General features: G+C 49.6%; 50 protein-coding genes (2 of these 50 running past the window's edge). 22 read left to right on the top strand and 28 right to left on the bottom strand.

Annotated features, from left to right (window positions below):
• The 3 genes from argR to Q365_RS0111675 all read left to right on the top strand — a co-directional run.
• On the top strand, positions 1-229 hold the 3' portion of the coding sequence (gene argR, locus Q365_RS0111685) for a transcriptional regulator ArgR (protein WP_028023513.1). The gene continues 242 nt to the left of window position 1, outside the view; only the last 229 of its 471 coding nucleotides appear in the window; the start codon falls outside the window, past its left edge; the stop codon is at positions 227-229.
• 398 nt (positions 230-627) lie between these two features.
• The gene (locus Q365_RS0111680) at positions 628-3,186 is read left to right on the top strand and encodes a TRAP transporter permease (RefSeq protein ID WP_028023512.1); all 2,559 of its coding nucleotides are present in this window, start codon (positions 628-630) and stop codon (positions 3,184-3,186) included.
• A gap of 56 nt (positions 3,187-3,242) precedes the next feature.
• The gene (locus Q365_RS0111675; RefSeq protein WP_028023511.1) at positions 3,243-3,683 is read left to right on the top strand and encodes a universal stress protein; all 441 of its coding nucleotides are present in this window, start codon (positions 3,243-3,245) and stop codon (positions 3,681-3,683) included.
• Positions 3,684-3,797: 114 nt separating this feature from the next.
• Here Q365_RS0111675 and Q365_RS0111670 read toward each other — a convergent pair whose 3' ends face one another.
• Both Q365_RS0111670 and mpl read right to left on the bottom strand, forming a co-directional pair.
• Positions 3,798-4,430: a flavin prenyltransferase UbiX gene (locus Q365_RS0111670; protein ID WP_028023510.1), complete on the bottom strand. Its 633-nt coding sequence runs from the start codon at positions 4,428-4,430 to the stop codon at positions 3,798-3,800.
• A complete protein-coding gene (gene mpl / locus Q365_RS0111665; RefSeq protein WP_081796234.1) occupies positions 4,423-5,811 on the bottom strand; it encodes a UDP-N-acetylmuramate:L-alanyl-gamma-D-glutamyl-meso-diaminopimelate ligase in 1,389 nt (462 codons plus the stop codon). The genes Q365_RS0111670 and mpl overlap by 8 nt, the downstream gene beginning before the upstream one ends.
• 315 nt (positions 5,812-6,126) lie before the next feature.
• Here mpl and fbp point away from each other — a divergent pair, with 315 nt between their 5' ends.
• The gene (fbp, locus tag Q365_RS0111660; RefSeq protein ID WP_028023508.1) at positions 6,127-7,143 is read left to right on the top strand and encodes a class 1 fructose-bisphosphatase; all 1,017 of its coding nucleotides are present in this window, start codon (positions 6,127-6,129) and stop codon (positions 7,141-7,143) included.
• A gap of 67 nt (positions 7,144-7,210) precedes the next feature.
• Here the strand turns inward: fbp and tamB are convergent, their stop codons facing one another.
• Together tamB and tamA are read right to left on the bottom strand one after the other, a co-directional pair.
• Positions 7,211-10,960, bottom strand: coding sequence for an autotransporter assembly complex protein TamB (gene tamB / locus Q365_RS0111655; protein WP_028023507.1), 3,750 nt, complete (start codon positions 10,958-10,960; stop codon positions 7,211-7,213).
• Positions 10,960-12,681 carry an autotransporter assembly complex protein TamA gene (gene tamA / locus Q365_RS0111650; RefSeq protein WP_028023506.1) on the bottom strand — a complete coding sequence of 574 codons (1,722 nt, stop codon included), beginning with the start codon at positions 12,679-12,681 and terminating at the stop codon, positions 10,960-10,962. The genes tamB and tamA overlap by 1 nt, the downstream gene beginning before the upstream one ends.
• A 148-nt stretch (positions 12,682-12,829) precedes the next feature.
• Between tamA and msrA the strand changes: the two genes are divergently transcribed.
• Positions 12,830-13,471 (top strand): peptide-methionine (S)-S-oxide reductase MsrA, encoded by a 642-nt coding sequence (msrA, locus tag Q365_RS0111645; RefSeq protein WP_028023505.1) that lies wholly within the window; start codon positions 12,830-12,832, stop codon positions 13,469-13,471.
• Between the two features lie 144 nt (positions 13,472-13,615).
• Here msrA and Q365_RS0111640 read toward each other — a convergent pair whose 3' ends face one another.
• Positions 13,616-13,825, bottom strand: a complete 210-nt coding sequence (locus tag Q365_RS0111640; protein WP_028023504.1) for a DUF1107 domain-containing protein — start codon at positions 13,823-13,825, stop codon at positions 13,616-13,618.
• A gap of 490 nt (positions 13,826-14,315) precedes the next feature.
• Between Q365_RS0111640 and Q365_RS0111635 the strand changes: the two genes are divergently transcribed.
• On the top strand, positions 14,316-14,870 hold the full coding sequence (locus Q365_RS0111635) for a YtfJ family protein (protein WP_028023503.1): 555 nt from the start codon (positions 14,316-14,318) through the stop codon (positions 14,868-14,870).
• A gap of 290 nt (positions 14,871-15,160) precedes the next feature.
• Positions 15,161-16,078, top strand: coding sequence for a TIGR03899 family protein (locus tag Q365_RS0111630; RefSeq protein ID WP_028023502.1), 918 nt, complete (start codon positions 15,161-15,163; stop codon positions 16,076-16,078).
• A gap of 121 nt (positions 16,079-16,199) precedes the next feature.
• Here the strand turns inward: Q365_RS0111630 and cysC are convergent, their stop codons facing one another.
• The 5 genes from cysC to cysG are packed head-to-tail and all read right to left on the bottom strand — an operon-like array spanning position 16,200 to position 22,360.
• Positions 16,200-16,820 carry an adenylyl-sulfate kinase gene (cysC, locus tag Q365_RS0111625; protein ID WP_028023501.1) on the bottom strand — a complete coding sequence of 207 codons (621 nt, stop codon included), beginning with the start codon at positions 16,818-16,820 and terminating at the stop codon, positions 16,200-16,202.
• Between the two features lie 17 nt (positions 16,821-16,837).
• Positions 16,838-18,565 carry an SLC13 family permease gene (locus Q365_RS0111620; protein ID WP_028023500.1) on the bottom strand — a complete coding sequence of 576 codons (1,728 nt, stop codon included), beginning with the start codon at positions 18,563-18,565 and terminating at the stop codon, positions 16,838-16,840.
• Between the two features lie 6 nt (positions 18,566-18,571).
• Positions 18,572-20,005, bottom strand: a complete 1,434-nt coding sequence (gene cysN, locus Q365_RS0111615; protein ID WP_028023499.1) for a sulfate adenylyltransferase subunit CysN — start codon at positions 20,003-20,005, stop codon at positions 18,572-18,574.
• Between the two features lie 10 nt (positions 20,006-20,015).
• Positions 20,016-20,924 carry a sulfate adenylyltransferase subunit CysD gene (gene cysD / locus Q365_RS0111610; protein ID WP_028023498.1) on the bottom strand — a complete coding sequence of 303 codons (909 nt, stop codon included), beginning with the start codon at positions 20,922-20,924 and terminating at the stop codon, positions 20,016-20,018.
• 14 nt (positions 20,925-20,938) lie between these two features.
• A complete protein-coding gene (gene cysG, locus Q365_RS0111605; protein WP_028023497.1) occupies positions 20,939-22,360 on the bottom strand; it encodes a siroheme synthase CysG in 1,422 nt (473 codons plus the stop codon).
• A 323-nt stretch (positions 22,361-22,683) separates the two neighbouring features.
• Here cysG and Q365_RS0111600 point away from each other — a divergent pair, with 323 nt between their 5' ends.
• A complete protein-coding gene (locus Q365_RS0111600; RefSeq protein WP_028023496.1) occupies positions 22,684-24,639 on the top strand; it encodes a bifunctional 2',3'-cyclic-nucleotide 2'-phosphodiesterase/3'-nucleotidase in 1,956 nt (651 codons plus the stop codon).
• A 178-nt stretch (positions 24,640-24,817) separates the two neighbouring features.
• The gene (locus tag Q365_RS0111595) at positions 24,818-25,282 is read left to right on the top strand and encodes a GNAT family N-acetyltransferase (protein ID WP_028023495.1); all 465 of its coding nucleotides are present in this window, start codon (positions 24,818-24,820) and stop codon (positions 25,280-25,282) included.
• Positions 25,283-25,322: 40 nt separating this feature from the next.
• Here the strand turns inward: Q365_RS0111595 and Q365_RS0111590 are convergent, their stop codons facing one another.
• Positions 25,323-25,961, bottom strand: a complete 639-nt coding sequence (locus Q365_RS0111590; protein WP_028023494.1) for a LysM-like peptidoglycan-binding domain-containing protein — start codon at positions 25,959-25,961, stop codon at positions 25,323-25,325.
• Positions 25,962-26,298: 337 nt separating this feature from the next.
• Here Q365_RS0111590 and Q365_RS0111585 point away from each other — a divergent pair, with 337 nt between their 5' ends.
• Positions 26,299-26,919 (top strand): FKBP-type peptidyl-prolyl cis-trans isomerase, encoded by a 621-nt coding sequence (locus tag Q365_RS0111585; protein ID WP_028023493.1) that lies wholly within the window; start codon positions 26,299-26,301, stop codon positions 26,917-26,919.
• A 111-nt stretch (positions 26,920-27,030) separates the two neighbouring features.
• On the opposite strand, the gene Q365_RS0111580 is transcribed toward Q365_RS0111585, so the two are convergent.
• Positions 27,031-27,972 carry a LysR family transcriptional regulator gene (locus Q365_RS0111580; RefSeq protein ID WP_028023492.1) on the bottom strand — a complete coding sequence of 314 codons (942 nt, stop codon included), beginning with the start codon at positions 27,970-27,972 and terminating at the stop codon, positions 27,031-27,033.
• Between the two features lie 148 nt (positions 27,973-28,120).
• Between Q365_RS0111580 and Q365_RS0111575 the strand changes: the two genes are divergently transcribed.
• The 8 genes from Q365_RS0111575 (at position 28,121) to Q365_RS0111540 (ending at position 35,316) form a co-directional block, all read left to right on the top strand.
• Entirely contained in the window at positions 28,121-28,681 is a 561-nt protein-coding gene (locus Q365_RS0111575; RefSeq protein WP_035024878.1) for a rhodanese-like domain-containing protein, read from the top strand.
• Positions 28,678-29,595, top strand: coding sequence for a quinoprotein relay system zinc metallohydrolase 2 (locus Q365_RS0111570; protein ID WP_028023490.1), 918 nt, complete (start codon positions 28,678-28,680; stop codon positions 29,593-29,595). The genes Q365_RS0111575 and Q365_RS0111570 overlap by 4 nt, the downstream gene beginning before the upstream one ends.
• A 15-nt stretch (positions 29,596-29,610) precedes the next feature.
• Positions 29,611-30,405, top strand: a complete 795-nt coding sequence (locus Q365_RS0111565) for a quinoprotein dehydrogenase-associated SoxYZ-like carrier (protein ID WP_028023489.1) — start codon at positions 29,611-29,613, stop codon at positions 30,403-30,405.
• Positions 30,406-30,979: 574 nt separating this feature from the next.
• On the top strand, positions 30,980-32,788 hold the full coding sequence (locus Q365_RS0111560; RefSeq protein WP_028023488.1) for a methanol/ethanol family PQQ-dependent dehydrogenase: 1,809 nt from the start codon (positions 30,980-30,982) through the stop codon (positions 32,786-32,788).
• 112 nt (positions 32,789-32,900) lie between these two features.
• A complete protein-coding gene (locus Q365_RS0111555) occupies positions 32,901-33,350 on the top strand; it encodes a plastocyanin/azurin family copper-binding protein (protein ID WP_028023487.1) in 450 nt (149 codons plus the stop codon).
• 95 nt (positions 33,351-33,445) lie between these two features.
• Complete coding sequence (locus Q365_RS0111550; RefSeq protein WP_028023486.1) at positions 33,446-33,823, top strand: hypothetical protein; 378 nt, start codon at positions 33,446-33,448, stop codon at positions 33,821-33,823.
• 9 nt (positions 33,824-33,832) lie between these two features.
• Positions 33,833-34,711: a quinoprotein dehydrogenase-associated putative ABC transporter substrate-binding protein gene (locus tag Q365_RS0111545; RefSeq protein WP_028023485.1), complete on the top strand. Its 879-nt coding sequence runs from the start codon at positions 33,833-33,835 to the stop codon at positions 34,709-34,711.
• A gap of 5 nt (positions 34,712-34,716) precedes the next feature.
• Positions 34,717-35,316, top strand: a complete 600-nt coding sequence (locus Q365_RS0111540) for a DUF2380 domain-containing protein (protein WP_051563784.1) — start codon at positions 34,717-34,719, stop codon at positions 35,314-35,316.
• A gap of 173 nt (positions 35,317-35,489) precedes the next feature.
• Here Q365_RS0111540 and Q365_RS0111535 read toward each other — a convergent pair whose 3' ends face one another.
• A complete protein-coding gene (locus Q365_RS0111535) occupies positions 35,490-36,263 on the bottom strand; it encodes a hypothetical protein (protein ID WP_028023483.1) in 774 nt (257 codons plus the stop codon).
• Positions 36,264-36,473: 210 nt separating this feature from the next.
• On the opposite strand from Q365_RS0111535, the gene Q365_RS0111530 reads away from it, so the two are divergent.
• Together Q365_RS0111530 and Q365_RS26980 are read left to right on the top strand one after the other, a co-directional pair.
• Positions 36,474-37,376, top strand: a complete 903-nt coding sequence (locus Q365_RS0111530; protein WP_028023482.1) for a LysR family transcriptional regulator — start codon at positions 36,474-36,476, stop codon at positions 37,374-37,376.
• A gap of 48 nt (positions 37,377-37,424) precedes the next feature.
• The gene (locus Q365_RS26980; protein ID WP_169737850.1) at positions 37,425-37,580 is read left to right on the top strand and encodes a hypothetical protein; all 156 of its coding nucleotides are present in this window, start codon (positions 37,425-37,427) and stop codon (positions 37,578-37,580) included.
• Positions 37,581-37,667: 87 nt separating this feature from the next.
• On the opposite strand, the gene Q365_RS0111520 is transcribed toward Q365_RS26980, so the two are convergent.
• The 6 genes from Q365_RS0111520 to nosP all read right to left on the bottom strand — a co-directional run bounded on the left by Q365_RS0111520 (position 37,668) and on the right by nosP (position 46,498).
• Positions 37,668-38,429 carry a phosphoadenylyl-sulfate reductase gene (locus Q365_RS0111520; protein WP_028023481.1) on the bottom strand — a complete coding sequence of 254 codons (762 nt, stop codon included), beginning with the start codon at positions 38,427-38,429 and terminating at the stop codon, positions 37,668-37,670.
• A complete protein-coding gene (cysI, locus tag Q365_RS0111515) occupies positions 38,422-40,140 on the bottom strand; it encodes an assimilatory sulfite reductase (NADPH) hemoprotein subunit (RefSeq protein ID WP_028023480.1) in 1,719 nt (572 codons plus the stop codon). The genes Q365_RS0111520 and cysI overlap by 8 nt, the downstream gene beginning before the upstream one ends.
• On the bottom strand, positions 40,140-41,963 hold the full coding sequence (locus tag Q365_RS0111510) for an assimilatory sulfite reductase (NADPH) flavoprotein subunit (protein WP_028023479.1): 1,824 nt from the start codon (positions 41,961-41,963) through the stop codon (positions 40,140-40,142). The genes cysI and Q365_RS0111510 overlap by 1 nt, the downstream gene beginning before the upstream one ends.
• Before the next feature lie 318 nt (positions 41,964-42,281).
• The gene (locus tag Q365_RS0111505) at positions 42,282-42,512 is read right to left on the bottom strand and encodes a hypothetical protein (protein ID WP_028023478.1); all 231 of its coding nucleotides are present in this window, start codon (positions 42,510-42,512) and stop codon (positions 42,282-42,284) included.
• An 80-nt stretch (positions 42,513-42,592) separates the two neighbouring features.
• The gene (locus tag Q365_RS0111500) at positions 42,593-45,229 is read right to left on the bottom strand and encodes a hybrid sensor histidine kinase/response regulator (RefSeq protein WP_028023477.1); all 2,637 of its coding nucleotides are present in this window, start codon (positions 45,227-45,229) and stop codon (positions 42,593-42,595) included.
• Positions 45,230-46,498 (bottom strand): nitric oxide-sensing protein NosP, encoded by a 1,269-nt coding sequence (nosP, locus tag Q365_RS0111495; RefSeq protein WP_028023476.1) that lies wholly within the window; start codon positions 46,496-46,498, stop codon positions 45,230-45,232.
• A gap of 358 nt (positions 46,499-46,856) precedes the next feature.
• Between nosP and Q365_RS0111490 the strand changes: the two genes are divergently transcribed.
• Complete coding sequence (locus tag Q365_RS0111490) at positions 46,857-47,525, top strand: LuxR C-terminal-related transcriptional regulator (RefSeq protein WP_028023475.1); 669 nt, start codon at positions 46,857-46,859, stop codon at positions 47,523-47,525.
• A gap of 52 nt (positions 47,526-47,577) precedes the next feature.
• Here the strand turns inward: Q365_RS0111490 and Q365_RS0111485 are convergent, their stop codons facing one another.
• The 8 genes from Q365_RS0111485 to exaC form a co-directional block, all read right to left on the bottom strand.
• Positions 47,578-49,614 carry an insulinase family protein gene (locus Q365_RS0111485; RefSeq protein ID WP_028023474.1) on the bottom strand — a complete coding sequence of 679 codons (2,037 nt, stop codon included), beginning with the start codon at positions 49,612-49,614 and terminating at the stop codon, positions 47,578-47,580.
• A gap of 14 nt (positions 49,615-49,628) precedes the next feature.
• Complete coding sequence (pqqE, locus tag Q365_RS0111480) at positions 49,629-50,759, bottom strand: pyrroloquinoline quinone biosynthesis protein PqqE (RefSeq protein WP_028023473.1); 1,131 nt, start codon at positions 50,757-50,759, stop codon at positions 49,629-49,631.
• Positions 50,731-51,024 carry a pyrroloquinoline quinone biosynthesis peptide chaperone PqqD gene (gene pqqD, locus Q365_RS0111475; RefSeq protein ID WP_245621541.1) on the bottom strand — a complete coding sequence of 98 codons (294 nt, stop codon included), beginning with the start codon at positions 51,022-51,024 and terminating at the stop codon, positions 50,731-50,733. Before pqqD ends, pqqE begins: the two co-directional genes overlap by 29 nt.
• A 36-nt stretch (positions 51,025-51,060) precedes the next feature.
• The gene (gene pqqC / locus Q365_RS0111470; RefSeq protein ID WP_028023471.1) at positions 51,061-51,822 is read right to left on the bottom strand and encodes a pyrroloquinoline-quinone synthase PqqC; all 762 of its coding nucleotides are present in this window, start codon (positions 51,820-51,822) and stop codon (positions 51,061-51,063) included.
• A 43-nt stretch (positions 51,823-51,865) separates the two neighbouring features.
• A complete protein-coding gene (gene pqqB, locus Q365_RS0111465) occupies positions 51,866-52,786 on the bottom strand; it encodes a pyrroloquinoline quinone biosynthesis protein PqqB (protein WP_028023470.1) in 921 nt (306 codons plus the stop codon).
• A 197-nt stretch (positions 52,787-52,983) separates the two neighbouring features.
• On the bottom strand, positions 52,984-53,055 hold the full coding sequence (gene pqqA / locus Q365_RS26460) for a pyrroloquinoline quinone precursor peptide PqqA (RefSeq protein ID WP_081796241.1): 72 nt from the start codon (positions 53,053-53,055) through the stop codon (positions 52,984-52,986).
• 171 nt (positions 53,056-53,226) lie between these two features.
• Positions 53,227-55,350 (bottom strand): 4Fe-4S binding protein, encoded by a 2,124-nt coding sequence (locus tag Q365_RS0111460; RefSeq protein ID WP_028023469.1) that lies wholly within the window; start codon positions 55,348-55,350, stop codon positions 53,227-53,229.
• Between the two features lie 100 nt (positions 55,351-55,450).
• Complete coding sequence (gene exaC / locus Q365_RS0111455; RefSeq protein WP_028023468.1) at positions 55,451-56,959, bottom strand: acetaldehyde dehydrogenase ExaC; 1,509 nt, start codon at positions 56,957-56,959, stop codon at positions 55,451-55,453.
• Between the two features lie 157 nt (positions 56,960-57,116).
• On the opposite strand from exaC, the gene Q365_RS26695 reads away from it, so the two are divergent.
• Positions 57,117-57,374, top strand: coding sequence for a hypothetical protein (locus Q365_RS26695; RefSeq protein WP_155859005.1), 258 nt, complete (start codon positions 57,117-57,119; stop codon positions 57,372-57,374).
• Here Q365_RS26695 and Q365_RS0111450 read toward each other — a convergent pair.
• Positions 57,355-57,671 carry the 3' end of a PQQ-dependent methanol/ethanol family dehydrogenase gene (locus tag Q365_RS0111450; protein ID WP_028023467.1) on the bottom strand. Its footprint extends 1,450 nt past the window's final position, so the window shows 317 of its 1,767 coding nt (coding positions 1,451-1,767); its start codon lies beyond the right edge, outside the window; the stop codon is at positions 57,355-57,357. The genes Q365_RS26695 and Q365_RS0111450 overlap by 20 nt on opposite strands.

Genomic DNA, 57,671 nt, shown 5'->3' with positions numbered 1-57,671 from the left:
ACTGAAAGAACTGGTGATGGATATTGATTACAACGATGCACTTGTTGTTATCCATACAGGCCCAGGTGCTGCGCAGCTTATCGCACGTTTGCTTGATTCTTTAGGAAAAGCGGAAGGGATTTTAGGTGTCGTTGCCGGTGATGACACGATCTTCATTACCCCGACTCGTGCCACAACCACCCTTGCACTATTTAATGCCGTTTGTAGCCTGTTCGATTACAGTCGTTAATACGGTAAAAATTGCACAATAAGGCAGGATATTTTTCCAAACGTCCTGCCTATTTTTATTCCCATACATTCACACATTCCTATCAAAACCCATCTCATATTTAAGACTTTTACGTTTTCTTACTTCCAAAGCCTCAAATCGATGTGAAAAGCCATGACAAAATGTACCTCTGGATTTAAATTCCTGATACGGGTTTGTTACAAAATGGCAATCACTTAAAGTGATTTATACTGAACAAACCGCGTGTTATCTGAACTAAGCTTTACAGCTGGCATTGTTAAAGATCTAAAAAATAGCCGTACGCAACGTGCTGAATAGATAACCCGCCTTGACGCAGGTTGATCACATTAGATGTCAGATGTTTTTACACTTTTATTTGCCAATATAGGGACTATGGCATGACGAAGACGACCGAGACACCGCTCGACGCACAAGATATCGTCGCGCAAGCGGACACTGGTGCCCGATCACCTTCAGGGATCCCAGGACGTATCCTTTGGTTCGTTCCATTGTGCTGGTCAATATTCCAGCTCTGGTACGCATCACCATTTACTGTCGCACTAAACGACACCGAAGCACGTTCTATTCACCTTGCGTTTGCCATTTTTCTGGCGTTTACCGCTTATCCGGCACTAAAGAAATCGCCACGAGATCGCATCCCACTGCAAGATTGGGTGTTTGCTCTCGCAGGCAGTTTTTCAGCCGCATACCTTTTCCTGTTCTATTCCGATCTCGCCACGCGCGCAGGCGCACCAACGTCCACTGACATTGTTGTTGCCGTCACGGGTATGGTGCTGCTCCTAGAAGCCACACGCCGAGCACTGGGTCCACCATTGATGGTGGTTGCTGCCGTCTTCTTGATTTACACCTTTGCCGGTCCACACATGCCCGATGTAATCGCGCATAAAGGTGCAAGCCTCAACAAAACCATGTCACACATGTGGCTAACAACCGAAGGTGTCTTTGGTGTTGCTCTGGGTGTATCAACCTCGTTTGTATTCCTCTTTGTTTTGTTCGGTGCATTGCTTGATCGTGCAGGTGCAGGTGGCTACTTCATTAAAGTCGCGTTCTCTTTGCTTGGTCACATGCGTGGCGGCCCAGCAAAGGCCGCGGTTGTTGCGTCAGGTCTGTCAGGCCTCATTTCAGGTTCATCTATCGCCAACGTGGTAACAACAGGTACCTTTACCATTCCGTTGATGAAACGTGTTGGCTTCCCGGGTACAAAAGCAGGTGCGGTCGAAGTTGCAGCGTCAACGAATGGTCAGCTTACGCCACCTATCATGGGTGCAGCGGCGTTTTTGATGGTGGAATACGTCGGTATTCCGTATATCGAAGTGATTAAAGCGGCTATCTTGCCTGCCATCATTTCTTACATCGCACTGATTTATATCGTCCACCTTGAAGCCTGTAAGGCAGGCATGACAGGTTTGCCACGTCGTCATACGTCGACCTTCCTGCAAACCCTGCAAAATATTGTCGTTATCGTGATTGGCATGTGTGTGCTTAGCTTCGCGGTTTACTATGGTATCGGTTGGACAAAAGATGTCTTCGGCGCAGCAGCAAGCCCAATCATTGGCGTGTTGATCTTTGCCGCTTACGTCGCCCTAGTGCGCTACTCTTCACAATTCAAAAAAGAAGCGGTTGAAGATCCTGCCGCCACAGACCTTTCAGAAGTACCCGATCCGGGCCCGACTGTTCGTTCTGGCCTTTATTACTTGCTGCCTATCGTCGTGCTGGTTTGGTGTTTGATGGTAGAGCGCTTCTCGCCAGGCCTGTCTGCGTTCTGGGCAACCTTGTTCATGATGTTCATCGTTGTTACTCAACGTCCACTGATGGCTTTCTTCCGCAAAGAAGGTGAGTTTGCCCAAGCCGTGAAAGATGGCTTTGTCGACTTAGCAGAAGGCTTTGTCGCGGGTGCTCGCAACATGATCGGTATTGGTGTAGCAACAGCTGCAGCAGGTATCGTTGTAGGCGTGGTTACTCTAACGGGCATCGGCTTGGTCATGACCGACTTCGTTGAGTTTATCTCTGGCGGTAACATCATTCTGATGCTGCTCTTTACGGCCGTGATCAGCTTGATCTTGGGTATGGGTCTGCCAACTACCGCAAACTACATCGTGGTATCTACTTTGATGGCGCCAGTGATCGTGACATTGGGAGCACAAGAAGGCCTGATCATTCCATTGATTGCGGTCCACTTGTTCGTGTTCTACTTCGGTATCCTTGCAGATGACACGCCACCCGTTGGCTTGGCGGCATTTGCCGCGGCAGCTATCGCGAAATCCGACCCCATCAAAACCGGTATCCAAGGCTTTACCTACGATATACGAACCGCGATTTTGCCATTCATGTTCATCTTCAATACACAGCTGTTGTTGATGGATCTTGATGGACCTCTGCATCTGTTCCTTACCATCTTCTCAGCCGTCGTCGCCATGTTGGTGTTCTCCGCCGCCACTCAAGGTTGGTGGCTGACCAAGAACAAATGGTACGAAACGGTACTGATGCTATTAATCACGTTCGCGCTGTTCCGCCCTGGTTTCTTCTGGGATGAGCTGTACGCACCAACGAATGATTACGCGGGTACAGAAATCATCAAGGTGGCAGAAACATTGCCTGATGGCCAAACCCTGAACATTCAAGTGAAGGGCGAGAATATCGACGGCAACATCGTCACTAAACACGTTCACCTGCCTGTTGATACCGCACAAGCAGAAGGCTTGGCGCGAGTATTGTCGACAGGTCTAGAACTGCGTGACGAAGACGGTGGCAAGTACATCGACATGATTCAATTCGGTAGCCCAGCAGAAAAAGCAGGCATCGACTTCGATTGGGAAGTGGTTCAAGTCAGCACACCTGCTGAACGACCAATGAAAGAATGGGTATTTGTACCGACCTTATTGCTACTGGCAGCTTTGGGCTGGAATCAACGTCGCCGCCTGAAGCAAACGGCATAACAACGGTTGGGGCCTTGCGCCCCACCGGATCACTTTAAGAAAAGAGAGTGTAATCCATGTATAAGCACATTCTGGTCCCTATTGATTTGAATGATGAGCACTTCGGTGACAAAGCTGTCGAACATGCCGTTTGGTTAGCAGGACAAACAGGGGCAACCTTGCACTTACTGACCGCACTACCCGGTATTCATAACTCCATGGTCGCATCATACTTCCCTGAAGATGCTGCGCAGAAAATGAAGCAAGATGTTCATGACAACCTAAAAGCGTTTGCCATACGAATGATCCCAGAGGGCATTGCCTACGATTATTCCGTCGCCGAAGGCAAACCCTATAAGGTAATAGTGAAGTCAGCTGAGCGTCTTGGCTGTGATTTGATTGTCATGCCAAGCCACAAGCGCTCGCGTGCCAACAAGCTGCTGATCGGTTCTGTTGCGACCAAAGTGCTGGAGCAATCCAAAGTCAACGTATTGATTTTGAAGCCTCAGCAAAACTGATTGGTCTTACCAAAGTAAGAACGAAAAAAGGGCGGTATCTACCGCCCTTTTTAATTTCGCCAACGCTGATTCGAAGCGGACTACCTTTTCTTTAGAACCCATCCCCGCTCACCTTCATGGCCGCTGATCGTATCCCCAGCGCGGCACCAAGCCTTGCTCAACACCAAGATGATCCAAAATACGCGCAACCATGAAATCAACCAGATCGTCGATCGTTTGAGGTTGATGATAAAACCCTGGCGCAGCGGGCATGATGGTCACACCCATCTTAGAAAGCTTGAGCATGTTCTCTAAATGCAGCGTTGAAAATGGTGTTTCACGCACCACCAACAACAGTTGGCCACGCTCTTTGAGCACCACGTCCGCAGCGCGTTCCGCCAAGTTGTCTGACATGCCATGAGCAATCGCCGCGAGCGATCCCGCCGAGCACGGGCACACCACCATCTGTTTAGGGGCGGCAGAGCCAGAGGCTACCGGCGAAAACCAATCTTCCTTGCCACACACCACCAACTTATCTGTCGACACAGTAAGGTGCTTTGTGAGCATCTCTTTTGCGGCATCTGGGCCTGAGGGCAGCTTTAAACCATGTTCAGTCGCCAGAACCACACGCGCCGCAGATGAAATCAACAGATAGACTTCGTAGTCTGCCGCCAATAAACATTCCAACAAGCGAATGCCATAAGGCGCGCCAGAAGCGCCACTCCACGCGAGCGTAATGCGTTTATCGTTTTTCGCCGAATTAACCATGCGCCTCCAAGGTGTCACGGTTTGAGGTTCTGTTTTCTAACGCCGTTTTCAGTTTGTCATGAATGCCGCCGAAACCGCCGTTACTCATCACCAATACCACGTCGTCGCTGTCCACGTTTGCCGCCATATGAGCAACTAGCGCGTCAATGTCATCAAAGCACTCGGACGGCGCTTTACACGCATCGCCAACCTCTTTCACCGACCATTTGATGTGGTCAGGTTGAAACAAGGTGACGGTGTCAGCGCTGTCCAAAGAAGGGGCGATATCATCTTTATGTACGCCAAGCTTCATGGTGTTGGATCTTGGTTCAAGGATCGCATGAATACGTCGCTTACCCACTTTGGCACGTAAACCTTCCAATGTGGTTTTGATGGCCGTTGGGTGATGGGCGAAATCGTCATACACGGTCACGCCAGCGAAATCACCTTTGTGCTCAAGGCGGCGTTTTGTGTTGATGAACGACCCTAGCGATTCACAAGCCAAATCAGGCGTAACGCCAACATGGCGAGCCGCCGCGATGGTCATCAGTGCGTTGCTAACGTTGTGATCGCCAATCAAGTCCCACTTGACCGTGCCAACACGCTCGCCTTCAAACCACACATCAAATTCACTGCCATCAGCAACACGTTTTTCGGCTTTCCACAGGCCATCTTCACCCGCAAATTCAAGCTCGCTCCAACATCCCATGTCTAAGGTGTCTTTGACATTCACATCCTCAGCAGGGGCAATGATGCGACCAAGACTTGGAACCGTTCGCACCAAATGGTGGAATTGACGTTTTATCGCAGCAAGATCGTCAAAGATGTCAGCATGATCGAATTCAAGGTTATTCAAAATCAATGTGCGTGGATGGTAGTGAACGAACTTCGATCGTTTGTCGAAAAAGGCACTGTCATACTCGTCCGCTTCCACCACGAAGAACATGTTTTCACCCAATCGCGCTGACACGCCGAAGTTGCCCGGCACACCGCCAATCAAAAAGCCTGGCTGATAACCGCAATCTTCTAGCACCCATGCCAGCATGCTGGCAGTGGTGGTTTTGCCGTGCGTTCCCGCCACCGCTAGTACCCAGCGATCTTTAAGCAAAAATTCGAGTAACCACTGCGGGCCAGACGTGTAATTGAGGTTTTTGTCGAGGACATATTCAACACATGGATTACCACGGCTCATTGCATTGCCAACAACGACAAGATCGGGCGCAGGATCGAGCTGAGAAGGATCGTAACCTTGAATAATCTCGATCCCTTGAGATTCAAGCAATGTGCTCATTGGAGGATACACATTGGCGTCACAGCCTGTGACTTTATGGCCCAGTTGTCGGGCTAAGATGGCCGCGCCACCCATAAAGGTGCCACAAATCCCTAAAATATGTATATGCATAACGCTTCGTCAGCCTTGAAAGTCACTTTGTCTTGGTTTGCACCGCGCTGCGATCACAGTTCCAAGCTCGTTCAAATTACTTCGTTACTATTAAAAAGTTCTACACTTTAAACTCGGTAACAAGTTGATTTACTGTTCAGATGTTGCGCAATTCTTGAGTGTCCTTCTGTTTGGCACCCGTCTTATGTCTACATTGAAAGAGTAACTCAACTTATGAAAGCACAGAGCATTTTCGCCTATCGCTTGCGGCGTGTGTTTCTTTGTTTTCAAGCATCTTACCCAAGAATTTAGTTACAGACATCAAAAGGATCTGAAATGTCCGATATGCGTACACTCGGGGAGTTCATCGTTGAAAAGCAGCATGAATACCCACATGCCAGTGGCGAACTGAGCTCGTTACTGTCCTCTATCCGTTTAGCCGCAAAAATCGTTCACCGTGAAATCAACAAAGCAGGATTGGTTGATATCACGGGTGCATTTGGTAGTGAGAATGTGCAAGGCGAACAACAACAAAAACTCGACGTCTATGCCAATGAAAAGTTTAAGTCAGCCATGGCTGCACGTGATCAGGTATGTGGTGTTGCCAGCGAAGAAGAAGATGACGCGGTCATTTTCGACAACGCACAAGGACACAACGCCAAATACGTTATTTTGATGGATCCCCTCGACGGTTCCTCCAACATCGACGTTAACGTCTCAGTGGGGACTATCTTTTCGATCTATCGCCGCGTCTCACCGATTGGCGGCTCGGCAACCATGGAAGATTTTCTGCAGCCTGGCAATCAACAAGTCGCAGCGGGCTATATCATCTATGGTTCATCCACCATGTTAGTTTATACAACGGGTAACGGCGTTCATGGTTTCACCTATGACCCATCCATCGGGGTATTCTGCCTGTCGCATGAGAACATGCGCATTCCAGACCAAGGCACCATGTACTCGATCAACGAAGGGAACTACATCAAGTTCCCATTGGGTGTGAAGAAGTACCTAAAATACTGCCAAGAAAACGAACCTGAAGATAACCGCCCTTACACGTCGCGTTATATCGGGTCTTTGGTGTCAGACTTTCACCGCAACATGTTGAAAGGGGGTATCTACCTTTACCCAAGCACGGCGGCCTACCCAAGCGGTAAGCTTCGCTTATTGTATGAGTGCAATCCGATGTCATTCATCATGGAGCAAGCGGGCGGCAAAGCGTCTGACGGCGAGCAACGCATTTTGGATATCAAGCCGACTGAACTTCACCAACGTGTCCCCTACTTTGTAGGCTCAACCGACATGGTGAACAAAGTGGAAGAGTTCTTAAGAGACAATCCTGATCAGGATTAAGACATGAAAAAGCCCGCGAAAGCGGGCTTTTCTTACTTAGCATCGACGTTTTATGGCCGAACCATACCTACTTGATACTGAACTGATAAAGCAGATCTACCGCATTGTCCGCACCCGATACCGCTTCAAGATACAAATCTGTCAGCAAACGATAGCGCACGGTAAATTCAGGCAAACTGGTGAAAATACCCACACCATATTTCACTTGCAGGCCGGGTAGTATGTAGCCCGACACCTCCACCATCTCATCATTACCGCTGCCAGATGTGTCCACACTTAAATCTTGTACGCCAAACGCTTCACCGATTTGCCCTACCAGCTTGCCGCTTTGAGACAGCCCAAGGCCAATCAGCATGGACGTCATCGCATTGCCATCGGATTCACTATCGAGATTTTGTCCCCGCGTAAGGTAAGAGAGCGCGTTGGCTTGTGGCATCGCAGGTTCAGAGAACACGCTCACCTCAGGCGCATCAGCGGGACCGGTTACTCGAATACCCGCTTCAACCCCATCATCAATCGCATCAGGGTTTCGGATCGCCTCAACTTGAAGATACGGCTGCTCTGGTGGCCCATTAAACAGGATTTGACCCTTTTGGATCAGCAAGTCCTGACCAAACGATCGATACGTCCCTTCCTCTAAATTGATTTCGCCGCTAACGCTTGGGCCTTTACTGTTGCTGCCTACGTCGAGCTTACCTACCAAATTCGTTCTTAAACCAAAAGCTTCAAGTCGGACATCGTCCCCAATGTTGACACCAATTTTGGCGTTAATCGTGATAGGAGAAGCTTCATTTTCACTAATGGGTTTAAGCTCATTATTCAAAATGACCACATCACTGGAAACCTGTACCGCTGACGGAGGAAGAGACTCCACAACTATTCTTCCCCAAGGCACAGACACATTGCCCGTAACATCGATTTTCTTTGGCGTCGCTTTCAACGTCATATCTGGACTGACTTCAAGCGCTACCATAGGTGGAACCACGACTTTCAGACGCTGACCTTTCACATTCAAAGACGCGAGCCAAGCATTGATATCTCGCCAATCCGCATCCCCTAACAACACCAAATCGCCATCGGGCGTTTTAATATCACCGTTAATACGCCCTTGCTGGCCGAACAATCCAATCGTGACATGTCCTTGTTTCACTTCCACGGGCGCAGACAAGCTTTGTAGTTTCAGATCGGTCAACTTGATACTGCCCGTTGCGTTAGGCGCATCAAGATCGCCAGTGATCTTCACGCTACCATTGATCATTCCCGCAAGCTCCGTGTCCTCACCAAGTAAAGGTGCCAACAGATCGAGGTTAAGCGCGTCAATATCAAATGTGCTTTCTAACGCTCGCTTCGTGCCTGTTAAATTGCTCATTAACGCTTTGAGCGAAATAGAGCCATTGTTGGTTACGTCAATCAATACGTCGGCATTGAGCTTGTCATCTTTGAGCGTGGCGTTCACCGTACTTTGGTTCCAACCTAGCGTGAACGGTTGGTCGAGTTGCTCTACAATCTGTCCTTTATCGAGAGTAATATTCGCCTTGACTGTCGGCAGCACATTAGGCTGCCACGCAACATCTGCATTGGCATCAAGTTGACCTGATAACGTGGTCGTGACAGGTAAGAAAGACTGAAGTATATCGAGATTAAAATCGACGATAGACACTTGTGCCGCGCCACGATCAGAGACTGAAATCGGCTTATCCAAGCAAACGCGGCTTTGACCTTGCGTCCAACAAAAAGCGCCGACATCGACTTGGCCGGTTTTCAATTCATAGCCCAGAGGTACATCGTTTTCGAGCTTCCAAGGGCCAACTGGCGTGGTGAGTTTGGAAGCATACAGCGTGCCTTTCCAACCCTTATCGCGATCTAGACTGCCTCGCAGTGCGATATCCACGCCAACAGGTTTACCTTCTAACGACAGTGATACCGTTTGATCTTTCTCATCGCCCGACGCACGCAACGACAACTGAGAAACATCCACACCGTCGGCTTTCAGGCCTGACACATCCACAATCAAACCACCGCCCACGATAGGCAGCGGTGTCACCGACCCTCGCACATTCACGCTTTGCACCGTGACTTGGTCTTCCCAGCGCAGCGTCTTAGCATTTAGCGTCATCGCGGCCGTTGGCTTATCAAGCGTTCCAGACAACGACACATCACCTAGCACACTACCTCCGGCTTGCGGCAAAGACGCAGACAATGTGGGTAGATTGAGTTTCACTGCAAGGTCGAGTTCTTTGTCGATTTTGCCCGTGACAGAGACCTTGTTCGGGCCATGAGCTAACAACAAGCCGTTCGTCTCAACCTTTAAGTCGCCGCTGCCTTTAACGTCAGAGGCATCAACCTGCCCCGCTAACGTCAACGCTTGGTCGCGAATAATGCCTTGAATATCCAATTCAGGGAGCGTCACTTTCCAGCCCCCTTGAGCCGTCAATTCACCCGCATTTTTCACCTTGCCCGTGAGTTTCCCTTCCGCTTCAGGCCACTTGATCCCCGGTTGAATATCAGTGAAATCGAGTGCCGTTTTCCACTTCACCCGGTCAGCCCAGCTCACCGTGGCCGACCCTGCCACGTTTCCGCCTAGGGTATCCAATGAAAAATCACTCAGTGAAATTTCGGACAAATTGCCACGGAGTTTCGTGAATAGCGCCATATCAGGGATTACATCCCCAGTGGCTGAGGTTTTTAGTGACGCGCTGTAGCGCTTGAGACTGCCGTTCGCGTTGAGCGCCGTTGACGTCAATCGATACTCCGCAGGCTTATCAATCGGCCATTGCAGATTTCGACTGGTCAGCATCAGCTTAAAGGGCAAGTTCGGATCGAGCGCATTCAGGTTGCCTGAAAGGTTCGCTTTCAATGTGCCATTGAGCTGCGCCCCTAACGCTAAAGCGGACAGATCGCCGCTCGCATCCAGAGAGAGTGAATGCCCACCTAATGGAGGCATGCGAATGCTCGCATCAGCCACCAGCTTAAGCGGGTAGTTTCCTTTCAGAGCAATGTCAGCGTTCAGGGACACTTTGCCCTGCTCAGCATCAAGCACTAACTCTGAGAGAGAAACATCGCTGCCACCGGCTTTCCCCACCAGCAGAAACTGATGAATCACCTGCTTTTCTGGCAGAAAGAGCGTCGCGTCGCTAAGTTCAAATCGCTCCAACACAACGTTTAGCGGTAATGACACCTCAGGCAAAATAAGAGGCGAATCACCATCATCTTTTTTGCTCTGATTGCTGGCATCATCAGACGCTTTCACTTGGCGATTGCTTGATGATGCTAACTCCACCATCACGCCCTTCCATAGCGTCGGCTTAAACGTCAGCGTGCTACGCTGCATTTGCGCGTCCGTGGTCAGCGTATCCCAATGCACCTTAGTCCCTAGGATATCGAGCGATATATCACTCAGTGACACACCTTTTAGGAAAACAGGAATGGGAGACGAAATCTCAGTCAGCGGCTCAGACGTCGTTTCGGGAGCGGGATCAGCGCTAGGCTCACTCTCTTTTACAACAACAGAAAGCCCCTCAGCTTCAAGCTCTTCAATGCACAGTGCAGGGCCACTCAAACATTTGCTCTCTATGTCGAGAGACAGAGATTTTCCGGTCAGCGAAAACGCAGTGTCTTGATAGGACAGCCCCTCAAGGGTAAAGCCATTGAGGAGCGCGCCTTGGCTACGCTCAATCGTCAACTCAGGTAACGCCTCTTGCGCAGCCCAAACCGCAATTCTCACGCCTGCTGGCGTTAGCAATAGTGTCCCTACGGTTAACACAATCAGAACCAATAAAATCACGATGGCAACGGCAAAACGATTCAACCAACGCATTACAATTCCGGCCCTAAACTAAAGTGGATCATGAAGTTATCATCTTTGTTCTCAAATCCATGTGCGACATCCAAACTGATGGGACCAACAGGAGACTCCCAACGCACACCAATACCTGCTGACGTTTTCCAGTCAGGAGAACTGCTGGTCCACGCATCACCGGCATCGGTAAACAAGGCTGCCCACCAATTGCCAGAAACACGATAATTGTATTCCAGCGATCCGGTCGCTAAGTAGCTACCACCTTCCAGTCGACCTTCTTCATCTTTCGGCGAAATTGACTCATAACTGTAACCGCGAATGCTATTGTCACCACCGGCAAAAAAGCGCAGTGACGGTGGTACGCGCTCAAACTCATCGGTAAACACGCCACCGCCACCAGCGCGAAAAATGAAGCGATTATTTTGGTTAAGGCTACGAATCCAAGCCGTTTGACCCACTACCCGATAGAGATTGATATCCGACCCCCAGATTGGATCGGCCATCTCGAATGTAATCGACTGTTTATCTCCCCATGTCGGCATCGCGCCGCCACGGCTTCGCACCCGTGAAAAGTTAATACCCGGCAATATGAGGTTAGAAATGTCCGACACACCCGCTTGGGTGTAATCCGAATACAGCCAACGCAAGTACACGGATCGTTGCCAGCCGGTGTCGTATTTCCAATGGCGAGAGACTGACGACGTTAACTCCAAGCTTTTGGTGTCATTGTTATCAACGTTTTCAAGACCCACTTGCACTTGATAATACTCACGCTGAACGTCGGCCAGCGGGATTTTATAGGTAGATTCAAGTGTTTGCTTAGGGCTAGACACGTACAAGTCAGTATTCAAACTGTGGCCACGGCTATTAAACCACGGTTTTTTCCAGCCGATTTTGACTCGTGGCCCCACGTCCGTGGAGTAACCAATACCCGTTTCAAATTGATTTCGCGGAGCAGGCTCCAAGCTCACGGAGATAGGCACACGATCATCTCGTAGCTCGTTCAAACCCGCTTCCACCAACACAGAAGAAAACCATCCGGTATTGGCCAATGCTTGGTTAAACGCCCCCAGATCGCTGACCAAATAAGGGTCACCTTCTTTGAACGTCAGCATACTGCTCAAACGCTCTTCGTTAATTTGGGTATTGTGATAGTAAACATTGCCAAAGTGATAACGCATGCCACTGTTGAAATGAAGCCGCAGAAATGCCTGATGACGACCGGGGGCAACCTCCAAACGAGTCAGCGTGTAGTCCGCATCAAAATATCCCCTGCGTATGGCAAGACTTTGAATTGCAGACTTTAAAGCGTCATATTTTCCTTGGTTAAGGACTTCGCCTTCTTTGGGGGCACCTTCCAGTAAGGTTTTGAAAGCAGGATCTTTTTTAGCATCTCCGCTAAGCTGAATATCAACCTCTGAAATAATTATTGGCTGACCTGGGTCTATATTCAGCACGACCGTCGCATCGGTCTCTGATTGATCCTCGACAGAGTAGGTAATTTGAGGCGAGTAATAGCCTAATGCTTGTAAGGCTTTCTCGATTTCATCAGTCACACGAGCTTGCAGGCGAAAGTTAAGGCGACGCTCGTTCTCTGGAATTGCATCGATATAAACACGGACGTTATCCGCCAATGCGTCATCAAGACCTTTGATATCGAAGTCAACATCGGCGTTGGCTACTCCAGGTATCCATACCGCACTACTAAGTAACCAAGATATTAATCGTTTTTTAATCATTTACCGTACGTTCTCTCTCATCCTGAGAGCCATTTTAATTCTTACTGAACAATATGACCCCTGATATACACCGTTGTTTTGTTGCAAAGTTGCACCAAAGCACGATAAATATGGGTTCAGTAACATGCAGACAAAAAGGAGTCACGGCATGCTTAACAACAAACAATCGGCTGTCACCGCTGAACAAGCGCTTCCAAACCGACTGACGGAAATTATTCCGGCTGAAACACATGCCGTCAATGGCGCGCCACTCAGTAAAGTTACCCCTGAGGGTCAAGGACAGATATTACTCGGAATGGGCTGCTTCTGGGGGGCTGAGCGTCTTTTTTGGAAACTAGACGGCGTATTGTCAACATCCGTCGGCTATAGCGGCGGATATACCGTCAACCCAACCTATCAAGACGTGTGTACCGCGCAAACTGGACATACCGAAATCGTCCAAGTGATTTACGATCCTAGCGTCGTATCCTTGGAAGCTATTCTGACACACTTTTGGCAAAGTCATGATCCCACGCAGGGAATGCGTCAGGGAAATGACGTTGGTACGCAATATCGTTCAGCCGTTTACTATTTCGATGATGCACAAAAAGCCGTCGCATTGGCAAGTAAAGCGGCCTATCAAGCCGCGCTAGTCGCAGCAGGAAAACCAACTGAAATCACGACAGAAATCGCTCAGGCAGGCCCGTATTACTTTGCGGAAACCTACCACCAGCAGTATCTTCACAAAAATCCGAATGGATACTGCGGCATCGGTGGCACAGGCGTTTGCTTGCCTCCATGGGAGCGTTAATCCATCGTTAGAATGGCTAGCCGCTAAAGCTTCGATCTTTACTAAAGCTTCGACCTTTAACGGCAGAAAGAAATAGCCGCTTAGAAACGCAAAACGCCCGTCATTGACGGGCGTTTTTTTAATTCGTGAGTAGGTGGCAAGTCGCTACGCTGCTGCAGCGGTCATCGCTCTGATCTCATTATTTACTTCAGTCATCACGCTCAGTGCTCGTTTGTCTTTTTTCTCTGGCGGCAACAATCTACCCCCATCAAACTCAAACGCACCGATGCCATCAATATAGAGTCTACCGCGAAAGAAACCTTTCACGTAACGGGCAACCTGACGCGGACGGTATTGATTAAAAATGCGCAGCATGAGTGAACTCCTCCATGTCAATATTATAAGACCTACATCGCACACCATTAGTTTCACCAACGGCTGACAAATTTACGATGCAATCTAAATGCCAAAAGTTCAGGGAACGCCATTAAAGACGTTGTCGGTATATTCAGGCAAGGTATCCCTATTTCTTACCATACCGAGAAAGCGTAGCTAAAAAAAATCAAATGACAACTTTAAGACACAGTGACGCAATAATGATTCATTTTAGCACATGGTAAATTTCCAATTTTGAGTGGTTGGATCTGTTATTGATACGGGAGAGCACCCTGTATCAGCTATAGTCAAAGTCCGAAACCTTTTAAAGATGAAGTACTTCAATGTCTGTTGCATCGGATGGAGTCGACAAATGACTGACCATTTCTGTCTGCTTTGCTGCTCCCCTAGACACAAAAACAAGCATTGAATGTCACATCTAAAGGCCTCTCGGTTAAATCACACACTAATAAATGGGGACATCACCTCTATGCGTTGTATTAAAACTCTTGCCTTAGCAACCGCTCTCATTTCAGGTTTCGCTTCGGCACATATCATTTCGAACGGCCAAACCGTGCCTTCAGCGACAGTTGAAAAGTACGGCGAGCTGACGCTAAACGGTGATAGCGTGGGCTATCAAACGTGGAACAGCAGCGCTCTCACAGGCAAAGTTCGTATCGTTCAAGCAATTGCGGGACGCAGCAGCTCAAAAGAGATGAATGCGCCGTTAGTTGAAGCGATTAAAGCAGCCGATTTCTCTAACGATACTTACCAAACCACGACCATCATCAACCAAGATGACGCCATTTGGGGCACGGGGGGATTCGTTAAATCATCCGCTGAGGACAGCAAAAAAGAATTTAGTTGGTCATCCATCGTTTTGGATGAAAGCGGCGCGGTGGCAAAAGCGTGGCGACTACAAGAAGAGAGTTCAACCATTGTAGTGATCGACGCGCAAGGCGTTGTCCGCTTCGTCAAAGAAGGGGCGCTGACGGATGCCGAAGTGACCCAAGTGATTGATTTAGTCAATAAGCTCATGCAGTGATCTTGCTCACCGCTTGAACGGAAAAAACCCGCCAATGGCGGGTTTTTTTAATGTTTTTCGATAACTAGCCGATAAACTGAGACAGATAGAGCAAAGTAATAATATAAAAAACGACAAGTAGGATATTCACAGAATTCATTTTGAACTTCTTCACTGCGATACTCCTCCCTGTTTAATCGACATTGTTAAATGTTAACAAATTTAAAGTTATTTTAACATAGTTGATTGTTTATCGACTTCGCTAAACCGTTGCTAAAACATTCATTTAACGCATGTATACGGACAACACTATGGCTGAGCCTAATAAAAATAGCGTGATTGAAGCTGTCATTGTCGAAGACAAAGGCACCAAACATTCCAGTCACACACAAAGTGGACAAGAGAGTCACATCAAATCCAGTCAGCACCGATTGGCTGCCATCGCCACGGCTCACCACATTGATGCAAAGTTGCACGAAATTGAGCACGATAGTCTCACGACTCGCGCTGCCTTTAGGCAACTGCAAATCAAACAGCAGCAACAGGCCAACCTCGAAAAAATCATCAAAGTGACACACGATCTTTGCCGAGATGAAACAGCCAGCTCACCGGATCCTGATTGGCTATATCGTTTCTTTGAAATGGCCAAAACCATCTATGGCGAAGGCATGCAGAACCTGTGGGCTCGGATCTTAAAACAAGAGATCCTCAAGCCTGGGAGTACGTCCCTCAAAGCATTAGCACTATTGGAAACCATGACACAGCGTGAAGCTCAAGCACTACAACGCGCTTGCTCTCTTGCCTGTACGTTTGGAAGCGATGGTGCCAATAAACTGATCACGGGTTTTCGTCACCCCGAAAGCGGGATGAAGAAATACTTTAAGCCGGATCTTGCCGAAAGGCTGGCATTGGGTAGTTTTAAGCTGCCGTTTACTGATTTGATGCTTTTGATGGATTTGGGACTCATATTGAGAACCGAATTGGAATCAGGCCAACTGGAGCCCACCTCTTCAGTACCGCTAAGTGGGCAAGGAAAGACGTTTATGATCACGCCGCTTCGAAAAAGCACGCGTATCTATTACTACCGCTTTAGTCCAACGGGCAATGAATTGGCAAAGTTGGTGGGGCAAAAAGCGCACCCAGAATATCTTGATGCGCTAATGGCGCTCTTGTCGCATGCGTTTTCCATCAACAGTGATACAGGTTCAACCGTTAACGAAAAAGCCTAGCGCCAAAAGTGCAATACCCGAATCAACCTCAAAATGCTGTCAGCGAAGATCGAGGATCTTTCTGAGAAGTGCTAACCCTGCATTTGAGGTGTTTCGGGCAATGGTTCGGGCAATGATGCGATCAGGCGATCACACCTTGTTTGCGTAAAGCACTGAGACACTGCTCAACAATCGCATCCACTTCATGCTGATCAGTATGAAGATGGATTTCAGGTTGCTCTGGCGCTTCATACGCAGAACTGATCCCCGTAAATGCTTTTATCTCTCCAGCACGCGCTTTCTTGTACAAACCTTTTGGATCGCGAGATTCACACACCTCTAGTGGCGTATCCACGTACACTTCGAAAAACTCACCATCGGGTAATAATTCACGAACCAATTGGCGCTCTTCACGAAACGGAGAAATAAACGCTGACAAGACGATCAGACCTGCATCAGTCATCAATTTTGCCACTTCACCCACTCGGCGAATGTTTTCACGACGATCATGATCAGAGAAACCCAGATCGCGGCATAATCCGTGACGAACATTGTCACCGTCTAACAGATACGTGTGATAACCCAGCTCTGCTAACTTATTCTCCAGCGCACCTGCGACCGTTGACTTACCTGAGCCAGAAAGCCCCGTAAACCATAACAGTGCCGGACGTTGCTTTTTCTGCTCGGCACGGAAATCTTTATCAATGGCATGGCGATGCCAAACCACGTTTTCATCCGTATGCTTCGAGTCCAAAGCACTCATAACTTTATCCTTGTTGTTTAAAATGGAAAAAATACAGGGATCAATCCCAGCACTAGCGCGGAGTAAACCAGTGATAATGGCAAACCGATGCGCAGGTAATCCGTCAATTGGTAATTACCCACACTGTAGACCAACAGATTGGTTTGATAACCATAAGGCGATATAAAGCTCGCACTCGCACCGAACAAGACTGCCATAATAAACGGCATTGGATCTACTCCATATCCGAGAGCGAGGCTATATCCGATAGGAAAGGCCAGTGCTGCCGCAGCATTATTGGTCACCAATTCGGTCAATACCAATGTCAGCAAATACGTCGCGATCAGTGCCCCGTAAACGCCCCAGCCGTTAAACCAAAAGATGAACAAGTCACCCATCTGTTCAGACAGCCCAGAGGTGATCATCAGTTGCGCCAAGCTCAGTGCGCTCCCCACAATCACAACAATCTCGGCTGGGAATCGACGCTTCAGCTCCACCAAGTTAACGACGCCCGTTAACAACAGCACGGTCAAATAGGCCGCCAAACCATTGAGCAGAGGTATCCAGTTCATGAGTGCAGAGCCAATCACGGTGGCGAAGCCAGCCAATACCCATGCACTCAGGGCTGAGTCCAGTCGAGCACTCGAGTCCAATCCATTGACCAAAACAAACTCACGCTGCAATCGCTGCTGCGCTTTGGCAAAGCCTTTACCCGGCACAATCACCAAGGTATCGCCCGCTTGCAAAGAGATATTGCCTAAGCCACCTTCGAGCTTTTCATGACCGCGACGAATTGCCACGACAACTGCATCAAAGTTTTCTCGAAACTTTGCCTCTTTGAGGGACTTGCCCAAAATAGACGCACTGTGGCTCACCACCAGTTCAAGCAAGTTCTGGCCATTAATATGGTGTTGGCCAAACAAGGCTAAACCTTCAATTTCTTGCAGTGTCGCAACGCTTTCTACATCACCACAAAATTGCAGCTTATCCCCTTCACGCATCACAGTGTCTGGGCAAACAGGCGCAATGATCTCTCCGTCTCGCACAATTTCAGCAAGAAACAGTCGGCGTAATGCTCGAAGTCCATTTTCAGACACTGAATTCCCCGCCAATGGCGAGCCTTTCGATACAACCGCTTCTAATACATAAGGCAAGTCATCATCGTTTTGATCGTCATGGTTAGGCAATAAATAGCAAAACGGGATCAATACCAGTAAACCACCCGCCAATACTGCAAGGCCAATCATGGATGGTGCAAAGAACCCCAACGACGGTAAGCCTGCATTTTCGACAAAGCTATTAATGATGAGGTTGGTCGAGGTACCAATGAGAGTCAGGGTGCCGCCAAGAATTGCCGCGTACGACAGGGGGATAAGAAGACGCGACGGCGCATGGCGGCGGTTTCGTTTTACTGCGCCAATCAATGACACCACGACTGCCGTGTTATTGGTGAAGGAGCTCAAGACCGCAGTGGAAAGCCCAAGCTTTGCCACCACGGTGCCCAAGCGACCGCTGGCGAGCTGTCCACTTACCCAACTCACCAATCGGGTTTTTTCTAACGCCGCTGACGCAAGGATCAGCATCACCAGTGTTAGCAAGGAACTGTTGGTGAAGTTCCCTGCCAACGCATCAATCGAGATCAATCCAGATTGAAACGCAATGAATGCCACCGCAGCGAATAAAATCGCAGGCTTAATCTTGGTCAGCACCAAGCCTGCGACAACCGCGAGCAGCAGACCCATCACCAGAGACTGATCCCAGCTCATGATGGGTTATCCAAGTAGCTTGCTGATATCGCGCGCATTCCAATGAGGGAAGTGCTTGCGAACCAGAGCATTGAACTCAACTTCGAACGCCGAAATATCGGTGCCTTGAACATTTGACGCCTGATCTTCAAGCAGCTCGTTGATCATGCCTGCGCCAACGGTCACGTTGGTCAAACGATCAATCACGATGAAGCCACCGGTGTCTGCACAATCTTGGTATAGATCGAGAGACACTGACTCTGTCAGTTCCACTTCACATTCGGCGATGCCGTTCAATGGCAGACTGTCAGTGTCAAAGGTTTCCAGCGAGTTAATGTCGACTTGGTGACGAATTTTGCTCACCGCACCCACAGTTTTCTTGCCCGCGACTTTAATATCGTATTGACGGCCAACCTCTAGCGGAGATTCATCCATCCATACAATGCTTGCCGCCAGTTTGCTTGTCGCTTTTTGCGTATCAGCAACAGGGACAATTAAATCACCACGGCTGCAATCAATCTCATCTTTCAATGTGATCGTCACCGCTTGGCCTGCATGGGCGAAATCAAGGTCGCCATCGAAGGTTACAATACGTTCAACCGTTGATGTCTTGCCTGATGGCAGCACTTTCACTTCATCACCCGGACGTACAGAGCCACCCGCGATGGTGCCAGAAAAACCACGGAAATCGAGGTTTGGACGATTCACATACTGCACTGGCAGACGGAATGGGCCTTGGTCTTTAACACTGGCAACATCCACGGTTTCCAGCATGGTCAACAGCGTGTCGCCTTGATACCAAGGAGATTGCGCGCTGCGCTCAACCACGTTGTCACCTTCAAGGGCAGACAAAGGAACAAGCTGGATGTTGATGTTCGAGTTCAGGTTCTTGGCAAACTCCAAGTACTCCGCTTTGATTTCTTCAAAGCGTGACTCTTCAAAGCCCACCAAGTCCATTTTGTTCACAGCAACGATGAACTGGCGAATGCCCAGTTGGCTCGCAATGTAGGAGTGACGACGAGTCTGATCCAACACGCCTTTACGCGCATCAATCAAGATCACAGCCAGATCACAGGTCGATGCACCGGTTGCCATGTTACGGGTGTATTGCTCATGCCCTGGGGTATCAGCAATGATGAATTTACGTGGACGCGTAGAGAAATAACGATACGCGACATCGATCGTGATCCCTTGCTCGCGCTCTGCTTGCAGGCCATCAACCAACAACGCCAAATCTGGCTTCTCACCCGTGGTGCCGACTTTCTGGCTGTCAGAGTGAATGGCTGCTAGCTGATCTTCATAAATCTGGTGAGAGTCATGCAGCAAGCGACCGATGAGGGTACTTTTACCATCATCCACCGAACCACAGGTTAGGAAACGCAACAGGGATTTATGCTGATGCTGTTCTAGGTAGGCCTCGATACCCATCTCGGCCACTTGTTGTTCAATTACGCTGTTCATGCTTAATCCCTTAGAAATATCCCTGACGTTTCTTCAATTCCATTGAACCAGACTGGTCGTGGTCAATGGCACGACCTTGGCGCTCACTTGAGGTCGCCACCAGCATTTCTTCAATGATGCCCGGCAAAGTATCTGCCGTGGATTCAACCGCACCCGTCAGTGGATAACAGCCAAGTGTTCTGAAGCGCACACTTTTATATTCAACTTTCTCGCCTTCACGCAGTTCCATACGGTCGTCATCAACCATGATGAGCATGCCATCGCGATCAACCACAGGGCGAATTTCAGACAAGTACAACGGCACGATATCGATGCCTTCAAGGTAGATGTATTGCCAGATATCCAGCTCGGTCCAGTTCGACAGTGGGAAAACACGGATGCTTTCGCCTTTGTTCACTTGGCCGTTGTAGGTGTGCCAAAGTTCAGGACGTTGATTTTTCGGATCCCAGCGGTGGTTCTTATCGCGGAAGCTATACACACGCTCTTTTGCGCGGCTCTTTTCTTCGTCACGACGTGCACCGCCGAACGCTGCATCAAACCCATACTTATCGAGCGCTTGCTTCAAACCTTGGGTTTTCATGATGTCCGTGTGTTTAGACGAACCATGCACAAACGGGCTACAGCCCATTGCGATACCTTCAGGGTTTTTATGAACCAGCAATTCAAAGCCGTACTTATCCGCGACCTGATCGCGGAACGTGATCATTTCCTTAAATTTCCAGTCAGTATCGACATGCAAAAGAGGAAACGGGATTTTGCCCGGATAAAACGCTTTACGTGCTAGGTGAAGCATCACAGAACTGTCTTTACCGATGGAATACATCATCACCGGATTATCAAATTCCGCCGCCACTTCACGAATGATATGGATACTTTCAGCCTCAAGTTGCTTGAGGTGGGTAAGGGTCTTGGCTTCCATTATGTGCTATTTCCTTAGCCTAAATTAACCACGGACGGTGCATGGATCTCACCAGCCGTATCGAAGGATTGCTTTCCAAACCAGGTCAACTGATCGGCAAGTTGAACCACTTCACCGACGACGATCAATGCAGGCGAGCCTACACCTTCCGCCAGTGACTCAAGTTCACTTAACGTTCCTTTGTAAATTTTCTGATTGGTACGAGTGCCGTTTTCTATGATTGCCACGGGCGTTTGAGGGTCACGCCCATGCTGAATTAATTGCTCTTGAATATGACCACTTTTCATCAGGCCCATGTAAATCACCAAGGTTTGACGACCGCGTGCCAGCGTAGCCCAGCGGAAACTGTCATCTTCTTTTTTCAGGTGACCAGTAATGAACATCGCTGTTTGAGCATGATCGCGATGGGTAAGAGGAATACCTGCATAGGCGGTTGCGCCTGCGGCTGCGGTAATGCCGGGTACCACTTGGAACGGCACCCCCGCTTCTTGAAGCACTTGAAGTTCTTCCCCGCCACGACCAAACATGAAAGGATCACCGCCTTTCAAGCGCACCACGCGGTGCCCTTTTTGTGCGTACTTCACCAACATGGCGTTAGTCTCTTCCTGAGACACGCTGTGGTAGCTCGCGCGTTTGCCAACACAAATCAGCTCCGCATCGCGGCGGCAAAGCTCCATGATTTCGTCAGACACCAAGTAGTCATATAATACCACATCAGCTTGTTGCATCAATTGCAGCGCACGCAGGGTCAACAAACCAGGGTCGCCTGGGCCTGCACCAATCAAGGCCACTTCACCTTGTAGTGATACACCCGTCGTCAATTTTTCTAGCTCAGCGTTGGCACCGTCTTCATCACCCGCTGCCACCAGTGAACTGAATCGTCCATCAAACGCCATTTCCCAGAACTTTCTACGTCCGTTCAAAGTGGTGACTTTCTTTTTCAAGGTGTCACGAAATTCGCCAGCAAGCTTTGCCATGCGGCCAACGTGAGAAGGAATCAGGGTTTCGAGCTTTTCGCGGAGTAGTCGCGCTAAAACAGGGGATTTACCGCCAGAGGAAATGGCAATAACAATAGGACTGCGATCAACGATAGAAGGGACAATAAAGCTGCACTTGGGCGTGTCATCAACAACATTGGCGAGAATATTACGCGCATTCGCCGCTTGAGAGACAAGTTCATTGACCAACGGGTTATCCGTTGCAGCGATCACCAAAAACATGGATTTAAGGTGTTCAGGCGAGAATCCTTCTTGCACCCAAGTCAACTCACCACGTGCTGCCGCTTCAGCGACTTCATGGTCTGCATCGGGCGACACAACGGTCACTGCTGCGCCAGCTTTCATCAACATGCGCGTTTTACGCCATGCGACTTCGCCGCCACCAACCACTAAACACGGTCGGCCTTCCAGCTTCGCAAAAATCGGCAAGTAATCCATAGTGAGCGTCCTTTCAATCCTTTGACTGTCACTATAAAGAGTTGCTGATATTACTTGAAATTCTAAAAATTCATTTTTTATAACATTTTGGTTATTTGACAGGTTTCTCAGGGTTAAAACAGCGAATGTGGCGAGATCACACGTTTCACGTTTTGTGACGCACAAAACGTGAGCACCATAAAATTAATTGAAAATCGAGATCACACTAATCGATGAAATGTAACCTTTCGAGTAGCCGACTATGCACAATATGCCCACATCCACTTCTTGCATATTAAAGAAGTCGGTAATGCCCCTTTGTCGTAGATCCTCAGGAGACACACATGACACTTTCACCTCGACCACTCTCGATTGCTGTTTTATCCGGCCTGCTCGTCATGGCAAGCCCAGCAATGGCAGAGACCATTAAGCTGCGTATCATCGAAACCACTGACATTCACACCAATGTGATGGATTACGATTATTACAAGGACAAGCCGAGTGAGAAAATCGGGTTAGTCCGCACAGCCACCTTGGTGAAAAAAGCCCAAGACGAAGTGAAGAACAGTGTGCTTGTGGACAATGGCGACCTGATTCAAGGAAGCCCAATGGGTGACTACATGGCAGCCAAAGGCATCGAGAAAGGGGAAGTTCACCCTGTCTACAAAGCCATGAACCAACTGAACTACGACGTGGGCAACATTGGTAACCATGAGTTCAACTACGGTCTCGACTTCCTCGACCGCACCCTAGAAGGCGCAAACTTCCCTTACGTGTCAGCGAACGTGTTCGACGCCAATACTGGTGAGTCTTACTTCACCCCATACATCATCAAAGAACACACCATGACGGACACCGATGGCAAAGCGCATCTGGTGAAAGTGGGTTATATCGGTTTTGTGCCACCACAAATCATGGTGTGGGATAAGAAAAACCTCGATGGCAAAGTGATAGCGAAAGACATCAAAGCCACCGCAGACAAGTTAGTGCCTGAGATGAAAGCCAAAGGCGCAGACGTGATTGTCGCCATTCCGCACTCAGGCTTGTCGCAAGACGAATATAAAGCCATGGCAGAAAACTCGGTCTACTACCTCGCCGACGTTGACGGCATTGATGCCATTGCCTTTGGTCACTCACACGCCGTATTCCCGGGCAAGGGCTTTGATGACATTCAAGGCGTCGACAACAAAAAAGGCACCATCAAAGGCGTGGCAGCAGTCATGCCGGGACGCTGGGGTAGCCATGTCGGCATCATGGATCTTCAGTTAGATAAACAAGGCGATGATTGGGAGGTGACCCCCGTACAAACCGAATCACGCCCAATCTTTGATGGCGAATCGATCGCCAAGGCTGATCCTGCAATGCGTAAGGCGCTAGAGCACGATCACAAGGCCACCCGTGAATTCGTCAACCAGCCTATTGGTCAAGCCAATGACGTGATGTACAGCTTCCTCTCGCTGGTACAAGACGACCCAACGGTTCAGATCGTCAACCTTGCGCAGAAAGATTACGTTGAGCGCTTCATTCAAGGCGATCCGGATCTTGAAGGCATTCCTGTCCTTTCGGCGGCTGCACCGTTTAAAGCTGGTGGCCGTAAAAACGACCCGGGCAACTACACCGAAGTTGAAGCCGGCGAACTGACGTTCCGTAACGCCGCTGACCTTTACCTTTACCCGAACACCTTGGTCACACTCAAAGTGACCGGTAAAGAAGTGAAAGAATGGCTAGAGTGCAGCGCAGGGCAATTTAACCAAATCGATCCAAACTCAACAGCGCAGCAATCGCTGATCAACTGGGACGGTTTCCGCACGTATAACTTTGATGTCATCGACGGCGTTAACTATCAAATCGATGTGACCCAGCCAGCTCGCTACGACAGTGATTGTAATCTGGTTAACCCAGACGCAGAGCGCATCAAGGCGCTGACTTTTAACGGCAAGCCTGTGCAATCAAGCCAGCCATTCTTGGTCGCAGCGAACAACTACCGCGCTTACTTGGGTAAATTCCCAGGAACGGGCAACGATTTCATTGCCTTTGCCTCGCCGGACGAAAACCGCACTGTGGTCGCCAACTACATCAGCAGTGTAACCAAAGAGAAAGGTGAAGTGACGCCAACCGCAGACAACAACTGGACGTTCGCGCCGATTGAAACTGACGCCAAGCTGGATGTGATTTTTGAAACCTCACCAAGCGACAAAGCGGCGCAATTCATCAAAGCCAAAGGGCATTATCCAATGGAGAAAGTGGGTAACGATGATGTGGGCTTTGCCCAGTACAGAATTGACCTTAAAAATAATTAACAGACTGTTAACACAGTGTTTAATTATTGAAAAAGAGCAAAATTAAGACAAAAAAACCGCGGCCTTGGTCGCGGTTTTTCATTATCTTGGCAAGTAGTAATGCGCTAAGTGAACTACAAACAAAGATAGCCCAAGAAAAAATAAAAAACTTTATCGATTTTATTAGGACAAAAAGCCCATGCAATGGATAAGCCTGACCTTTGGTCAGTTGTCTACGCGCCAACTATACGATTTGCTTCGGTTACGTACCGATGTCTTCGTGGTTGAGCAAAACTGCCCGTACCCTGAACTTGATGGTCACGACCTACATCCCGAAACCCGACATTTGCTAGGCTATCGTGATGATAAGATGACCGCCTATGCACGCGTATTGCCTGCAGGGCTAACATACTCTGAAATCAGTATTGGACGTGTAGTTACAGCCAATACTGAGCGTGGAAATGGCTGTGGTAACGAATTGGTGCGCCAAGCCATTATTGAAGCCCATGATGCTTGGCCAGAAGCGCCGATCACCATTGGCGCTCAATACCATTTGCGAGAGTTTTACCGTCGACACGGCTTTGAGGAAGTTTCGGAGCAATACCTCGAAGACGGGATACCGCATATCGACATGCGCAGAGCAGAAACAAAAACGGCTGCGTAATGCAGCCGTTCGTATCGGAATGTCGATTTAGGGTAAGCCGTTATTTACGGCGGGCAAAGCTGCCGTCTGACAATCTAAAGAAAATCACTGACTGCACGCCTGCGCTTTCAATTTGAATGATATCGAGATCGCCCTGTGTGTCTCGCTTAAAGCGCAGCAACTGGCCCGGTTGAATTTGGCTCAGTGGCTTATCGTCACCTTCAATCGCAGATATCGCGTACAAATCCTTTAGCGGTAGGTTTTGCGTTCGGAAAATGTTCGACAAGGTGTCACCACGAGCCACCTCATAGTTCACCCAATCCGTATCAATGGTTTGTGGCGCAACCACTGGCGTTGATGTTCGATCAAAATCAGTGTCTTCAGAAGCCGTATTGTTCGAGTTCTCAGTCGATCGAGGTTCATCTAGGTTCAACGGCACAGCAACACGCTGCCCATCAAGGTTCACCGTAGGTTGTTGAGACGGCTCACTGGATGGCCACAGCAGCAATAAAACCAGCAATACAGCCAGTGCTGACACACCGATTCGATGCGGCTTTGGTAGCGCCAGCCAATAGGGCTTCACTCGATCTAACACTGGACGCAACCCAGCAATTACTTTTTCACGCGCTTGTTTGATCACCTCGCCCAGAGGCGGCGTGGTGGTTTCCTTTTGGTTTTCGCGCTTTCCTTTCAAGGTCATCACCTCTCCCAATTTCCTCATCGGGTTTCGTCCAATATGCTAAGAATGCTTGCGCACATAGTAGACTCACAATATCAGCAAAATGTCAGCACCATCACGTTGAATTCACGCACAATGCTGAACAATCCAAAAGTCTTGACGCCTATATCGCCACACGAATCTTGCTGATAGTGACACTGTCCGGCATTTTTCAACCAGATTCAAGTAACGCGATTTGTCCCGAGCTACCCCCACCTGTTATCCTTTCACACTTTAAACCTAAACGCGGTGGGGATGTCATATTTCACCCGTGGTTTGGATGTATACCCGAGTAACCTCAAAATTAAAGAGAGACGACATGTCTGAAGTAAAACTAGAGACCGTAGAACAAAAAGCAAGCTATGGCATTGGCCTACAAATGGGTCAGCAACTGGCTGGAAGCGGTCTGGAAGGACTGAACGTTGACGCTATCGCAAAAGGTATCGCAACTGCTCTAGCTGGCGACATGCCTGCTATCGAAGTTGACGAGATCAACAATGCACTGCGTGAACTGCACACTCAAGCAGAAGCAGTACGTCAAGAAGCAGCGAAAGAAGCAGCAGCTGGCGGCGAAGCATTCCTTGCTGAAAACGCAAAGCGTGACGAAGTGACTGTGACTGATTCTGGTCTTCAGTACGAAGTTCTTGTTGAAGGTACTGGCGAAATCCCTACCAGCGACAAGCAAGTACGTGTTCACTACCACGGCATGCTGACTGACGGCACTGTGTTTGATAGCTCTGTAGAGCGCGGTCAACCTGCTCAGTTCCCAGTAACTGGCGTTATCCAAGGTTGGGTTGAAGCACTGCAAATGATGCCTGTTGGTTCTAAGTGGAAGTTGTCTATCCCACAAGACCTAGCATACGGCGAGCGCGGCGCTGGCGCTGCTATCCCACCATTTGCTGCTCTAGTATTCGAAGTGGAATTGCTAGAAATTCTGTAATTTCAGCGCATTTTCTGCATGCAAAAGCCAGCGTTCGCGCTGGCTTTTTTGTCATTGGCATTTCACTAAGCCTTTAGAAGCGGTATCGAGTCTAACCCGCTTACCCAACAACTAGTTCGCTGCTTGCCGCTCATCCCCTTCATCATCTGTCGCATCGTGCACCTCCTCATCCCAAGGTAAATGCGTCGTGAAATGCTCAGAAAGAAAGTCCACGAACAAACGGACTTTGGCAGATAAATTGCGATTGAAGGGATACACCGCCCATACCGCTGAATCTGCGGGACGATACTCGGACAAGATTTCGACCAGCTCTCCCGATTGCAGCTTCTGCCGCACGTAATAGTCCGGCAATTGCGCCAAACCAAGTCCACGAAGCGTTGCATCCAATACCGCACTTCCACTGTTGCCATGCCAACGGCCTTTGGGTTTAAACTGAATCGAGTTGCCGTTATCTTGAAACGCCCAAGATTCCACGAGCCCCACCAGACAATTGTGATCGTGCAGTTTCTCGAGATCGCTAGGCACGCCAAACTCTTTGATATACGTCGGCGACGCACAGACATGCAGTCGGCGTGGCGCGAGTTTCTTCGCCATCAGCGTGCTGTCTTTAAGATCCCCAGTACGAATCGCCAAATCATACCCATCGTGCACCATGTCTATTACATCGTTCGTGAAATGAAATTCAACACTGAGCTTAGGGTGAGCCTTGATAAAGTCGTTCGTTAATGGCGCGATGTACTTCTCACCAAACACGGACGGTGCCGTGATTTTTAACGTGCCGACAGGCTCGGTTTGCATTTGTGTCACAAGCGCTTCCGCCTCTCCGAAAGCTTCTATCAGATTATTACAATGCTCAAAATAGGTTTTGCCGACCTCAGTCAGCGTGATCTGTCTGGTTGTACGATAAAGCAAGCGCGTACTTAACCGGCCTTCCAACGCATCAATACGTCGGCTGACATGGGAAGTTGACACACCTAACTTTCGTGCGGCGGCGGTGAAACTACCACTGTTAACAACTTCAACAAATTCTTCAACACCACTCCAACGGTTCATCTTTGCTCCACTGAAAAGAAGTTTATTGATGGCTGCAACAATAAAACCCGCCCCTTGACGGTCTGATTGTTATCCTAATGTTAATCCAAAATGGATAGCTCTCTGCCCATCTCCTACTAAGGTAGGAGAATTATCGGAAGAAAGTAGTATGAACAGCCATGTGGAAGGAAAGAAAAAGCATCTTAAGTATGCGATTTTGCTCTGTTTTTGCGCATTTAGTGTCATAGCCAATACAGAGCTAGAACCCGTGCCGGAACCTGACACCTATCGCATGGAGAATTTTCGTGCGCCAGTTCCAAACACATTGGATGGCGCAAACGTGATTGATTCGCCGCAGGCACTGAAACAATTTATTTCTGAGCGCGCACCGCGCTTAATTGACGTTTACCCAGCCCCAAACAAACCAGATAACCTCGCTGACGGCACACTCTGGATTGAACCAACACGGGAGACCTTGCCCAACGCCTTGTGGCTCGCCAATGTTGGACACGGCATCATGCCGGATTCACTGATAGCCCTGCTGGGAGAAAACCTCGTAGGCAGTCACCCTATCGTGATTTTTTGTGAGCCTAACTGCTGGCATTCATGGAATGCCGCCAAGCGCGCCATCGCACTCGGTGGGCAAGATGTCTACTGGTATCGAGCGGGCGTGAAAGGCTGGCGAGAGGCGGGATTTGCGCTGGAAAGCCACACCCCGATCCGACCATGACGCGTATTCGAGCACTTTGCATCTCTTTGAGTATTTGGCTATTGGCGTTCAGCGCATCTGCCAATACTCAACCTGCGCTATCACTGACGGAAGTCTCGCCTGGTATCTACTTTCATCAAGGGAAAATTGCGGATCTGTTCTCCACTCAATTCGATCCGGTTGCCAACATTACCGTGATCATTGGCGAAGAGGCAGTGGCCGTTATTGATACCGGTGGCAGTCGACGAGCGGGTGAAATGCTCTATCGCGCCATTCGTCAAATCACCGCGCTGCCGATTCGTTATGTCATCAATACCCATGTTCATCCCGACCACAATTTTGGTAATCAAGCCTTCGTTTCCGAAAACCCCGAATTTATTGCCCACGCCCGTTATGCGGGCGACTTCGATGCCAAGGCCAATTATTACCTGCAACGCCTCTCCGCCCCATGGTTTGAAGGCACCACGCCAGTTGCCGCCACGCGTCTGATTGAAAAAGATGCCGACATCGATTTGGGTCAACGGCGCTTAAAGCTCATCGCCCACGAACGCGCCCACACACGCCACGATTTAACGGTGTTTGACGTCAACTCGGAAACCCTCATCGCCGGTGATTTACTCTTCGTTGACCACGTTCCATCACTGGATGGCAGCTTAATCGGCTGGCTTTCGGTGATCAGCACACTCAACACAATGCCCTATCAACGGGTGATACCGGGGCACGGCCCTATTCAAACAGGAAAAAATGCATTTGATGCACAAACTCACTACCTTCGCTCACTGGCACAAGAAGTTCGTGCCGCGATTAATCAAAACATCGATATCAACACTGCCAGCCTTACGGTACTAAGATCCCATGCCGACAATTGGAAACTGTTTGAACAGTTTCACGGACGCAACGTCATTCAGGCATACAAGGAACTGGAGTGGGAATGATATGAGGTACTCATCATGAACAAGACCCCCGCGTTACTTGCTACGCTACTCGCTGCCTTTCTGACAGTCTTCTCGCCGCTGTCGTTGGCGCAAAGTCAGCAGGAAAGCGTTAACTGGCCGCTGATCCGTGACAGCCTATTTCCGGGATCGCCTCCAATCCTAGAAGATGACATCGTCGAACTGGTGTCACCCGTTCGCGCCATTGATGCCGCACTCGTGCCACTCGACATCAAAGTGAACGTCAGACAAGACGATCCTAACCCGATCGAACGCATCCACCTGATCGTCGATAACAATCCCTCCCCTATCGTTGGCACTTTCGACATGAGTCCAAACAACGGCGTGGCAAACATCTCAACGCGTGTCCGCGTCAACGCTTACAGCCCTGTCCGAGTGATTGCACAAACCGCTGACGGCAAACTCCATATGACCAGTAATTTTGTAAAAGCCTCAGGTGGATGCTCTGCGCCAGCAGGGGCAGATGATCTACTGGCTCGCCAACGAATGGGAAAAATGAAACTCAAAGATCTTGGCAATGCTGACACGCGTATGCTGCAACTTCTGATCAGCCACCCCAACTACAGTGGCCTACAGATAGATCAAGTCACCCGCCACTGGATCCCTTCTGACTATGTCAGTGATGTGCAGATCACCCTTGATGGCGATCCTGTGATGCAATTTAACGGTGGCATCTCGATCAGTGAGAATCCGACGTTCACGTTTCATGTCGACGCCGAGAAACAAGGAACACTAAAAGCGGATGTTAAGGATTCAATGGGACGAGAATTTTCCCGCGAATGGGACATTTGAATGTGATGTAATAAATCCCAACAAAAAATAAGGTTATTGAGGTGTCGTATCTTACTGAAAAGACAGAGACGACATCTGTACCACCCTTGTAAAAACCGCTAAATCCTTGCTTTGTGACTGACCATTAATCCTCGAAATATTAGTGGGTTAATGGTCAATTTTCATCTCTCAGACATTGTTGCCTTGCAACAAAAGTGTTGTGCCCGTTTGCTCCTCACACAACCTCCAAACCTGCCATAAACTCAATTCACCAACGTTTTGATGACGTCACTTCGTTGTCAATGAGCGGCATATTCGTCTCCTCATTCGATGTTGGAATGAATTGGCATTCGGGGTCAATGCTGAAACGCGAGACCGCATAGTTGTATTTCGCCAACACGCCACCAACGCAACACTGCGCTTGGCAACATTAGGCACAGCGTTACTTTGAGTACTGGATTTTGTTGAGTACTGGCCAAAATAGCGTCCCTTACAACCCGCGGATTGCGCCCATCAAAAAATCGATACAACAAAGGCTGATGTGTTTGAGAACATCCATTGTTCGCGTGCACTCGCTGCCACGGAGGAAGTAAACATGATAGGTGTAGAAAGGTTGCGAAGCAGTATATTCGCAGTAGCAACTGTTTCCCTTACCCTGCTGTTTCCAGCAGTATCTCAGGCAAACAGTGAGCTCTTAGAGTTACAGCAAGATCCTGAGCAATGGGTAATGTGGGGCGGCAACTATTCCGGCACACGTTACAGCGCTCTTGATCAGATCAATGCAAAAAACGCGAAAGATCTTCAAGTCGCATGGACGTTCTCAACGGGCGTTTTGCGCGGTCATGAAGGCGGACCACTTGTGTTGGGTGACACCATGTACATTCACACACCTTTTCCTAACAAAGTGTTCGCGATTGATCTAAAAACCAAAGCTTTGATTTGGGAATATTCACCAAAACAAGACTCATCAGTTATCGCGGTCATGTGTTGTGACACGGTCAACCGTGGCTTGGCATATTCAGACGGTAAAATATTTTTACAACAAGCAGATACCACTCTGGTCGCTCTCGATCAAAAAACCGGTGAGGTGGTTTGGAAAGTCGTGAACGGCGATCCTAAATCTGGCGGCACAAACACCAATGCCCCATTGGTTGTGAAAGACAAAATCATCACAGGGATCAGTGGTGGTGAGTTTGGTGTCCGCGGTTACCTTACCGCTTATAACACCAAAGATGGCAGCGTCGCTTGGCGTGCATATAGCACAGGGCCAGATGACGAAATGCTCGTTGACCCAGAAAAAACCACAGAGATGCTCAAGCCAATCGGCAAAGATTCGAGCCTTGAATCTTGGGAAGGCGACCAATGGAAAATTGGTGGCGGTACCACTTGGGGCTGGTTCTCTTACGATCCTGAGCTAAACCTCGTTTACTACGGAACCGGTAACCCAAGTACGTGGAACCCGTCTCAACGTCCTGGCGACAACAAATATTCCATGACCATCATGGCGCGTGATGCTGACACCGGTATGGCCAAGTGGCTCTACCAAATGACACCACACGATGAGTGGGATTATGACGGCGTCAACGAAATGATCTTGGTGGATAAAAAGTTCAAAGGCAAAGATCGCAAACTGCTGGTTCACTTCGACCGCAACGGTTTTGGCTACACCCTCGATCGCGTCACTGGCGAATTGTTAGTGGCTGAGAAATTCGACCCTGCCGTTAACTGGGCAACCCATGTCGACATGGAAACTGGTCGTCCGCAGGTCGTCGCGAAATACTCAACCGGTCAAAACGGTGAAGATGTCGATACCAAAGGCATTTGTCCTGCGGCATTGGGTTCAAAAGACCAACAACCAGCGACTTACAGTGAGCGCACAGGCTTGTTCTATGTACCAACTAACCACGTGTGCATGAACTATGAACCGTTTGAAGTGGCGTACACCGCAGGCCAACCTTACGTGGGTGCAACACTATCCATGTTCCCAGCGCCGAATAGCCATGGCGGCTTAGGTAACTTTATTGCGTGGGATGCAGAAAAAGGTGAGATCGTTTGGTCTATCCCTGAGCCATTCTCCGTATGGAGTGGCGCATTGGCTACTGGCGGTGGCGTTGTGTTTTACGGCACGCTTGAGGGCTACCTCAAAGCCGTGGATGAAAAAACCGGCAAAGAGCTTTATCGCTTCAAAACACCGTCCGGCATTATCGGTAACGTGAATACCTATGTTCACGACGGCAAGCAATACATTGCTGTTCTTTCCGGCGTTGGTGGTTGGGCAGGTATCGGTATGGCTGCAGGTCTCGAAGGTGATACTGACGGACTGGGCGCGGTAGGTGCATATCGTAAATTGTCAGACTACACCCAGCTTGGCGGCGTGTTGACCGTCTTCGCACTACCTAACTAATCCACAATTTTTAGGGGAGTTTACTCCCCTTTCTCAACTTCGATGCATTGCTACCCATTGCACGAAGGTGTTGCCTTCTACACTCAACGCAATTGCGAAAAAAGGAATTCATATGGCTAAACGTTTTTTATGGTCACTTTGCTTGTTATTTGGATTGGCAAATCAGGGATACGCAGAAGAATATGAAATAAAGGCTGTCGGCGTGAAATTCGCTCCTTTAGTGGTGATGCTACAACCGGGTGACCGGGTTTCATGGACAAACATGCCGGCTCACCTTATTGAAACCATTGATGTAATGGTGCCAGAGGGCACAGAAAAAATTCAAACAGAAATGGGGGCTGACGTTAGCTTTGTTTTTGAAAACGAAGGTGTCTATGTCTACAAGTGCACACCACATTGGGGAGCAAGAATGGGCGGCATCTTGTTGGTCGGTAACCCCAGTAACATCGACGGCATCATTGACAGCTACATGGAAGAAATCAAAAAAGATAAGTCCCTTCTTCCCGCTAAAGGACTGTTGAAGAAATTCCGCAAACAACTTCAAGCTGAGGGGTTGTTGTAAGGCCGATGTTGTAAGGCCAATTATTGTTACGCAATAGACGTCGTCACATCGACATTGACACCAAGACGTCACAAGTAGATTGCAGGAGGCAGCTTATGTTAAAAGCAGTAAAAACGGTAAGTTCGCTCATTGGTTTGGCACTGTTGGCACTATCCACGCCCGCTAGCGCCAATGACTACCCCACGTTAGAAAGAGTCAAATTCGTTCAAGAGTGCATGGCACTTAAAGGCGGCCCTTCTTACGTCAACATGTACGGCTGTAGCTGTGTGATTGACAAAATCGCCAACCAACTCACCTTTGACGACTACATTCACGCCGATGCCTTTTTGCGTCTACGCAACATGCGCGGCGAGCGCGGCGGGTACTTCCGCTCATCCAAAGACAGCCGCACGGCACGTGGCGAACTACTAGCGATACGCGATGAAGCGGATCAGCAATGTTTTGTCGCCCAACAAATCACCCAAGTCCAATAGGAGGCAACGATGAATTCTCTCTTCAATCGCTGTATTGCCCTCTTCGCTTTGTCATTGGCCTTAACCCTTTCTCCGGCATTGGCAGCCAACATGTCAACGCCAGCTCCTCTGCCTGACAAGTTAAGAATATGTGCAGACCCTAATAACCTTCCCTATTCCAACAAAGATCAGCAAGGGTTTGAAAACAAAATCGCCGAACAACTGGGCGAGTATTGGGGGCTTGATGTGGAATACGTTTGGTTTCCACAACGCATGGGGTTTATCCGCAACACCTTAAAAAATTGGTCTGATGATAACGGGCGATTTGCCTGTGATTTGGTTATCGGGGTTCCTTCTCAATTTGATATCGCGGCAACAACCAAACCCTATTACCGTTCGTCATATTCAATCATCTTTAAAAAAGACGGCCCTCTCGGCTCGGCGGTGACGCAACAAGATGTCGCTACCGTACCTGACAGCGTAAAGAAATCGCTGAATATCGCCGCGTTCGCGCCCTCTCCGGCAGTCACTTGGCTCAGAGATAACGGCTTTAAAAACAACACCTCGTTTTTCCGCATCATGAATGGTGATGGAGAAGACTACCCAGGAAAAATGGTCAACCGCGTTGCTGACGGTGAGTTCGATATGTTGGTCATTTGGGGCCCTATTGCGGGATATTTTGCCAAATCTCATCCCGATCTTGCCGTGATCTCCATGGTATCCGAAGGCAGCAATGTGTTCGATTTCCCTATGTCGATGGGCGTGAGATACGGTGAACGGCCTTGGAAAGAAACCGTGGAAATGGCCATGGATGCGAACGCACCTCAAATCGCCATGATTTTGAATGACTACGGTGTGCCTGTCGTCGAAGCCTCATCAAAGCCCTTCGGCGGAGACGATGATGACTAACCATCATGCGCAAGTGTAAAGACAATCCGGTGCCATTTGTCGTTAAGAAAACGATAAGTGGCATCAGACCTTTTCTCATCATGCTATTCATTGCCCTGCTTTTGGCTTGGGTACCCATCGCCTTTGCATCCATCGCCGTGCTTGAATTTGAACTTAACGACCTCACCTTGCCAGAAAACGCCCGCGATACTCAATACCATGCCAATCCCCCTAACGCCGCAGAAATTGCTCGCACTGCCTCGCTTGCTGCGCTTCTAAGAAACACACTACACACCCAACATTCACTGGATATTGTGCCTGTATCACCGAAGCGCTATTTGGACGCTGACAAAGGCTTTGGTTATCTCTTTTCTCATCCCAACAAGGCCGCAGAGCTAGGGCAGTCTGTCGATGCGGAATGGGTCGCAGTTAGCCGCCTTCATAAGCCCAGCTTCTTATTTGCCTACCTCATTACCCACCTTGTTCACGTGCCCACTGGCCAGCAAATGCCAGAAATCATCGTAGAGATAAAAGGGCAGCAACAAGCATTAAATGAACGAGGGATCAAAGCGCTGGCTAAGCAAATTCGCCAAGCCATGCAAAACCATGAAAACGGGAAGTCATGATCATTGAATCGGTGGAAAGAGAGGGAAAGAGGAAAAAAGGAAAAGAAAAAAGAAGAGGAAGTGCTAGGTGAGCGAGAAGAAATAAAGAAACCAAGTATCAACATCCCTGTTTAACGATGACATCCTGTCAGGAATCAATTACCCAAACCTCTCTGGATACCAAACTCTCGCCATCAAAACTGGTGATTAAACTCCAAGCGCCATTCCACACTGCTACTTGTCCCTGCACTGTCAGAGTAATTGGCAAAAAGACGTACATTCTGACGCGGGTTTAGCTGATAGCTGGCCGCCGCGTCATGATGCCAACCATCCATCAAATCCGCCATGTAGTGGTTACTGTTCAAAGTGTTAATGTACATCGGGTTGTAGTTCAGCCAGATGTTTTCGTTAATCGAGTATTTGGCGTAGGTACCCACCACCATGTAAGTCGAAGGTATGGCATAACCCACACTGCCAACCGGGTTTTCGGTGCCACGAATTTCCGCCGTGTCGGTCACGGTCAACCCCGCGCCCGCAAGTGGGTAAAGCTGCAAATCTCCCATTGCCGGTAACGCTTGCATAAAGCTGTAAGACGCACTGCCAAGGTCACTTTCAAAGTCCCAATTCACATCAAGCTGTGAGCCTCGGCCCGTCGTGGTATCCAAACTAAAATGGCGGTAGCGCAAACCATCAAAGCTGTCGTTGCCATCCAAGTGCAGCAAATCCCCAGCAAACCCTTTTAGCTCTAGAATGTTCATCGCCATGGTGTCGGGATTGCCCGTGTCATAGGCCATGCCGAGTTTGAAATTTAACCCTTGGTCCGTGATGCCCACACCACCTTGGGTGTACACCGCCAACGGATCAGACATATCTTGCAGCGCGTCATCGCCCTCTAACGCCAACAAAGACGGGCTAGCCAACGACAAAGAAACCAGAACCAGAGTGCGAGAATAAGAAGACTTTTTCATAACGTTTCCCTAGAAATATTAAAGGGGCCAACGGAGCGCCCCTTTGTGTTACCTGTATTTAGCGTTACCGCTCAAGGTGATTGCCTCTCTTTTTGCTGAATAGAAGCTGATGTTTCGATGAGGAAATCTTACCGAGTTGACACATCAGCATGAATAAAGATAACTTTATGAAAAACATAACCATTAGCTATGTATTGAGGCGCGACGTTTATGGATTCCAAGCTCGACCTGAACCTGCTTTCTGTGTTCTTAGATGTTTATAGGCTGCGGTCCATCACGCAGGCTGCGGATGCTCTCAACATGACACAGCCAGGTGTTAGCGGGGCATTAAAGCGGTTACAACAGCAAATGGGGGTAGAGTTGTTTGTGCGGGAAGGACGCGGTATCAGCCCGACATCGGCAGCGGTTCAACTGGCTAACGACATCTCACCGGCTTTTGAGCAAATGGCGAAAGCCATGGGCAACATCAACCAGTTCACGCCACAGCACCATCGCAAATTCAATGTGCTGGTCAATGAAGTCGTCCTGCAAATTCTTCAACCCTTGGTTGAGCGTTCCGATCTGCTAGGAAACTGCGCCATTCAGTTCAACCCTACCCCTAAAAATGAAGAAGACATGCTGGAGATGCTGAGTCTGCAAAAAGCCGATTTAGCCATTGATATCGGCAAAGTCGACGGCCAGTCATACGCCTCGGTGCCGCTATTTGAAGAGTCGATGAAACTGATTTGTGCCAAAACGCACCCAAGGGTTCAGAGCACCATCAGCAAAGCGCAGTACTATCAAGAAAAACACATCACCTTGCGCGTTCGTCGATCTAATCTTTATGCAGCAGACTTCTTCACCACTGAAATATTGAAAGAACGTAAAATCAGCGCCGAGTGCGAGTCTGTTTTGTCCATGATGGCGTTGGTGAGCGACAGCGATTGTGTCGCCATGACCAGTGAGAAACTGGCCGGTAAGTATGCCGAGCGATTTGGGTTGCAGGTGTTATCGCCCCCGTTTGAGACACAAAAAGTGGTGCATCAAATCGTTTGGCATAAACGAAATCAGCACAGTCCTGCCAATCAATGGCTGAGAAATACGTTAATGGGCCTTATCAACACCCCCACATAACATGCGATGCACCCATTGCGACGCCAAGCAATGAACAAGGAGAACACAATGAAATCGATGCTATTGCTTCTGACTTTTCTGCTCAGCGCATGCAGTGCTGACATTGGGCGTGGAATCGCGGAAAGTGACTGCTCGAAGATCCGCAATAACGCTGACCGAGAACAGTGCTATAAAGATGCGGATCGAACATTCCGTGACTATTAACCATAAAAAAAGTGACGCTAGATAGCGTCACTTTTTTGCGCAAACGGAAACGTTAATGAACGCTCCTAACAGGAAACGCTAAAAGGATTAAATCCCTTCACCATCGCCACTCACATCATCTTCATGCAAGCCACATTCGCGTTTGAGGCCGAAGAAACGGGTCTCTTCTTCCGTCATGCCTTCTTCCAGTTTACGTGTGGTGTGAACATCGCCCACTGACACATAACCTTGATCCCACAATGGGTGGTAAGGCAAGCCGTGCTCTTTTAGGTAGTAGTGCACGTCTTTGTTCGTCCAATCAATCACAGGCAAAAACTTAAACACGCCATTTTGAATACCCAAAATTGGCAACGTTTGGCGAGAACTCGATTGGTCACGACGGAGGCCAGAGAACCATGTCCCGACGTTCAGCTGATCCAAAGCACGACGCATTGGTTCAACTTTGTTGAGGCGATTATATTGTTGAATGCCATCAACACCTTGTTCCCACAATTTACCGTATTGTGCTTCTTGCCAAGCAGAGCTTTGCTCCGCACGGTAGACGCGCAAATCCAGTGACAACTGTTTCGTTAACTCATTTATAAACTGATAGGTTTCAGGAAACAAATACCCCGTGTCCGTCAAGATAACCGGCGTGTCCGGCTTCTCTTTGACCACAAGATGCAGCATGACAGCAGCCTGAATACCAAAACTTGATGACAGGGCGAACTCGCCCTGCAGATTTTCCAACGCCCACCGAACCCGCTCCTGTGCTGACAAGCTTTCCAGTTCAGCGTTAATTGGCGCCAGTTCCAAGATTTGCTGCGCCTTGTTCAGGCCAAGCAAATCGGACAGTTGAAATTTAGGCATAGAAATCCCTCTTAGAGACTTTCACTTCCGCAATAATGCCAGCGCGGATAACAAAATCACCGAAGCCTTCGCCGTCGTTACGCTCTGTCGCCCAACGGCCAACCAGCGCATCGATCTCTTCTAGGATCTGGGCGTCAGTGATGTTCTCTTTATACATCTTAGGTACACGCGTACCTTCGCGGTTACCACCTAGGTGCAAGTTATAGCGACCCGGTGCTTTACCTACCAAGCCGATTTCCGCCAGCATGGCGCGACCACAGCCATTTGGACAACCCGTGACACGCAAGATGATGTGCTCACCTTCCAAGTCATGCTTTTCCAAAATGTCTTCAACGTCAGTCACGAACTGCGGCAAGAAACGCTCTGCTTCCGCCATCGCCAACGGACACGTTGGGAAGGCGACACAGGCCATGGAGTTCTTACGCTGCTCGCTTACACCATCGTCGATCAGTCCGTACTCACGTGCGATCTTTTCGATCTTCGCTTTGTTGGATTTCGACACGCCTGCGACGATCAGGTTTTGGTTCGCTGTCATGCGGAAGTCACCTTTGTGGATCTTCGCAATTTCAGCCACGCCACTTTTCAGAGGCTTACCTGGGTAGTCCAACAGACGACCGTTTTCGATAAACAGTGCCAAGTGGTGTTTGCCATCAATGCCTTCAGCCCAACCGATGCGATCGCCACGGTCAGTGAATTCGTATGGACGAACCGCTTCAAACGTAATGCCTGCGCGTTTTTCCACTTCCGCTTTGAATACGTCAGTACCGACGCGATCCAGCGTGTATTTGGTTTTCGCGTTCTTACGGTTCGAACGGTTACCCCAATCGCGTTGTGTGGTCACAACGGCGGCAGCAACATCCAAGGTTTTGTCGAGTGCCACAAAGCCTAAGTCGTCTGCTTTACGTGGGTAGGTCGCCGTATCGCCGTGCGTCATGGCAAGGCCACCGCCAACCAATACGTTAAAACCAACCAGCTTGCCGTTATCAGCAATCGCTATGAAGTTTAGGTCATTCGCGTGAACATCAACGTCGTTTTGCGGCGGAATAACCACCGTGGTTTTGAATTTACGTGGCAGGTAGTTTGAACCCAAAATCGGCTCTTCGTCTTGATGACCTTCTACCTTCTCACCGTCTAACCAAATTTCCGCGTAAGCGCGTGTTTTTGGTAGCAGGTGCTCACTGATTTTCTTCGCCCACTCATACGCTTCTTGGTGAAGCTCTGATTCAACAGGGTTAGTCGTACACAGTACGTTACGGTTCACGTCACCCGCTGTTGCGATGGAGTCGATACCAATCTTGTTCAGCGTTTGGTGCATCAATTTAATGTTCGGCTTCAACACACCGTGAAACTGGAATGTTTGGCGTGTCGTCAGGCGAATACTGCCGTACATAGTGTGCTCAGTGGCGAACTTATCAATCGCCAACCATTGTTCTGGCGAGATAATGCCACCAGGCATACGGGCACGAAGCATGACGTTTTGCAGCGGCTCAAGCTTTTGCTTTTGGCGCTCGGCGCGAATGTCACGGTCATCTTGCTGATACATGCCGTGGAAACGGATCAGCTGGAAGTTATCTGCTGTGAATCCACCCGTCACACGGTCTTGAAGATCTTGTTCAATGGTCCCGCGCAGAAAGTTACTTTCTCTTTTCAGGCGCTCGTTATCAGCCAAAGGCCCGAGTTCTGTGCCCAACACAACTTGCTTGTCACTCATTAATACACATCCTTTTGATAACGCTTGGCCTTACGCAGTTCATTCAAATAGCTTTCTGCGTCTTCTCGGCTTTTTCCACCTTGCTGCTCGACAACATTAATCAATGCTTCATGGACATCCTTCGCCATGTGGGTCGCGTCGCCACAGATGTAAAGGTATGCACCCTCTTGTAGCCACTGCCAAACCGCAGCAGATTGCTCAAGGATTTTATGCTGAACGTACTCTTTCTCTGCTTGATCTCGGCTAAAAGCGAGGTCAATTTTGGTCAACAAACCGTCTTTTAGGAACTTCTGCCATTCCACTTGGTAGAGGAAGTCTTGCGTGAAGGTACGGTCGCCAAAGAACAACCAGTTTTTACCTTCTGCGCCACGAGCATCACGCTCTTGCATGAAGGCGCGGAACGGTGCGATACCGGTTCCTGGACCCACCATGATAATCGGCGCATTGTCGTCAGCAGGCAACTTGAAATTGTTGTTGTGCTCGATAAACACTTTTACCGATTCCGCCTCTTCAGCACGCTGTGCCAAGAAGCCTGACGCACCGCCGAATCGGGTGTTGTCGCCGTTTTCAAACTCAACCAAACCGACAGTTAGGTGAACTTCTTCACCTACATCTTCTTGGCTTGAAGCGATGGAATACAAGCGTGGCGTCAGTTTACGTAGCAGACCCGCTAACTGCTCGGCAGTCAGTTTGGTTTTCTTCTCGCCGAGCACATCCACCACTTGGGTGTTGTTGGCATATTGGCGAAGCTTGTCTTTGTCTTCTGCTAGTTTCTGCAGTTTCTTGCTGCCTGAAAGCTCAGCATACGCCGCCACTTGTTGTGGGTTCGCTGCGGTAATTTCAAACTTGTCTGTTAGCGCTTTACGCAGCGACAAAGACTCGCCAGCAACTTCAACATTCTCATCGCCCGTCAGGCCGACTTTCGCCAGAATCTCATCAACCAACTCTGCGCTGTTGCTGTAGTAAACACCCAGTGCATCACCCGGCTGGTATGTTAAACCAGACTCACCCAAGTCAATTTCGATGTGGCGAACGTCTTTGCCAGAGTCACGACCGGTGATTTTCTGGTTAGCTACCAATTCTGCAGCGTAAGGGTTCTGCTTGTTGTAAGCCGATGCCGCACCGACTGTGGTTGCAGCGTGAAGCGGAACAACCACTTCGTCAGCACCACCGCCAATGGTTTCTTTAACCTTGCCTAGAACGTCTGCGCTCCAAGTTTCAGCATCAGCGTCGTAATCCACATCACAATCAAGGCGCGGCACGATCGCTTTTGCACCCTGCTTCGATAGGAATGCATCAAAATCTTTGCCGGTTTGGCAGAAGAACTCATAGCTTGAATCCCCTAAACCAATCACGGCGTATTGCAGGCTATCCAGCTTAGGCGCTTTCTTAGATTGCAGGAATTCGTGCAGAGAAATCGCGTTATCAGGCGGCTCGCCCTCACCGTTGGTCGAAGCCACGATGATCACGTGCGTCTCTTTCGCTAGATCACGAGGTTTGTAATCATCAGCAGAAAACAATGCGACATCTACGCCGTCCGCCTTCGCACTCGCTTCCAAAGCTTCAGCAACGCCTTTGGCGTTACCGGTTTGAGAGGCATAGATGATAGTCAGCTTACCCGCAGGCTTTGCCGCAGTGGCAACCGCTTGAGCAAGTGGTTGTGGGTTGCTACCTGCTGCTTCAGGTGTTTGGCTTAAACCCCAAAAATAACCGCTAATCCACGCCAACTGCTGTGGCGACAATTCGGCCACGGTCTGTTGAAGCTGACCGATCTGCTGATCGTTAAGCGGGCTTGCCAGTGCAGAAAGTTCCTTGAGTAACATGTCACGACATTCCTTTTCTATTTCGTGAGCATAGATTAGCTATTCGCCGTAATAACTAGAAAGAATAGAAATGCATGTTTTATAACCGCGAGTATGAGTCACTGCGAACTATCAAACCATTCAGGCATATAAACACAAACGCATAGACGGGATAAAACGGTCGATTTTTTTAGGGGGAGGATCGTGGGAGTCCGTTATTCAGTAGACTCGACGAGACATGCGCAACGCACAGCATGGGGGAAAACAACGAATATTTTTGCATCGTTTGCCAGAACGAGAAGCAAGGAGATCAAGATAACGCGGAAAGTGTGGGGCGAATTACACGTCGACGATACGCACTTGATGAAAACCAATATCCAGCGCACTTTCCGTGGCGATATCCACATCGCCAAAGCACTGCTCTAAGCCATTACCGTCCGTCAGCGGCACAAGTCCGCCTCTCGCATGGCGGAATTCGACAATCCATCCATCGCGAGATAACGACGGCTCAACCACCGCTTCAACCAGCATTTCCTGAGTGTAGAGAGAACGAAGTTCTGATTTTGTCATTGCATCTTCCTGTTCACGCACAAACAGAGGGGAATACTTAAAAGCATAGTCGCCCAGACTTGGATGTGCCACAGGTCAGATTATCGATTTCGAGATGCTATCGGCGTGTTTTTCAATGGCAGGCTGTCGGCATGATCGCCACTCAACAAATGCACCATCGTCATTTTTAGACGCATAGGAGATATCGGTTTGTGCAGCACGAGGTAACCACAATCTCGCGCATGGTGCTGAAGCTCCTCACTGCGATTAGCGGTCACTATCACGGTTGGGACAGGCTGTAATCGTTGCGCGTTAATGGATTTTGCCAGTGCCAGCCCCGTTAGCTCATTGTCGAGGTGATAATCCGCGATCAACAACTCCACAGGGCATTGCACGGTGTCACAACTGATTTGCAGTTCCTGCAACGAACTGGCAGTGGTCACTTCACACCCCCAACGCTGCAAAAGCTCTTCCATTGCACGGCAAATATTTTGGTCGTTATCGACCACCCATACACGCGCCCCTTGAAGGGCCACTTCGCCATCTGCCACCAGTGATTCAACGTTTCGCGAACTCGTCACTTCCGTCGCACCATAGGGCACAAGCACAGAAAAACGTGAGCCGACATCGGGAACGGAGTTAACCGTCACCGCATGGCCTAATACACTGGAAATCTTATCGACGATGGCAAGCCCTAAGCCCAGTTGAGTATGGTGATGGTCATGCCCTGTGCTCAAACGCTTAAACTCCTGAAAAATTTCATTCTTCTTATCTTCAGGAATACCCATTCCCGTATCAAGCACCTCAATGCGAAGCCCATCGCGGCAACGTCGGCTCCCCAGTAAGATTTTTCCAGAAGACGTATAACGCAAGGCGTTGGTCATGAGATTACGAAGAATACGGGCAAGAAGTTGTGAATCTGAATAGATGTAAGCGGAACTTGGCACGTAGCGTACTTCGACCTGACTGCGCTCGGCGGCATGTGAAAAGTCATGTGCAATGTTGTCCAGCAAATCACTGACAGGAAATGACTGTTTATCCGCCCTGACCACGCCCGCATCCAGCTTAGAAATTTCCACCAGCGTGGTGATCAACGACTCTACATCTTCGAGGGAATGCGCCAAGGAATTCACCAATTTGCGCGCAGATGGCGACATGCGATGACTCAGTAACGATCCCAAATACAATTGCGCGGCGTTAAGCGGTTGCAACAAATCGTGGCTGATAGCCGCAAGAAATTTGGTTTTCGATAAATTGGCGCGTTCTGCCTCTTTCTTGGTTTCTAGCAAGCGTTCTTGGATCACCCGACGCTCTTCAACTTCATCCTGCAACTGGCTGTTAAGTGTTTGCAGCTGTGCCGTGCGTTCTTGCACGCGAAGTTCAAGGGTTTGATAGGCCTGCTCTAACTTCGTCGCATTTTGTCGGCGCTCAGTAATGTCCCAATTAAGCACAAATAAACCCGTAATTTTCCCGCTTGACGATTGGTTCGGCACATAACTTTTTACGACGTAACGCGCCTCGCCGCTGGCGTTATATTCCTCTATTTCAAACACCACGGACTCACCAGAAAGCGCGCGTTCAACATACGGTTTCAACGCGGCAAATTTGGATTGGCTTCGAGAAATGGAAATATGCTGTCCAAGCAACTCACCCGGCGGGAAGCCATACCATTGGTCATACGCTCGGTTGGTGAATTGATAACGAAGATCGTCTCCCACATAAGCAATCAAAGCGGGCACATTGTCAGTGATCAACCTCAGCCATTGCTCGGTTTCACGTAGCTCTTTCGCATCAAGGTAGCGCTGCGTAATGTCTGTGTAAGTATTAACGTATCCGTCATCGTCCATGGCGTGACTGCGCACTTCAATAACCCGACCGTCCGACAAAGTTTGCACACGGATCCCTTCAGGTGGGTGTGTTCCACCTAATCCAATGCGCCACAACGTCATGGGAGAATCCGCCGTTAAGGCTTCGATATGCGCGCCATTTAACTGAGATTGGTCGAAGCCTGTCATAGCCAAAAAGCGCTGATTGAACACTTGAATATCACCGGTATGACTCACCATGAGCACACCCTGAGATAAGTTATCGACCATGTTTTGCAAGACACGGCTTTTCTCTGCCATCGCCGCTTCAAAGCGCGCAGTTTCGGCCAACTTTAACTGCGTCACGTCAGAGTAGAGCATCACCATCCCGCCATCGCTGGTTTCTCGCTCTTTGATTTGCAGCCAGCGATCGTCATGCAGCTTGATGGTATTCCCATTGTGGTTTTCACTCACTTCACGCACGATCAATCCATGCTCTTCGGCGAGCCTGCGAATTTTTTCTGGCGTAAGAGCGGGGGTATTCAGCGAAATGGCATTGTCGCGCCAATAGCGCTGAAAATGGCTATTGGAATAGACCAACTCACGGTTGGGATCGTACAAAGCAAAGCCGTCAGAAATCGATTCAATGGCATCAATGAAACGCTGATGCGCTTTTTCAGCCTGTGATTTGGCTTGGGACAATTGGCGGTTTGCGGACTCAATGGATTGCAGCGCATGATTCAGCTCATCGGTTTTTTCGCGCACCTGATCGGCTAATACTACCGAGTGCTGGAAGGCACCCCAAGCATCAAGCTGGCCGCTTCCGCCTTGTTCAACGCGACGAACCAACGCATCAATCATCTTTTTTTGACGGGCGTTTTCGGTTTTCAGCGCTGCCAGTTCTTGTTCTAGTGCCTGCTGCTTATCGCTCACTTACCCTACCTTTCTCGCTGCTTCGCCTTTGGTTGCATCGCCTTTTGTTTCGAAGCCGTCGTCGCTTTGGCCATTTTCAAACTCAGGTTCTGGAGGCTGGGGCGGCCGACCAATCATCACTCCGGTTAGGGTTTGGTTCATGTGAATGCCGTTTAGCTGCTCACCGTAAGTATTGAAACCCAGCAATCGAAATCGCGAGAACATGGCTTTCGCTTTGTCACGCATTTGTGCTTGCTCGATTTCCAAACGACGTAAGAAACAATCGCACCCTAACGTCAGTTCAAGCTGGCCGATACGGGCTTCGATGGCACTGAGCTTCTCTTGGGTGTCAGCAAACAAATCGCCGGGCTGCATTGCGGTCACCACGATGCCATCGTCCACGGCGCAATAAAAATCGAGGCTCAGGTCGTCATTGACCTTTTGGATAGAGCGAACGTAATACTGATCGCCAATCAGCACTGCCAACGGATGAAGGGCATAAATTTCAGGGCGCAGATCTTCTAGCGCAATCCCCACTTCTCGCGCATAAACTTGTGCGGCAGGCTCAGCGTTAAATTCATAGACACGTCGTGCTGTGCAATCAGCTTCGGTTACCACCAATTTACTCTCAAGGCTTTCTATGTGGTGGGTGGTAAAAACTTCGAACGGGCAATGGGTGTTGAACATCACCACAATCGCCGACTCGGTATGGAACGCGCCCTCACTGTAGACATGGGTGTTTGCTAGGTTGATGTCATCGCCCGCCGACCCGCCAAAGTGAGGTAAGCGTCCGAGCGCCGTGTCCAAGGTCACCAAAAACCTTTCTTCGTTCGGTGAGAGACCATCAATTAAGGTCAACACAAAGGTATTGCTGCCGATAGGCGCTTTCTGATCTTGCTGACACGCTTCTACCAGCGAACTCACACACAACTGCGCCGCTTGTAAATCGAACTCTTCGAGGGGAACGCGCGCGCCCGACACTTTGAAATCGCGACGCGAGAAACCCAGCGCGCTGATGCTGCTTTTGGCATAGCCAGATTGCGTAATTTCACCCGCGGAGGTGCATCCCATGACCTCACAATGCGAAAAGGCATGGTTCATTTCTTTCCCCAACGCCTCCAAATCGTAGGCCGATGAACAAAAGAACAACACAAAGCCTATCTCTTCATTATCAAGCTGAAGCGCCAGTTCATGTGCCGCTTTACCAGCATCCAGTTGATAGGTTGCGGCGCGATAGATGGCTTGTTGATTATCTGATGCTTGAGTTACTGATGGTTGAACTGCTGCCATGTCACCCTCCTGCTCGCACATCATGTTGAGCGAGTCCGAATACGGTTGCGTATGTTTTAGTTTACTCGGTCAGGGAGGAATGAAACCTCATACTTAGGAAGGATATTTACAAATTTGCAAAGTCTGTTGACCAAAATTTTCAAGAATGTGACACCCTATGGGTCACAAGTGGAATCAGGGTCACTACACTGAAGTGCTGTCAAAGCGTTTGATTATCTATGTCGTGATGATACGCCCCACATAATCAAACCGCAGAAAATCACAATTAAAACAAAGTAATGTCAGTTTTTACCAGCAGCAATATAGTTGTGAGCCCTGTCAGGACGATGGTGGTGCGACTACTTGAAAGGACTGTTTTATGTACAAATTTCTCGTTGCCGATGATCATCCTCTTTTTCGTGACGCATTAATCTCCGTCATTCGCGGACGTTACGAAGAGTGCGACATTCTTCAATCGGAAGACATTGAGCACACGCTCGTATTGGCACAAGACCACTCAGATTTGGACCTGATTTTACTGGATCTAAATATGCCGGGTATGGCGGGCCTTAAAGGCTTACTTGAGCTACGCAATCAATTCCCCACTATTCCTGTCGCCATTATTTCAGCGGAAACCAACAAACAAATTATTCTACAAACCATCGCGTACGGTGCTGTCGGTTTCATCGCGAAGAGCGCTCCGAGAGAGAAAATGCGCGAGGCATTTGAACAAATACTGGACGGTCACGTTTATCTGCCAGCGGACATTATTCGAGCAGAGAACGACAATAGCAGCGGACAAAGACGCAACGACGATCCCCAATTCTCACCAGAAATGCTGCACACCCTGACGCGACGCCAATTGTTGGTGTTGAAGTCCATGGCGCAAGGCGCAGCCAACAAACAGATCGCTTACGACCTCAACATTTCGGAGACCACCGTGAAATCCCACGTCTCTGCAATCTTGAAAAAGCTCGGTGTCCACAATCGAATCCAAGCGGTGGTTGGCGTGACTAACATTGATTTCGATCGCTACCTACGGCGCTGATCTTCTCACTGCTCTTGTTGTCGCTAGCGACCGAATGTTCAATCAACAAGGATTAATGCAGCGTGGTGTGCTTTAGCGCATAGAGCACTTGGGTTGCCAACTGCGCCAAACTGGCAGGAGAGACAACAGAAAAATCCAGTGCCACACTTCGGCCGACAGTATTGAGCAATGCCTGATGAAAACGGGCATGTGATTTGTTGTATCGTGCCGAGACCAGCCCCATTCCTCCACTGCAGACCTTTTCTATATCCCCGTCATCTAACGGAGAACACAAGGTTTCAAAGGCATTCAGCAGCGCAATGAAACTAATGCTCGGATCACTGTCCGCGACCGAGTCAAACGTCAGCTCATAACTCATTAAATCCAGTGAAACACTTAGGCTATAACAACGTCCTCCAAGTCGTCGCTGCAGAAGGAGATAAGATGCCATCACGGCTTGCCCCAACGCGGCCATCGTGCCCGCCTCTGTGGTATGGGGAAAAGACAACGCCACATGCATCGCGGTTTCATCATCACGATGACTTGCCATAATGGTGCCTGCACGGAACACAGGCACACTCCCCGCGCAGTTCAACACAATGCCTTGCGCCGTGTGTTGCCACTCTGCATCCATCGCATGGATCTCATTCGCAGATAAGGAGTGATGCCAAAAATGACGCAGTGCCACTACATCGCTTTCGGGTAAATCCACCATCAACCCTTTCACCACCGCATTGGCGCAGTGCCACTCTTTAATCTCACCCAAAATAGGCTTGCTCTGCATCCACGCCCACCGCAATGTTCGCTGCTCACAAAGCGCAAGCCAGCGCGTCAAATCGGCGCGGGTTTCGGTATCTCGCGCATTAAAACGACACAATATTGCTAACCTCGCTAACGGCGGGCACGGCGTCACCCACTCGCCTTGAGGCGGGCTTTCAGCAAAAGAAAAGCTCGGAAGTGGTTCGCACTCTTCCCCTTTCATATGGGGTGGCGCAAACGGCGTGGTAGAAAAATGATGGTACAAACGCTGTAAGCCATCCCCCCACCGTGTCGCCATGCTTTGGCCTTGTTGAAGCTTAAAATAACCCGATTGCCATGCCGTACGTTTAGGGGATAAACGTTGGCGCGCAAGGTCCACTAAGCGCTCAAGAACAGAGAGTGAGCATTGTTGTGAAGCACGAAATCGCAACGCTGGCGCGGGTTGAAAATCATTATTCAAAGGAAGCAACTGCGCACCGAGGTTACTCAAAAGCTGCCCGTACTTGGGTGAACTTAAAGTGGTATGTAACACCGCTGCCCAATGGGGAGATAACGACAACGTCTCAATGCGTTCATCGTCTTTTTCAGCCGCGACAGAAGAGAGAATATGTTGCTCGTTCAACGTGACAGAAAACGGCGCGCTTACGCCTTCCAGCGCTTTTGACATTTGACGCCACAGCGGCACCATCGGCCATGATCCCGCAGTGAGCAGTAAGATATTTTCAGGGCGATAGTAGTGATGGTGATAGCGGCGAAGCGCCGCAATATCCAACTGCGTGACGGTATCAGGCATACCGCCGAATAACGCAGCACGCGGCACGCTGTTTGCCGCTTGCACGGTGGAAGCACGAAACCGCTCAAAGCCCATGTATTCGTTGATTTCGCGATACAAGGTGCCACCTATGCCGCCCCCTTGAGGATGGAAAATCTCTTGCTCAAAGTCCTCTAAAGTCAATTGGGGAGACAGCACACTGTCAGCAAAAAAGCCGATCCCTCGTAACGCTGAATGGGGGTCATAGCCTGACAAATGAAATCGCGTCGATTCTTTTTTAGTGCTCGCGTTAAATTCCAACAGCGCCAACTCGCTGCGCAGAGAGAAAAAGGTTTCACGTTCGGGGAATCGCATCGACCCACGTAACACCATATGCTCGAGCGCATGGGTAATGCCACTGTCATCTTCCACGGGAGTGGGCACCACCAGCGATGCACTTAGCCGATTATCATCCGATGCCGCATGATGCCAATGCACCATCCCACTGACGTGACGATAGCCTACCCATCCGGTGTCGAGTTGCTGATCCTTCGGCGACAGCAAGATCCAATCCGGTGCAGCTGGGTGCGGTTTCGCCATAAACGCTCCTCATGTCAGGGTTTCACGGAAAGGATGATCTGGCTGTTCTTCACGGTTCGCGCCAATGCCATGCTATGACAGCCTTGATTGGCCTTCGCAACTGCCTCTTCGATCACGTGATGATCAGGAGACTTGCTGCAAACCGGATCCGCGTTTGCGGGGTCGCCAGTCAGCAACATCGCCTGACACCGACAACCGCCATAATCCTTTTCCTTCTCATTACAGCTTCGGCAAGGTTCCCGCATCCAGTCAAATCCGCGGAAGCGATTAAAGCTATCAGCGTGGTACCAAATGTCAGCAAGTGCGTGCTCTTTGACATTGGGGTGCGGCAGATCCAGTAGCGCTGCGCTATGGCAAGGCAGCGCCAAACCATCAGGCGCGATGTTGATGAAAATATTTCCCCAGCCACTCATGCATGGCTTGGGGCGATCTTCGTGATAATCCGGCGTGACAAAGATAAACTTGGGTCCTTCGCCTTGTTGCTTGTCTCGCAATGCGTTGACCTTGGCTTCCGCCTGCTCAACCTGCGTGCGCGTTGGCAACAAAGCGTCACGATTATGCAGCGCCCAGCCGTAATATTGCGAGGTGGCTAGCTCTACGAAATCGGCATTCAGTTCAATGGCTAACGCCATGATGGCTTCAATCGATTCAATATTCTGTCGCGTGATCACCACGTTCATCACCATGGGGAAACCCTGCGCTTTCACCGCATTGAACATGGCTTTCTTGTGCGCGAAGGCATGCCGTTTTCCTGCGATCGCATCGCTTAAATCCGGATCGGCAGATTGAAAGCTGATCTGAATATGATCCAACCCTGCCCGCTTTAAGGCTTCAATACGCCTTTCTGTTAAACCGACCGCAGAGGTGATCAAGTTGGTGTAGTAACCCAATTGATGGGCATGAGCGACCAACTGTTCGAGATCTTTACGAAGCAAAGGCTCGCCACCCGAAAAGCCCAGCTGCACCGCCCCAAGCTCGCGTCCTTGAGTCAGTACACGACACCACTCTTCGGTGGAAAGCTCGTCTGCCGCGTCGCCGAGATTGAGCGGATTGGAGCAATAAGCACAGTGAAGCGGGCAACGATAAGTCAGCTCTGCCAACAACCATAGCGGGGGATTAACAGCGCTCGATCCATTTTTTGTCATAAGCCACCTCCACAAATTGATGCACATCGTCTGCCAAATCCGCACCGGGGAATTTTTCTTCCAGCAGCGCAATCACTTCGCTAACCGCACGAGGTGAAGCAAACTGCGTTAAGATCTCCGCAGCACTGTCACTCAGTTTCACCATCCCCTCAGGAAACAGCAGCACATGGCAATCCTGCGCTTTTTCAAACTGCATGCGAAACATGGAATTTCGCTGGTACTTCGCTTCATCCGTCACGCGTTTTCGCTCCTTGTTCCCTGTCACTATTACCTGCCATTGAGTTTAGTTGGCGATCAGCCATTACGATCGATCCAGCGCATGATGCCAGACTGGCTTATCGGTAATGCCCACATACGGCGGACGTTCAAATTCATACGCCATGCTGATGGCATCTAATAATGACCAAAGAATATCGAGCTTAAACTGAAGGATATTGAGCGCTCTGTCTTGCTGCTCTGCGGTTTGAAAATGATCGAGGGTGATCGACAAACCATGCTGTACATCGCGACGCGCCTGACTGAGTCGCTGGCGGAAATAGGTTAATCCTTCGGGATCAATCCAGCCATAATGCGTCGGCCACGAGTCCAATCTCGACTGATGAATTTCCGGCGCAAATAACTCGGTCAACGAGGAACATGCTGCTTCTTGCCACGTCGCTCGGCGGGCAAAATTCACGTAAGCATCCACCGCAAAACGCACGCCGGGCAACACCCATTTTTCATCAATCACATCTTGGCGATCTAATCCGACGGCTTCTGCTAAACGAAGCCAGGCTTCAATACCGCCCCATTGGCAATCCAAACTCTGATGCCCATCATGATCAAGAATGCGCTGCACCCATTCACGGCGGATCGCCGGATCACGACAATTGGCCATGATGGCCGCATCTTTCACAGGGATAGAGGTTTGGTAGTAGAAGCGGTTTGCCACCCATGCGCGAATCTGCGCTTTCGAGCAGTTGCCGCTGTACATGGCTTTATGGAAGGGATGATGAATATGGTAATACTGCCCTTTGGTTAGCAGTGCATGTTGAAAATCTTCTCGACTCATCGCGTTCATCATCGTCCCTCCTTGGGCATCGCTTTTTGTTATTGACGTTTTGCGCTTACACCGTGATTGCCAATCCATCGAAGGCAATGTCCACCCCTGCTGCCAATACGGCTTGGTGTTCATCAGAATCGGGATCTAAAATCGGGTTGGTATTGTTAATGTGGATCAACACCTTCCGCGGTTTGTCATACTGCGCAAGCAGTGACAACATGCCGTTTTCACCGGATACGGATAAATGCCCCATGTCGCTACCCAGCGACTCTCCTAATCCTTCGCGGATCATTTCATCGTCCGTCCACAACGTGCCATCTACCATCAAGCAATCTGCATCTGCCATCGCGGCTAAAACAGCGGGATCATCGTTTGCCCCAAGGCCGGGCGCATAAAGCAGAGATTTACCGGTTCGGGTGTCAGTGATTTTCAACCCGATGTTGTCACCGGGGCGTGGGCGGTTGCGGAAAGGGGAAAATGGCGGTGCATTCGACGTTAGCGTAATCGGGGTAAAACGTAACGCCGGCACCGCCGGAATACTCCAGCCTTCAGACGACTGCGCGTCTACCGTGTGAGTGCGATACCCCCCTTCCCAATGCTTCATCATCGACAAGATGGGGTAACTGGTACTGAGCTCTTCTGCCACTTCGGTGGTGCAATACAAATCCAGTGGCAAGCCTTCACGCAGGATGAGCAGCCCTGTCGTGTGGTCAATTTGTGCATCTGTGACAATCACGGCACGAATAGCTGAACCACGTGCGCCAGATGCTTTTGCAAGCTGAGGCGTGGCATTAATCTGTTGGCGAATATCGGGGGAGGCGTTAATCACTACCCAGTGTTCACCGTCATCGCTCACCGCAATGGAAGACTGAGTGCGAGGCAAGGCTCGGCTGGTGCCATTTCTGACTGACTGACACATGCGGCAATGGCAATTCCACTGAGGAAAGCCCCCGCCTGCGGCTGAACCGAGTACCACTATCTGCATTCACCATCTCCTTTGTTGTGACGTGTTAGTTCGTATTCGTTCGCGCTGTTCCGAATGCGCTTTTCCATGAACTGAAGCATGCACTTAGACATGTAAGCCACCGATATTCGCCATGCTCACTGTGGCGGTATCGATAGCCAGAAAAAAGGCATAAAAAAAGGGATGCTCCCTTAGGGCGGCATCCCATTTCGACTCTCTCAACGATTGCTGATATAGAGGGTGACTTCGAATCCGAGTCGCAGTTCTGTGTAGCTAGGTTTTTTCCACATGGTGATTACTCCTTGTACCAGATACTAATAGTGACAAAATGCTCGCCACCGTCATTAGCGTAATAACCAGACCGAAAACTACCAATCCTACTTTGTGATGATTTCTCTACTCCGAGACACAATAGACTTTTGCCAAAACAGGGAAAGCGTAGGAAAATCGCCTCCCGAACGCTAACTATTGTGAGGAGAAACAACCACTACCACGTTTTCTGTCTCGACGGCTGCCGCCCTTCGCGATTTCCGATTTTTACCGTATTTGTTTGCCACGCAGCGATGCTCGTCACTGACAATCGCTAAGCATTCCAAACACTGAACGCACTCGTTGTAATCGATGTGTCCATCTTTTCGAATGGCATTAATGCCGCAGTGCTTTTCACACAAGCGACAGGGGCTGCCGCACTCACTGCGACGCGTCAGCCAGTTGAATAACCGAAAGCGCCCAAGCACTGCCAACCCCGCCCCTAACGGACACAAATACCGACAATATGCTTTGTGAACCCGCGCACTCACCAACAGTAAGAGAACCGCATACAGCACAAAGGGCCAGGTACGTTCGAACATTAAGGTGACGGCCGTTTTGAAAGGCTCAACTTCGGCAAGGGATTCTGCCAACGACAAATCAAAAAAGGCAGTGCTCACCAATCCCAACAACACGCCGTATTTCACGTAGATCAAACGTTGGTGTGTGACGTCGCTAATTTTCCACTGACGAAGACGGAGCTTATCCGCCGCGGTCGCCACCAACTCTTGCATCGCCCCAAATGGGCACAACCAGCCACAGAAAAGGCCACGCCCCCACAAAAACAAGCTAATAAACACGTACGTCCACAGCACGAACAAAATCGGATCGAGCAAGAACACCCGAATATCGAAGCCATTCCAGACCGATAGCAGCAAGGTATAGATATTCACGACCGACAATTGCCCTTGGGCATAGAACCCAATATAGGCGGTTACAAACACCAAGGAGACCATGCGCAGAGGCGTTAAATAACGACTAAAGCGCGCCAAACGGTGTTGGAACACAAACACGCCAGTGAGTACCAACAAGTACACAGCAACAATGGCGATATCAACCTGTCTATCGATCCAAATTCGCAGCCATAACGGCAATGGCGGTTCAGGCGGCGTGACAGCCACCAAGACCTGATCGGGCAATATATATTGGCTTTCGACAAAGACGTGCTCAGATTCCAAGTGATTTTTCACCAGTTGCACCGTCATTCCCACGGACAATGGTTGCGAGGGGTCGAATCCGCTTTGGTCAGAAAACGTGAATATGTTGACCCGATCAAACGGCACGAGAGGCAACGCAAAGTCGGCTTGCTGAAGATGAAACAGGTCGGCATCGCGCAATGACAGCGGGCTACCTTGCTGACGCAACGAAAAGCGAGCGGGCGTTGTGCCTGCCACAAAGTCATCTGCCACGAAATGATACGCCCCGCGAGATCCCACCAAAATGGCAACGTCGCTAGGCGCAAGCGAATCCATCACGCGCTGATATTCCACCTCGCCCAGCAGGTTCTTACCGACAATAGGCGGGTTAAGAACCGCCATAGTGAGATCGAAAAAAGGCACGTCATCGCTTTGTTGCGGATCCCGTGCTCGTGCTAGGCGAGAAGCTGACACCTCCAACGCTGCAGCGGCTTGTTCATCACTCAGTTGCCAGTGATACAACAGCCCTGCCTCGTTCAATTCGCGCACGGTTTGTGGTTCGAACGCGTCGGTTTCAAGCCTTGCTTTCACCGCAGAGCCAAACCCTGTGAGCCTTGCCTGCGCCACTTTTCGCGCCGCCGCCATGATGGTGTCGTGCACCACCATGACCGACACCGTTGCTTTGGTCACGCCATCAAAATAAGCGATACCGTCGCTAGCAATGCGTTGCTGATCGCTGCCAACCAACACCTGTTGCTTGAGCGACAAACCGCCATATTGGTCAATAAAATCCACCAGCGGCTTTTCACCGAGGCCATGAAGGAAGATAGGTTCGTGGTGACCTAACAACGAAAGGCCAATGATTCGCCCGTCGGTATCAAGACCGACACGAAGGTTAATACTGTCGCCAGAAAATCCGGGGAAATCGGTCAGATCATCGGTCTCAAAGAGATAACCAATAGGCTGATCGAGTTGATAGATTTCGGTCACGGGTAAGGTGTCGCTAGAGGCTTTCATCCGCGTTGCACGGGGAAACATTGTTGCCGCATCGTCGCTCACTTCGATCCACGATTCGGCAGAAACAATGAAAGGCAGCAAGATCAACAGCAACCACAGAAAAACGGTACTACGCCATCGCATGACAAACCTGCTCATAAAAAAGCGGGGCATCGTGCCCCGCAAAGCTATTGCGTCAGGCAGCGCGGGGAGGTCGCAGCTGCCTTCAACGAGCGGACAAGGACTAGAAGAAACCTAAAGGATTGATGTCATAGCTCACCAACAAGTTTTTGGTTTGCTGGTAATGGTTGAGCATCATTTTGTGCGTTTCGCGGCCTATACCTGACTTCTTGTAACCGCCAAATGCAGCATGAGCAGGATAGAGGTGATAACAGTTAGTCCATACGCGCCCGGCTTGAATGGCACGGCCCATGCGGTATGCGCGGTTCACATCGCGTGTCCATAGACCCGCACCCAAACCGTATTCGGTGTCGTTTGCGATAGCGAGCGCTTCCGCTTCGTCTTTAAACGTTGTCACCGCGATCACTGGGCCAAAGATTTCTTCTTGGAACACGCGCATCGTGTTGTCGCCTTTGAAGATGGTCGGTTTCACGTAGTAACCGCCACCTAACTCTGCGGCTTCACCGCCCATGAGCACTTCTGCACCTTCAGCGCGACCAACATCCATATATCCCAAGATTTTCTCGTACTGCTCATTGGATGCTTGTGCCCCCACTTGTGTCTCTAAATCTAGAGGGTTGCCATGTTTGATGGCTTGAGTACGTGCAATCACCTTCTCCATGAAGGCATCGTAAATGCTCTCTTGCACCAAAACGCGAGATGGGCAGGTACACACTTCACCTTGGTTGAAGAATGCCAACACACAGCCTTCAACGGCTTTGCTGATGAACTCGTCTTCTTGGTCCATCACATCTTCAAAGAAGATATTTGGCGATTTACCACCAAGCTCAACGGTCGAAGGAATCAGATTATCTGCCGCGCAGCGAAGCACGTGGTTACCGATGGCGGTTGAACCTGTGAAGGCGATTTTGGCAATACGCTCAGAGGTAGCCAGCGCTTGACCCGCTTCAGGGCCCATGCCATTGACCACATTCAACACACCAGGTGGAATTAAATCGCCAATGATTTCCATCAACAATAGGATGGTGGTCGGCGTTTGCTCTGCAGGTTTAAGGACAATACAGTTACCGGCAGCCAAGGCAGGTGCCAGCTTCCATGCTGCCATCAATAATGGAAAGTTCCACGGGATGATTTGTCCGACAACACCGAGAGGCTCATGAATGTGGTAGGCCACGGTATTGGCATCGATCTCAGCCGCAGTCCCCTCTTGCGACCTAATCGCGCCGGCGAAGTAGCGGAAATGATCGACACAAAGCGGGAGGTCAGCGGCAAGCGTCTCACGCACAGCCTTGCCATTTTCCCACGTTTCTGCCACTGCCAAATACTCGATGTTGGCTTCGATGCGATCGGCGATCTTGAGCAGAATATTTGAACGTTCGGTAGCAGAAGTTGCTCCCCACGTTGCTTTGGCTTGGTGGGCGGCGTCGAGCGCCAGTTCAATGTCTTCTGCTGTAGAACGTGGGATTTCAGCGATGGTATCACCTGTGCAAGGCGAGGTGTCGGTGAAATACTGTCCTTTGATTGGCGGAACCCAGTCACCGCCGATGTAGTTAGCATAACGCGCCTTAAAGTTAACGACGGCTCCGTCGGTATTCGGTTTTGCGTAAATCATTGTCCACCCCTATTGGCGATTGTCCCTGTGTCGTCCCTGACATGCCCTTACGAAATATGTCTTTCGAAACATGTCAGGCGTTATGGATAGAGTATGAAACTCTCACAGGATCTCTCCATCGCCCCATGGTCGGCAAAATCTCATACTTTGGAGGGAGATGAGGAGTGAGGATGAAACGTCATCCGCCAATAAATTTACGCGCCTATACCCGAGTATTGGCTGCTCAGCAGGCGCTGTCTGTCACGATTTCAATACAAGCCACCTCAGTCTTGATGGCGACCTTAGACACAAAAATGCCGAGCTTTCGCTCGGCATTTACTCGGCACTTATTGATATCTACACAAATACCCATCGTATTCGTGAGGGGGATTTCCCAAGGAAATCAGTACGCGAGATTAGCTTTTTGGCAGCTTAAAGGTCCATACCATGCCGCCTTGGTTGAAGTTCTTCACGCGTTTTGCCACATCGCCGCCCCACAGCGGCACTGCGCCACCCCAGCCGGACAAGACGGAAATGTATTGCTCACCGTCCATTTCCCAGGTGACTGGGCTACCGACAATGCCGGATCCTGTGTTGAACTTGTAGAGCACCTCACCGGTTTTATCGTCCAGCGCTAGCAAGTAGCCTTCAGGGTTACCCGTGAAGACCAAACCACCTGCTGTGGTTAGCACACCGCCCCACAATGGCGCGTAGTTTTTGTATTCCCACACGC

This window comes from Enterovibrio calviensis DSM 14347, assembly GCF_000621165.1.
GTDB classification, from domain to species: domain Bacteria; phylum Pseudomonadota; class Gammaproteobacteria; order Enterobacterales; family Vibrionaceae; genus Enterovibrio; species Enterovibrio calviensis.
Note: the sequence above shows the minus strand (reverse complement) of the source record. Positions and strands in the feature narration are given on the sequence as shown.

Coding starts and splice junctions, on each gene's coding strand:
- Q365_RS0111680 (WP_028023512.1), top strand. CDS start 628: ATGACGAAGACGACCGAGACACCGCTCGACGCACAAGATATCGTCGCG.
- Q365_RS0111675 (WP_028023511.1), top strand. CDS start 3,243: ATGTATAAGCACATTCTGGTCCCTATTGATTTGAATGATGAGCACTTC.
- Q365_RS0111670 (WP_028023510.1), bottom strand. CDS start 4,430: ATGGTTAATTCGGCGAAAAACGATAAACGCATTACGCTCGCGTGGAGT.
- mpl (WP_081796234.1), bottom strand. CDS start 5,811: ATGCATATACATATTTTAGGGATTTGTGGCACCTTTATGGGTGGCGCG.
- fbp (WP_028023508.1), top strand. CDS start 6,127: ATGTCCGATATGCGTACACTCGGGGAGTTCATCGTTGAAAAGCAGCAT.
- tamB (WP_028023507.1), bottom strand. CDS start 10,960: ATGCGTTGGTTGAATCGTTTTGCCGTTGCCATCGTGATTTTATTGGTT.
- tamA (WP_028023506.1), bottom strand. CDS start 12,681: ATGATTAAAAAACGATTAATATCTTGGTTACTTAGTAGTGCGGTATGG.
- msrA (WP_028023505.1), top strand. CDS start 12,830: ATGCTTAACAACAAACAATCGGCTGTCACCGCTGAACAAGCGCTTCCA.
- Q365_RS0111640 (WP_028023504.1), bottom strand. CDS start 13,825: ATGCTGCGCATTTTTAATCAATACCGTCCGCGTCAGGTTGCCCGTTAC.
- Q365_RS0111635 (WP_028023503.1), top strand. CDS start 14,316: ATGCGTTGTATTAAAACTCTTGCCTTAGCAACCGCTCTCATTTCAGGT.
- Q365_RS0111630 (WP_028023502.1), top strand. CDS start 15,161: ATGGCTGAGCCTAATAAAAATAGCGTGATTGAAGCTGTCATTGTCGAA.
- cysC (WP_028023501.1), bottom strand. CDS start 16,820: ATGAGTGCTTTGGACTCGAAGCATACGGATGAAAACGTGGTTTGGCAT.
- Q365_RS0111620 (WP_028023500.1), bottom strand. CDS start 18,565: ATGAGCTGGGATCAGTCTCTGGTGATGGGTCTGCTGCTCGCGGTTGTC.
- cysN (WP_028023499.1), bottom strand. CDS start 20,005: ATGAACAGCGTAATTGAACAACAAGTGGCCGAGATGGGTATCGAGGCC.
- cysD (WP_028023498.1), bottom strand. CDS start 20,924: ATGGAAGCCAAGACCCTTACCCACCTCAAGCAACTTGAGGCTGAAAGT.
- cysG (WP_028023497.1), bottom strand. CDS start 22,360: ATGGATTACTTGCCGATTTTTGCGAAGCTGGAAGGCCGACCGTGTTTA.
- Q365_RS0111600 (WP_028023496.1), top strand. CDS start 22,684: ATGACACTTTCACCTCGACCACTCTCGATTGCTGTTTTATCCGGCCTG.
- Q365_RS0111595 (WP_028023495.1), top strand. CDS start 24,818: ATGCAATGGATAAGCCTGACCTTTGGTCAGTTGTCTACGCGCCAACTA.
- Q365_RS0111590 (WP_028023494.1), bottom strand. CDS start 25,961: ATGACCTTGAAAGGAAAGCGCGAAAACCAAAAGGAAACCACCACGCCG.
- Q365_RS0111585 (WP_028023493.1), top strand. CDS start 26,299: ATGTCTGAAGTAAAACTAGAGACCGTAGAACAAAAAGCAAGCTATGGC.
- Q365_RS0111580 (WP_028023492.1), bottom strand. CDS start 27,972: ATGAACCGTTGGAGTGGTGTTGAAGAATTTGTTGAAGTTGTTAACAGT.
- Q365_RS0111575 (WP_035024878.1), top strand. CDS start 28,121: ATGAACAGCCATGTGGAAGGAAAGAAAAAGCATCTTAAGTATGCGATT.
- Q365_RS0111570 (WP_028023490.1), top strand. CDS start 28,678: ATGACGCGTATTCGAGCACTTTGCATCTCTTTGAGTATTTGGCTATTG.
- Q365_RS0111565 (WP_028023489.1), top strand. CDS start 29,611: ATGAACAAGACCCCCGCGTTACTTGCTACGCTACTCGCTGCCTTTCTG.
- Q365_RS0111560 (WP_028023488.1), top strand. CDS start 30,980: ATGATAGGTGTAGAAAGGTTGCGAAGCAGTATATTCGCAGTAGCAACT.
- Q365_RS0111555 (WP_028023487.1), top strand. CDS start 32,901: ATGGCTAAACGTTTTTTATGGTCACTTTGCTTGTTATTTGGATTGGCA.
- Q365_RS0111550 (WP_028023486.1), top strand. CDS start 33,446: ATGTTAAAAGCAGTAAAAACGGTAAGTTCGCTCATTGGTTTGGCACTG.
- Q365_RS0111545 (WP_028023485.1), top strand. CDS start 33,833: ATGAATTCTCTCTTCAATCGCTGTATTGCCCTCTTCGCTTTGTCATTG.
- Q365_RS0111540 (WP_051563784.1), top strand. CDS start 34,717: ATGCGCAAGTGTAAAGACAATCCGGTGCCATTTGTCGTTAAGAAAACG.
- Q365_RS0111535 (WP_028023483.1), bottom strand. CDS start 36,263: ATGAAAAAGTCTTCTTATTCTCGCACTCTGGTTCTGGTTTCTTTGTCG.
- Q365_RS0111530 (WP_028023482.1), top strand. CDS start 36,474: ATGGATTCCAAGCTCGACCTGAACCTGCTTTCTGTGTTCTTAGATGTT.
- Q365_RS26980 (WP_169737850.1), top strand. CDS start 37,425: ATGAAATCGATGCTATTGCTTCTGACTTTTCTGCTCAGCGCATGCAGT.
- Q365_RS0111520 (WP_028023481.1), bottom strand. CDS start 38,429: ATGCCTAAATTTCAACTGTCCGATTTGCTTGGCCTGAACAAGGCGCAG.
- cysI (WP_028023480.1), bottom strand. CDS start 40,140: ATGAGTGACAAGCAAGTTGTGTTGGGCACAGAACTCGGGCCTTTGGCT.
- Q365_RS0111510 (WP_028023479.1), bottom strand. CDS start 41,963: ATGTTACTCAAGGAACTTTCTGCACTGGCAAGCCCGCTTAACGATCAG.
- Q365_RS0111505 (WP_028023478.1), bottom strand. CDS start 42,512: ATGACAAAATCAGAACTTCGTTCTCTCTACACTCAGGAAATGCTGGTT.
- nosP (WP_028023476.1), bottom strand. CDS start 46,498: ATGGCAGCAGTTCAACCATCAGTAACTCAAGCATCAGATAATCAACAA.
- Q365_RS0111490 (WP_028023475.1), top strand. CDS start 46,857: ATGTACAAATTTCTCGTTGCCGATGATCATCCTCTTTTTCGTGACGCA.
- Q365_RS0111485 (WP_028023474.1), bottom strand. CDS start 49,614: ATGGCGAAACCGCACCCAGCTGCACCGGATTGGATCTTGCTGTCGCCG.
- pqqE (WP_028023473.1), bottom strand. CDS start 50,759: ATGACAAAAAATGGATCGAGCGCTGTTAATCCCCCGCTATGGTTGTTG.
- pqqC (WP_028023471.1), bottom strand. CDS start 51,822: ATGATGAACGCGATGAGTCGAGAAGATTTTCAACATGCACTGCTAACC.
- pqqB (WP_028023470.1), bottom strand. CDS start 52,786: ATGCAGATAGTGGTACTCGGTTCAGCCGCAGGCGGGGGCTTTCCTCAG.
- Q365_RS0111460 (WP_028023469.1), bottom strand. CDS start 55,350: ATGCGATGGCGTAGTACCGTTTTTCTGTGGTTGCTGTTGATCTTGCTG.
- exaC (WP_028023468.1), bottom strand. CDS start 56,959: ATGATTTACGCAAAACCGAATACCGACGGAGCCGTCGTTAACTTTAAG.
- Q365_RS26695 (WP_155859005.1), top strand. CDS start 57,117: ATGAGGAGTGAGGATGAAACGTCATCCGCCAATAAATTTACGCGCCTA.